The organism is Micromonospora chaiyaphumensis (assembly GCF_900091435.1).
Classification (GTDB): Bacteria; Actinomycetota; Actinomycetes; order Mycobacteriales; family Micromonosporaceae; genus Micromonospora; species Micromonospora chaiyaphumensis.
Genome location: NZ_FMCS01000016.1, coordinates 56,730 through 105,593, shown reverse-complemented (window position 1 = coordinate 105,593; position 48,864 = coordinate 56,730). Strand labels below are relative to the sequence as shown.

The 48,864-nt window shown below is 73.6% G+C and carries 57 protein-coding genes and 1 riboswitch (1 of these 58 cut by a window edge); of the genes, 20 read left to right on the top strand and 37 right to left on the bottom strand.

The genetic code is table 11. From position 1 onward, the window contains the following. On the top strand, positions 1 to 285 hold a 285-nt coding region (locus GA0070214_RS30390), incomplete at its 5' end, for a C39 family peptidase (protein ID WP_208602958.1). A gap of 67 nt (positions 286 to 352) precedes the next feature. Here GA0070214_RS30390 and dusB read toward each other — a convergent pair. The 4 genes from dusB to GA0070214_RS30370 all read right to left on the bottom strand — a co-directional run bounded on the left by dusB (position 353) and on the right by GA0070214_RS30370 (position 4,042). Further along, positions 353 to 1,525: a tRNA dihydrouridine synthase DusB gene (gene dusB / locus GA0070214_RS30385; protein ID WP_091269956.1), complete on the bottom strand. Its 1,173-nt coding sequence runs from the start codon at positions 1,523 to 1,525 to the stop codon at positions 353 to 355. 51 nt (positions 1,526 to 1,576) lie between these two features. Further along, positions 1,577 to 2,956 (bottom strand): glycine--tRNA ligase, encoded by a 1,380-nt coding sequence (locus GA0070214_RS30380; protein ID WP_091269955.1) that lies wholly within the window; start codon positions 2,954 to 2,956, stop codon positions 1,577 to 1,579. A 113-nt stretch (positions 2,957 to 3,069) separates the two neighbouring features. After that, positions 3,070 to 3,579, bottom strand: coding sequence for an Rv0361 family membrane protein (locus GA0070214_RS30375; protein WP_091269970.1), 510 nt, complete (start codon positions 3,577 to 3,579; stop codon positions 3,070 to 3,072). A 121-nt stretch (positions 3,580 to 3,700) separates the two neighbouring features. Further along, positions 3,701 to 4,042 (bottom strand): antibiotic biosynthesis monooxygenase family protein, encoded by a 342-nt coding sequence (locus GA0070214_RS30370; RefSeq protein ID WP_091269954.1) that lies wholly within the window; start codon positions 4,040 to 4,042, stop codon positions 3,701 to 3,703. A 27-nt stretch (positions 4,043 to 4,069) separates the two neighbouring features. On the opposite strand from GA0070214_RS30370, the gene GA0070214_RS30365 reads away from it, so the two are divergent. The 8 genes from GA0070214_RS30365 to GA0070214_RS32040 all read left to right on the top strand — a co-directional run bounded on the left by GA0070214_RS30365 (position 4,070) and on the right by GA0070214_RS32040 (position 8,529). Then, positions 4,070 to 4,327, top strand: coding sequence for a DUF6703 family protein (locus GA0070214_RS30365; protein ID WP_091269953.1), 258 nt, complete (start codon positions 4,070 to 4,072; stop codon positions 4,325 to 4,327). A gap of 70 nt (positions 4,328 to 4,397) precedes the next feature. Continuing rightward, on the top strand, positions 4,398 to 5,336 hold the full coding sequence (locus tag GA0070214_RS30360; RefSeq protein WP_091269952.1) for a metal ABC transporter substrate-binding protein: 939 nt from the start codon (positions 4,398 to 4,400) through the stop codon (positions 5,334 to 5,336). Beyond that, positions 5,333 to 6,094: a metal ABC transporter ATP-binding protein gene (locus tag GA0070214_RS30355; RefSeq protein ID WP_091269951.1), complete on the top strand. Its 762-nt coding sequence runs from the start codon at positions 5,333 to 5,335 to the stop codon at positions 6,092 to 6,094. Before GA0070214_RS30360 ends, GA0070214_RS30355 begins: the two co-directional genes overlap by 4 nt. Beyond that, positions 6,094 to 6,966, top strand: coding sequence for a metal ABC transporter permease (locus tag GA0070214_RS30350; RefSeq protein ID WP_091269950.1), 873 nt, complete (start codon positions 6,094 to 6,096; stop codon positions 6,964 to 6,966). The genes GA0070214_RS30355 and GA0070214_RS30350 overlap by 1 nt, the downstream gene beginning before the upstream one ends. A gap of 43 nt (positions 6,967 to 7,009) precedes the next feature. Beyond that, entirely contained in the window at positions 7,010 to 7,309 is a 300-nt protein-coding gene (locus GA0070214_RS30345; protein ID WP_091269949.1) for an ArsR/SmtB family transcription factor, read from the top strand. Continuing rightward, positions 7,306 to 7,698, top strand: coding sequence for a Fur family transcriptional regulator (locus GA0070214_RS30340; protein ID WP_091269948.1), 393 nt, complete (start codon positions 7,306 to 7,308; stop codon positions 7,696 to 7,698). The genes GA0070214_RS30345 and GA0070214_RS30340 overlap by 4 nt, the downstream gene beginning before the upstream one ends. A gap of 48 nt (positions 7,699 to 7,746) precedes the next feature. After that, entirely contained in the window at positions 7,747 to 8,352 is a 606-nt protein-coding gene (locus tag GA0070214_RS30335; protein ID WP_091269969.1) for a hypothetical protein, read from the top strand. Between the two features lie 9 nt (positions 8,353 to 8,361). Next, positions 8,362 to 8,529, top strand: coding sequence for a hypothetical protein (locus GA0070214_RS32040; protein WP_167364364.1), 168 nt, complete (start codon positions 8,362 to 8,364; stop codon positions 8,527 to 8,529). Between the two features lie 39 nt (positions 8,530 to 8,568). On the opposite strand, the gene GA0070214_RS30330 is transcribed toward GA0070214_RS32040, so the two are convergent. From GA0070214_RS30330 to GA0070214_RS30310, 5 genes are all read right to left on the bottom strand, one after another. Then, positions 8,569 to 10,605, bottom strand: coding sequence for an acyl-CoA dehydrogenase family protein (locus GA0070214_RS30330; protein WP_377463766.1), 2,037 nt, complete (start codon positions 10,603 to 10,605; stop codon positions 8,569 to 8,571). A 117-nt stretch (positions 10,606 to 10,722) separates the two neighbouring features. After that, positions 10,723 to 11,226, bottom strand: a complete 504-nt coding sequence (locus GA0070214_RS30325) for a DUF6328 family protein (protein WP_091269947.1) — start codon at positions 11,224 to 11,226, stop codon at positions 10,723 to 10,725. Positions 11,227 to 11,314: 88 nt separating this feature from the next. Then, positions 11,315 to 12,064: a sugar isomerase domain-containing protein gene (locus tag GA0070214_RS30320; RefSeq protein ID WP_091269946.1), complete on the bottom strand. Its 750-nt coding sequence runs from the start codon at positions 12,062 to 12,064 to the stop codon at positions 11,315 to 11,317. Continuing rightward, a complete protein-coding gene (locus tag GA0070214_RS30315; RefSeq protein WP_091269945.1) occupies positions 12,061 to 12,873 on the bottom strand; it encodes an AAC(3) family N-acetyltransferase in 813 nt (270 codons plus the stop codon). Before GA0070214_RS30315 ends, GA0070214_RS30320 begins: the two co-directional genes overlap by 4 nt. Further along, entirely contained in the window at positions 12,870 to 13,694 is an 825-nt protein-coding gene (locus tag GA0070214_RS30310; RefSeq protein ID WP_091269944.1) for an alpha/beta fold hydrolase, read from the bottom strand. Before GA0070214_RS30310 ends, GA0070214_RS30315 begins: the two co-directional genes overlap by 4 nt. Before the next feature lie 77 nt (positions 13,695 to 13,771). Next, positions 13,772 to 13,878: riboswitch (TPP riboswitch) on the top strand. Between the two features lie 74 nt (positions 13,879 to 13,952). Between GA0070214_RS30310 and GA0070214_RS30305 the strand changes: the two genes are divergently transcribed. The 3 genes from GA0070214_RS30305 to GA0070214_RS30295 all read left to right on the top strand — a co-directional run bounded on the left by GA0070214_RS30305 (position 13,953) and on the right by GA0070214_RS30295 (position 16,985). After that, positions 13,953 to 14,543 carry an ECF transporter S component gene (locus GA0070214_RS30305; protein WP_091269967.1) on the top strand — a complete coding sequence of 197 codons (591 nt, stop codon included), beginning with the start codon at positions 13,953 to 13,955 and terminating at the stop codon, positions 14,541 to 14,543. 92 nt (positions 14,544 to 14,635) lie between these two features. Next, positions 14,636 to 16,051, top strand: coding sequence for an ABC transporter ATP-binding protein (locus GA0070214_RS30300; protein WP_091269943.1), 1,416 nt, complete (start codon positions 14,636 to 14,638; stop codon positions 16,049 to 16,051). A 133-nt stretch (positions 16,052 to 16,184) separates the two neighbouring features. Beyond that, positions 16,185 to 16,985, top strand: coding sequence for an energy-coupling factor transporter transmembrane component T family protein (locus tag GA0070214_RS30295; RefSeq protein WP_091269942.1), 801 nt, complete (start codon positions 16,185 to 16,187; stop codon positions 16,983 to 16,985). A gap of 5 nt (positions 16,986 to 16,990) precedes the next feature. On the opposite strand, the gene GA0070214_RS30290 is transcribed toward GA0070214_RS30295, so the two are convergent. Together GA0070214_RS30290 and GA0070214_RS30285 are read right to left on the bottom strand one after the other, a co-directional pair. Beyond that, complete coding sequence (locus GA0070214_RS30290) at positions 16,991 to 17,641, bottom strand: response regulator (protein ID WP_091269941.1); 651 nt, start codon at positions 17,639 to 17,641, stop codon at positions 16,991 to 16,993. Next, positions 17,638 to 18,834, bottom strand: coding sequence for a sensor histidine kinase (locus tag GA0070214_RS30285; RefSeq protein WP_091269940.1), 1,197 nt, complete (start codon positions 18,832 to 18,834; stop codon positions 17,638 to 17,640). Before GA0070214_RS30285 ends, GA0070214_RS30290 begins: the two co-directional genes overlap by 4 nt. 154 nt (positions 18,835 to 18,988) lie before the next feature. On the opposite strand from GA0070214_RS30285, the gene GA0070214_RS30280 reads away from it, so the two are divergent. After that, the gene (locus GA0070214_RS30280) at positions 18,989 to 19,684 is read left to right on the top strand and encodes a hypothetical protein (protein ID WP_091269939.1); all 696 of its coding nucleotides are present in this window, start codon (positions 18,989 to 18,991) and stop codon (positions 19,682 to 19,684) included. Between the two features lie 65 nt (positions 19,685 to 19,749). Here GA0070214_RS30280 and GA0070214_RS30275 read toward each other — a convergent pair whose 3' ends face one another. Further along, entirely contained in the window at positions 19,750 to 19,986 is a 237-nt protein-coding gene (locus GA0070214_RS30275; RefSeq protein WP_091269938.1) for a hypothetical protein, read from the bottom strand. Positions 19,987 to 20,334: 348 nt separating this feature from the next. On the opposite strand from GA0070214_RS30275, the gene gndA reads away from it, so the two are divergent. Then, positions 20,335 to 21,777 carry an NADP-dependent phosphogluconate dehydrogenase gene (gndA, locus tag GA0070214_RS30270; RefSeq protein ID WP_091269937.1) on the top strand — a complete coding sequence of 481 codons (1,443 nt, stop codon included), beginning with the start codon at positions 20,335 to 20,337 and terminating at the stop codon, positions 21,775 to 21,777. A 6-nt stretch (positions 21,778 to 21,783) separates the two neighbouring features. Here the strand turns inward: gndA and GA0070214_RS30265 are convergent, their stop codons facing one another. The 5 genes from GA0070214_RS30265 to recO form a co-directional block, all read right to left on the bottom strand. Next, the gene (locus GA0070214_RS30265; RefSeq protein WP_208602957.1) at positions 21,784 to 22,551 is read right to left on the bottom strand and encodes a pirin family protein; all 768 of its coding nucleotides are present in this window, start codon (positions 22,549 to 22,551) and stop codon (positions 21,784 to 21,786) included. Then, positions 22,548 to 22,769 carry a thioredoxin reductase gene (locus GA0070214_RS30260; RefSeq protein WP_091269966.1) on the bottom strand — a complete coding sequence of 74 codons (222 nt, stop codon included), beginning with the start codon at positions 22,767 to 22,769 and terminating at the stop codon, positions 22,548 to 22,550. The genes GA0070214_RS30265 and GA0070214_RS30260 overlap by 4 nt, the downstream gene beginning before the upstream one ends. Positions 22,770 to 22,902: 133 nt before the next feature. Further along, entirely contained in the window at positions 22,903 to 23,088 is a 186-nt protein-coding gene (locus GA0070214_RS30255) for a hypothetical protein (RefSeq protein WP_091269936.1), read from the bottom strand. 70 nt (positions 23,089 to 23,158) lie between these two features. Then, positions 23,159 to 23,959, bottom strand: coding sequence for an isoprenyl transferase (locus tag GA0070214_RS30250; protein WP_091269935.1), 801 nt, complete (start codon positions 23,957 to 23,959; stop codon positions 23,159 to 23,161). A gap of 8 nt (positions 23,960 to 23,967) precedes the next feature. Continuing rightward, a complete protein-coding gene (recO, locus tag GA0070214_RS30245; protein WP_091269934.1) occupies positions 23,968 to 24,843 on the bottom strand; it encodes a DNA repair protein RecO in 876 nt (291 codons plus the stop codon). A 101-nt stretch (positions 24,844 to 24,944) separates the two neighbouring features. Here recO and GA0070214_RS30240 point away from each other — a divergent pair, with 101 nt between their 5' ends. Next, positions 24,945 to 25,724 (top strand): DUF4097 family beta strand repeat-containing protein, encoded by a 780-nt coding sequence (locus tag GA0070214_RS30240; protein ID WP_091269933.1) that lies wholly within the window; start codon positions 24,945 to 24,947, stop codon positions 25,722 to 25,724. Positions 25,725 to 25,737: 13 nt separating this feature from the next. Here the strand turns inward: GA0070214_RS30240 and GA0070214_RS30235 are convergent, their stop codons facing one another. The 8 genes from GA0070214_RS30235 to GA0070214_RS30200 all read right to left on the bottom strand — a co-directional run bounded on the left by GA0070214_RS30235 (position 25,738) and on the right by GA0070214_RS30200 (position 33,153). Continuing rightward, positions 25,738 to 26,874, bottom strand: coding sequence for an acyltransferase family protein (locus tag GA0070214_RS30235; RefSeq protein ID WP_091269932.1), 1,137 nt, complete (start codon positions 26,872 to 26,874; stop codon positions 25,738 to 25,740). A gap of 192 nt (positions 26,875 to 27,066) precedes the next feature. After that, on the bottom strand, positions 27,067 to 27,963 hold the full coding sequence (gene era / locus GA0070214_RS30230) for a GTPase Era (protein WP_091269931.1): 897 nt from the start codon (positions 27,961 to 27,963) through the stop codon (positions 27,067 to 27,069). Continuing rightward, positions 27,960 to 28,346 (bottom strand): cytidine deaminase, encoded by a 387-nt coding sequence (locus GA0070214_RS30225; RefSeq protein ID WP_091269930.1) that lies wholly within the window; start codon positions 28,344 to 28,346, stop codon positions 27,960 to 27,962. Before GA0070214_RS30225 ends, era begins: the two co-directional genes overlap by 4 nt. Continuing rightward, entirely contained in the window at positions 28,339 to 29,748 is a 1,410-nt protein-coding gene (locus GA0070214_RS30220) for a hemolysin family protein (protein ID WP_208602961.1), read from the bottom strand. The genes GA0070214_RS30225 and GA0070214_RS30220 overlap by 8 nt, the downstream gene beginning before the upstream one ends. Beyond that, positions 29,724 to 30,197, bottom strand: a complete 474-nt coding sequence (gene ybeY / locus GA0070214_RS30215) for an rRNA maturation RNase YbeY (protein WP_091269928.1) — start codon at positions 30,195 to 30,197, stop codon at positions 29,724 to 29,726. Before ybeY ends, GA0070214_RS30220 begins: the two co-directional genes overlap by 25 nt. An 18-nt stretch (positions 30,198 to 30,215) precedes the next feature. Continuing rightward, positions 30,216 to 31,274 (bottom strand): PhoH family protein, encoded by a 1,059-nt coding sequence (locus GA0070214_RS30210; protein ID WP_091269927.1) that lies wholly within the window; start codon positions 31,272 to 31,274, stop codon positions 30,216 to 30,218. 130 nt (positions 31,275 to 31,404) lie between these two features. Next, on the bottom strand, positions 31,405 to 32,781 hold the full coding sequence (locus tag GA0070214_RS30205) for a serine hydrolase domain-containing protein (RefSeq protein WP_091269926.1): 1,377 nt from the start codon (positions 32,779 to 32,781) through the stop codon (positions 31,405 to 31,407). 21 nt (positions 32,782 to 32,802) lie between these two features. Then, on the bottom strand, positions 32,803 to 33,153 hold the full coding sequence (locus tag GA0070214_RS30200; protein WP_091269925.1) for a histidine triad nucleotide-binding protein: 351 nt from the start codon (positions 33,151 to 33,153) through the stop codon (positions 32,803 to 32,805). A 47-nt stretch (positions 33,154 to 33,200) separates the two neighbouring features. Between GA0070214_RS30200 and GA0070214_RS30195 the strand changes: the two genes are divergently transcribed. Next, positions 33,201 to 33,962 carry an SDR family oxidoreductase gene (locus GA0070214_RS30195; RefSeq protein WP_091269924.1) on the top strand — a complete coding sequence of 254 codons (762 nt, stop codon included), beginning with the start codon at positions 33,201 to 33,203 and terminating at the stop codon, positions 33,960 to 33,962. Positions 33,963 to 34,064: 102 nt separating this feature from the next. On the opposite strand, the gene GA0070214_RS30190 is transcribed toward GA0070214_RS30195, so the two are convergent. The 3 genes from GA0070214_RS30190 to hrcA form a co-directional block, all read right to left on the bottom strand. After that, positions 34,065 to 34,799, bottom strand: a complete 735-nt coding sequence (locus GA0070214_RS30190; RefSeq protein WP_091269923.1) for a 16S rRNA (uracil(1498)-N(3))-methyltransferase — start codon at positions 34,797 to 34,799, stop codon at positions 34,065 to 34,067. A gap of 1 nt (position 34,800) precedes the next feature. Continuing rightward, on the bottom strand, positions 34,801 to 35,943 hold the full coding sequence (gene dnaJ / locus GA0070214_RS30185) for a molecular chaperone DnaJ (protein ID WP_189198120.1): 1,143 nt from the start codon (positions 35,941 to 35,943) through the stop codon (positions 34,801 to 34,803). 73 nt (positions 35,944 to 36,016) lie between these two features. Then, the gene (gene hrcA / locus GA0070214_RS30180) at positions 36,017 to 37,039 is read right to left on the bottom strand and encodes a heat-inducible transcriptional repressor HrcA (protein WP_091269921.1); all 1,023 of its coding nucleotides are present in this window, start codon (positions 37,037 to 37,039) and stop codon (positions 36,017 to 36,019) included. Between the two features lie 232 nt (positions 37,040 to 37,271). Between hrcA and GA0070214_RS30175 the strand changes: the two genes are divergently transcribed. Further along, positions 37,272 to 37,892 (top strand): DUF4870 domain-containing protein, encoded by a 621-nt coding sequence (locus GA0070214_RS30175; protein WP_091269920.1) that lies wholly within the window; start codon positions 37,272 to 37,274, stop codon positions 37,890 to 37,892. A 46-nt stretch (positions 37,893 to 37,938) separates the two neighbouring features. Here GA0070214_RS30175 and hemW read toward each other — a convergent pair whose 3' ends face one another. Continuing rightward, a complete protein-coding gene (hemW, locus tag GA0070214_RS30170; RefSeq protein ID WP_208602960.1) occupies positions 37,939 to 39,162 on the bottom strand; it encodes a radical SAM family heme chaperone HemW in 1,224 nt (407 codons plus the stop codon). A gap of 19 nt (positions 39,163 to 39,181) precedes the next feature. Between hemW and GA0070214_RS30165 the strand changes: the two genes are divergently transcribed. Together GA0070214_RS30165 and GA0070214_RS30160 are read left to right on the top strand one after the other, a co-directional pair. Continuing rightward, positions 39,182 to 39,967 (top strand): enoyl-CoA hydratase-related protein, encoded by a 786-nt coding sequence (locus GA0070214_RS30165; RefSeq protein WP_091269964.1) that lies wholly within the window; start codon positions 39,182 to 39,184, stop codon positions 39,965 to 39,967. A gap of 121 nt (positions 39,968 to 40,088) precedes the next feature. Next, positions 40,089 to 40,949, top strand: a complete 861-nt coding sequence (locus tag GA0070214_RS30160) for a hypothetical protein (RefSeq protein ID WP_208602956.1) — start codon at positions 40,089 to 40,091, stop codon at positions 40,947 to 40,949. 8 nt (positions 40,950 to 40,957) lie between these two features. On the opposite strand, the gene GA0070214_RS30155 is transcribed toward GA0070214_RS30160, so the two are convergent. The 8 genes from GA0070214_RS30155 to GA0070214_RS30120 form a co-directional block, all read right to left on the bottom strand. Beyond that, positions 40,958 to 41,599, bottom strand: a complete 642-nt coding sequence (locus GA0070214_RS30155) for an MOSC domain-containing protein (RefSeq protein WP_091269918.1) — start codon at positions 41,597 to 41,599, stop codon at positions 40,958 to 40,960. Between the two features lie 67 nt (positions 41,600 to 41,666). After that, a complete protein-coding gene (locus GA0070214_RS30150; protein ID WP_091269917.1) occupies positions 41,667 to 42,497 on the bottom strand; it encodes a carbohydrate ABC transporter permease in 831 nt (276 codons plus the stop codon). Then, on the bottom strand, positions 42,494 to 43,480 hold the full coding sequence (locus tag GA0070214_RS30145; RefSeq protein WP_091269916.1) for a carbohydrate ABC transporter permease: 987 nt from the start codon (positions 43,478 to 43,480) through the stop codon (positions 42,494 to 42,496). The genes GA0070214_RS30150 and GA0070214_RS30145 overlap by 4 nt, the downstream gene beginning before the upstream one ends. Then, positions 43,477 to 44,769, bottom strand: coding sequence for a sugar ABC transporter substrate-binding protein (locus tag GA0070214_RS30140; protein WP_091269915.1), 1,293 nt, complete (start codon positions 44,767 to 44,769; stop codon positions 43,477 to 43,479). Before GA0070214_RS30140 ends, GA0070214_RS30145 begins: the two co-directional genes overlap by 4 nt. Positions 44,770 to 44,989: 220 nt before the next feature. Further along, positions 44,990 to 45,274, bottom strand: a complete 285-nt coding sequence (locus tag GA0070214_RS30135) for a GlsB/YeaQ/YmgE family stress response membrane protein (protein ID WP_091269914.1) — start codon at positions 45,272 to 45,274, stop codon at positions 44,990 to 44,992. 262 nt (positions 45,275 to 45,536) lie between these two features. Further along, positions 45,537 to 45,824 (bottom strand): GlsB/YeaQ/YmgE family stress response membrane protein, encoded by a 288-nt coding sequence (locus tag GA0070214_RS30130; RefSeq protein WP_091269913.1) that lies wholly within the window; start codon positions 45,822 to 45,824, stop codon positions 45,537 to 45,539. 226 nt (positions 45,825 to 46,050) lie between these two features. Further along, positions 46,051 to 47,928, bottom strand: a complete 1,878-nt coding sequence (gene lepA / locus GA0070214_RS30125) for a translation elongation factor 4 (RefSeq protein ID WP_091269912.1) — start codon at positions 47,926 to 47,928, stop codon at positions 46,051 to 46,053. A 123-nt stretch (positions 47,929 to 48,051) separates the two neighbouring features. Then, complete coding sequence (locus GA0070214_RS30120; RefSeq protein WP_091269911.1) at positions 48,052 to 48,588, bottom strand: DUF4240 domain-containing protein; 537 nt, start codon at positions 48,586 to 48,588, stop codon at positions 48,052 to 48,054. A gap of 62 nt (positions 48,589 to 48,650) precedes the next feature. Here GA0070214_RS30120 and GA0070214_RS30115 point away from each other — a divergent pair, with 62 nt between their 5' ends. Then, positions 48,651 to 48,864, top strand: the 5' end (the start) of a protein-coding gene (locus GA0070214_RS30115) for a phosphotransferase family protein (RefSeq protein ID WP_091269910.1). Its footprint extends 758 nt past the window's final position; the window shows 214 of its 972 coding nt (coding positions 1–214); the start codon lies at positions 48,651 to 48,653; its stop codon lies off the right edge, out of view.

Below are 48,864 nucleotides of genomic sequence, written 5' to 3'. Positions count from 1 at the left end.
GACGGCAAGGCCGACGACAAGCAGACCGACACCCTGCGCGCTGACATCGTGCGCACCGTCGACGACGGCCGCGCCGTGGTCGCCAACATCGCCGGCACCACCACCGACACCGACGGCAACACCCACTCCTTCGAAGGCGGCCACTACATCAGCGTCGTCGGCTACCGCGACAACGGCAAGACCGTGACCATCGCCGACAGCGCCGACCCGAACATGGCCTCCTACCGCATCAGCGTCGACAACCTCGCCGACTGGATCGCCACCCGCGGCTACTCCGCGTCCTGATCCACCGCACCACGCAACACGGAAGGGCCCGACCCCACAAAGGGGTCGGGCCCTTTGCGCGTCGTTGTCAGCCGCCGGAGTCGTCCAGCTCGGCGCCGTCCGGTGGGGTGTCGTCGTCGCGGCTGGCGAGCCAGCCGTCGGGGAGAGCGACCTTGCCCGGGGAGTTGGTCCGGCCGCGCGGCTGGCCGAGGGTCTCCACCGGGAACGGTACGGTCGAATCGAGCTTGCCGAGCAGGTCGTCGAGCTGGGCCAGGCTCTCGATCATCGCGAGCGAGCGGCGCAGTTCGCTGCCGACCGGGAAGCCCTTCAGGTACCAGGCCACGTGCTTGCGGAAGTCGGTGCAGCCGTCGCGCTCACCACGGGCCGGGCTGCGGGCGCCGGCCACGAACTGGTCGACGAGCAGCTCGGCGTGCCGGCGCATGGTCGCCGCCACCTCGCCGAGGTTCGGCAGCCGCCGCTCGGTGCGCCCGTTGAAGGCGGCCTCCAGGTCGGCGAACAGCCAGGGCCGGCCCAGGCAGCCGCGCCCCACCACCACGCCGTCGACGCCGGTGTGGGCGACCATCCGCAGCGCGTCGTCGGCCTCCCAGATGTCGCCGTTGCCGAGCACGGGCACGTCGAGCGCCTGCTTGAGGGTGGCGATGGCGTCCCAGTCGGCGGTGCCCGAGTAGCGCTGCGCGGCCGTACGCCCGTGCAGGGCCACCGCCGCGACGCCGGCGTCCTGGGCGGCGAGGCCGGCCTCGACGTACGTCAGGTGGTCGTCGTCGATGCCCTTGCGCATCTTCACGGTGACCGGCACCCCGGCGGGCGACGCGGCCTCCACGGCGGCCCGGACCAGCCGGGCGAACAGCCGGCGCCGCCACGGCAGGGCCGACCCGCCGCCGCGCCTGGTGACCTTGGGGACCGGGCAGCCGAAGTTCAGGTCGATGTGGTCGGCGAGGTTCCGCTCGACCACGATCCGCACGGCGGCGGCGGTGATCTCCGGGTCGGTGCCGTAGAGCTGGAGGCTGCGGGGCTGCTCGTCCGCGCCGAAGGCGATCATGCGGAGCGTCTTGGGGTTCCGCTCGACCAGCGCCCGCGTGGTGATCATCTCGCAGACGTAGATGCCGCCGCCCTGCTCACGGCAGAGCCGGCGGAAACCGACGTTGGTGATCCCGGCCATCGGCGCGAGCACCACGGGCGGCCACACCTCGTGCGGGCCGAGGGTGAGCGGGCGCAGCGCGGGCAGGGTCGGGGCGGTCACCGCACAAGTGTACGGGGCCCCGACCGACCGGTCGGGGCCCCGTGACCAGCGTCAGCAGCCGGGCAGGCGCTCGATCAGGTAGCGCTCGACCTGGTCCAGGGAGACGCGCTCCTGGGTCATGGTGTCCCGGTTCCGCACGGTCACCGCGTTGTCGTCCAGGGTGTCGAAGTCGACGGTGACGCAGAACGGCGTGCCGATCTCGTCCTGCCGGCGGTAGCGGCGGCCGATAGCCTGCGAGTCGTCGAACTCGACCACCCAGCGCTTGCGCAGGTCGCTGGCGAGCTGCTTGGCCTTCGGCGAGAGCGCCTCGTTGCGGGACAGCGGCAGCACCGCCACCTTGACGGGAGCCAGCCGCGGGTCGAAGCGCATGACGGTGCGCTTGTCCACGCCGCCCTTGGTGTTCGGGGCCTCGTCCTCGTCGTACGCCTCGAGCAGGAACGCCAGCACCGCGCGGGTGAGGCCGGCGGCCGGCTCGATCACGTACGGCATCCAGCGCTCGCCCTTGGTCTGGTCGAAGTACGACAGGTCGACGCCGGAGTGCTTGCTGTGCGTGGACAGGTCGAAGTCGGTCCGGTTGGCGATGCCCTCCAGCTCGGCGAACTCGGTGCCGCCGAACTGGAACCGGTACTCGATGTCGACGGTGCGCTTCGAGTAGTGGGAGAGCTTCTCCTTGGGGTGCTCGTAGAAGCGGAGGTTGTCCTCGGAGAGGCCCAGGTCGAGGTACCAGTTCCAGCGCTCGGCGAGCCAGTACTCGTGCCACTTCTCGTCGGTGCCCGGCTCGACGAAGAACTCCATCTCCATCTGCTCGAACTCGCGGGTCCGGAAGATGAAGTTGCCCGGGGTGATCTCGTTGCGGAACGACTTGCCGGTCTGCGCGATGCCGAACGGCGGCTTCTTGCGGGCGACCGTCTCCACGTTCTTGTAGTTGACGAAGATGCCCTGGGCGGTCTCCGGGCGCAGGTAGTGCAGGCCCTCGTCACTCTCCACCGGGCCCAGGTAGGTCTTCATGAGGCCGTTGAACATCTTCGGCTCGGTGAAGGTGCCCTTGTTGCCGCAGTTCGGGCAGTTCAGCTCGGTCAGCGAGGTGAGCGGCTTGCCGTGCTTGGCCTCGTACGCCTCTTCGAGGTGGTCGGCGCGGAACCGCTTGTGGCAGGACTGGCACTCGGTGAGCGGGTCGACGAACTCGGCGATGTGGCCGCTGGCCTCCCAGACCTTGCGGGCCAGGATGACCGCGGAGTCCAGGCCGACGACGTCGTCGCGCTGCTGGACCATGGTCTTCCACCACTGCCGGCGGACGTTCTCCTTGAGCTCGACGCCGAGCGGACCGTAGTCCCAGGCCGACCGGGTGCCCCCGTAGATCTCGCTGGAGGGGAAGACGAAGCCCCGGCGCTTGGCGAGGCTGACGACGGCGTCGATACGGTCGGCTGGCATGTTTCCTCCTACGCCGGCTGGCGGTCGGCGGGGGCGATGTGAGTGTTTCCGGACGGTTCGGCACAACGGTACGACCACCGCGGTCCCGAGCCCAGCAGAATACCGGGGGCCCGTCAGCTCACCCCGCACACCTCCATGCCGCCGGTCTGCTGGTCGGGCGCCAGCGTGACGGTCTGCGCCTCCCGCCGGCCGCCGGCCAGGGTCACGTCGACCGGCACGGTCAGCGTCGCGGTGTCGACCTCGCCCACCCGGTAGCCGGAGACCTGCGGCTCGGTGGCCACCCGCTGCTCGAACTCGTGCCGGGACTCGCGCCGCCGGGCGTCGTCGCAGAGCTGGTCGTAGGCCTTCGAGAAGTCCTTGGCGACGAGCGCCTGGTAGTAGTCGTCGGTGACCGCCTTGCCCTGCTCCTCGACGGCCTGCACGTTGCTCACCGCGAGCCCGACCACGGCGGCGCCGCCCCCGCCGCAGCACAGCAGCACGGCGAGCGCGCCGACGCCCAGGCCGAGCCAGAGCCGGGCCCGGCCGCCCTCGGTTGGCGGCGCGGCGAACGGCGGGGCGACCCCGGGCCCGGGCGGCGGCGCGGGAACCCCCGGCTCACCCGGGGAGCCCGGAACCGGCGGCATGCCGGGCGGCGGCGCGGGAACGCCCGGGGAGCCCGGCACCGGCATGCCGGAAGGCACGGGCGGGGGTGGTGGGGCAGCCGGCCCGGGAGCGGTCATACGCGCCAGGGTAGTGCCCCCGGCCTCAGCGGTAAGGACCTGCGGCCCGATCACTGGCCGCCACGACGATCTCGCCGTCCGGCGCGGCACTGGCCAGTGTCTCGTACGCCGAGGGCTCGTCCACCGACCGGGCGAGCAGCGGCACCGCGGTGACCTTGACGTCGAAGCCGCCGAGCGCCCGCCGGTAGGCCCCGACGGACTCCCACTCGGTGAGCAGGCACCAGTGGGCGGGGTCGTCCAGCGCGCGGAGCAGTTCGCCGCGCCGGTAGCCCGGGCGGGCGGCGAGCGCGGCGAGCGCGGCGTGCGCCTCCCGGGTGAACTCGTCCGCCACGCCGGCGTCCACCACGAACCGGTTGGTGACCAGCACCTGGTTCCTCCTCGTAGAGTCTGTGGCATGCAGCGTACGCAGACTCCCGTGCTGTCCCGGTTGGCCCGGCTCAACCCGACGACGGTGTTCCTGGCCGCGCTGGTCCTGGTGCTGGTCGGGCTCTTCGCGCCGGGCGCGGTGGGCGGGCTGCTGCTGCTGGCGCTGGCCGGCGGGCTGGTGTGGCTGATGACCGTCACCTGGCCGGTGCAGGCCCCGGCGACGCGCGTGCTGCGGCTGCTGGTGCTGACCCTGCTGATCACGGTCGCGCTGGCGAAGCTGCTCTGACCGTTGACCTGCGCAGACATGCAATCATGCGTTTTTGACAATCAATTTCGTTATCGCGGACAGTAGTTGCATGACCGTCCGCTCAGCCCGCCGCGCGCTCGCCGCCGCCACCGCCGCCCTGCTCACCCTGGGCGGCCTCGCCGCCTGCTCGGACGGCGGTGGCGGGAGCGACCCGGACCGGGTCGACGTGGTGGCCGCGTTCTATCCCCTCCAGTTCCTCGCCGAGAAGATCGGCGGCGACGCCGTCGCGGTCACCAGCCTGGCCAAGCCCGGCGCCGAGCCGCACGACCTGGAACTCCACCCCCGGCAGGTGGGCCAGGTGGCCGACGCCGAGCTGATCGTCTACCTGTCCGGCTTCCAGCCGGCCGTGGACGAGGCGGTCGAGCAGAACGGCGGCGACCGGGCGTTCGACGTGGCCGGCGTGCAACCGCTGCTCGACGCCGCGGCGGGCGGCCACCAGCACGAGGGTGAGGCCGGTCACGAGGAGGAGTCCGGCGGCAAGGACCCCCACCTCTGGCTGGACCCGACGCGGCTGGCCACCGTCGGTGACCGGCTCGCCGAGCGGCTCGGCGCGGTCGACCCCGACCGGGCCGCCGACTTCACCGCCCGGGCGGCGGCGCTGCGCACCGAACTGACCGGGCTCGACGCCGACTACACCCGGGGCCTGGCCACGTGCCAGCGCCGGGAGGTCGTGACCAGCCACACCGCCTTCGGCTACCTGGCCGCGCACTACCGGCTCGAACAGGTCGGCATCACCGGCCTCAGCCCCGACGCCGAGCCCTCCCCGCAGCGCCTCGCCGAGGTGGCGAAGGAGGCCCGGGAGCACGCGGCCACCACCATCTTCTTCGAGACGCTGGTCAGCCCCAAGATCGCCGAGACCGTGGCCCGGGAGGTCGGGGCGCGGACCGCCGTGCTCGACCCCATCGAGGGCCCGCCCGCCGACGGCGACTACCTCTCGGCGATGCGCGCCAACCTCCAGACCCTGCGGACCGCCTTGGACTGCTCATGACCGAACCCGTCATCCAGGTCTCGCACGCCGCCGTCGGCTATGACGGCCGGGCGGTGCTGCGCGACGTCTCCCTGACCGTCACGGCCGGCGAGGTGGTCGCCGTGCTCGGCGCCAACGGCTCCGGCAAGTCGACCCTCATCCGCGCCGTGCTCGGCCTCGTGCCGCTGGGCGCCGGGTCGGTCGCCCTCTTCGGCACGCCGCAGCGCCGCTTCCGGCAGTGGCACCGCATCGGGTACGTCCCGCAGCGGCTCGGCGCGGGCAGCGGCGTACCGGCCACGGTCGGCGAGGTGGTGGCCTCCGGGCGGCTGGCCCGGCGGGGCGTGCTGCGCCCGTCGGGGCGGGCCGACCGGGAGGCGGTCGCCGAGGCGCTGCGCGCGGTCGGGCTCGCCGACCGGGCCGGCGACCCGGTCGCCACGCTCTCCGGCGGCCAGCAGCAGCGCACCCTGATCGCCCGGGCCCTGGCCGGCCGGCCGGAGGTGCTGCTGCTCGACGAGCCGACCGCCGGGGTCGACGCGGCCAGCCAGGAGGCGTTCGCCCACGCGCTGCGGGCCTTCCGCGACGGCGGCGGCACCGTGCTGCTGGTCGCCCACGAGCTGGGGCCGCTGCGCCCCCTGATCAGCCGGGCCGTCGTCGTCCACCAGGGCGGCATCTGCCACGACGGCGCCGTGCCGGAACCGGCCGGGCACCACGCCGAGCCGGGCCACGACCACGTGCACCCGCACTGCGACGAGGAGCCCGCCGGGCTGTGGAGCATGTGATGGACCTCTTCCAGTACGACTTCATGCTGCGCGCCCTGGTCGGCGCGCTGGTCATCGGGCTGGCCGCCCCGGCGCTCGGCATCTACCTGGTGCAGCGCCGGCTGGCGCTGATCGGCGACGGCATCGGCCACGTGGCGCTCACCGGCGTCGGCGCCGGGCTGCTGCTCAACCGCTCCCCCGTGCTGGTCGCGGTCGTCGCGGCCACGCTGGGCGCGATCGTCATCGAGCTGGTCCGCTCGCGCGGGCGCACCTCGGGCGACCTGGCCCTGGCGCTGCTGTTCTACGGCGGCATCGCCGGCGGCGTGATGCTGGTCGGGCTCTCCGACGCCAGCAGCGGGTCGCTCAACGCGTACCTCTTCGGGTCCCTGACCACGACGTCGCCGGCCGACCTGGTCACCATCCTGGTGCTCGGCGTGGCGATCCTGGTGACCATGCTGGTCCTGCGCCCGGCGCTCTTCGCGGTCTGCCACGACGAGGAGTACGCCCGGGTGTCCGGCCTGCCGGTACGGGCGTTGAACCTGCTCCTCGCGGTCGGCACCGCGGTGACCGTGACCATCGCCATGCGGGCGGTCGGGGTGCTGCTGATCAGCGCGCTCATGGTGGTGCCGGTGGCCACCGCGCAGCAGGTGACCCGGGGGTTCCGGGCCACCATGGGCGCGGCCATGGCGCTCGGGCTGTTCGCGGCCGGCGCCGGGGTCTGGGTGGCCGCCACCGCGGACACCGCGCCCGGCGCCTCGGTGGTGCTGCTGGCCATCGGCTCGTTCCTGGTGGTGGCGCTGCTGGCGGCCGGCCGGCGGGCACTGCGGCGGCGGACCCGGCCGGTCGCCGTGCCGGTGGCCGAGCCGCCGGAACACGAGGTGGTCCTGCGGTGAGGCCGTCCCGGCCGGCGCTGCTGGCATTGGTTACCGTTACGGGGTGACGGTCACGAACGGGTACGACGCCTTCGAGGGCGCGGGTGACCTGCTGCGCGCGCTGTCGGCGCCGATCCGGCTGGCGATCGTGAGCGAACTGGCCGCGGGCGAGCGCTGCGTGCACGAGCTGGTGGAGAAGCTCGGCGCCCCGCAGCCGCTGGTCTCCCAGCACCTGCGGGTGCTGCGCGGCGCCGGCGTGGTGCGCGGCTCGCGGCGCGGCCGGGAGATCGCGTACGCGCTGGTGGACGAGCACGTCGCGCACATCGTGGCGGACGCCGTGAGCCACGCCGGGGAGGGGCCGTGACCGAGGGGGCCCTGCGCAACACCCGGCAGCGGACCGCGGTGAGCGCCCTGCTGGCCGAGGTCGACGGCTTCCACAGCGCCCAGGACCTGCACGCCATGCTGCGCCAGCGCGGCGAGCGGGTCGGGCTCACCACCGTCTACCGGACCCTCCAGGGGCTCGCCGACGCGGGCGAGATCGACGTGATGCGCCCGCCGGGCGGCGAGCACCTCTACCGACGGTGCAGCGAGGGCCATCACCACCACCTGGTCTGCCGGGCCTGCGGCCGGACCGTGGAGGTCGCCGGCCCCGCGGTGGAGAGCTGGGCCGAGCGGGTCGCCGCCGAACACGGGTACGTGCAGGTCAGCCACACCCTGGAGATCTTCGGCACCTGCCCGGGCTGCGCCGGCTGAGAAATCTGCCCCGTGCCCGCGCGGCCGGGCCGTGGCACGCTGTCCGGCGTGAAGATCTACGCCGACCGTTTTCCGACCGCCCTCCGTCAGCTCCTCACCGATCTGCTCGTGGTCGTCTGGGTGTACGCGGCGATCCGCTTCGCGCTCTGGGTGCACGACCTGGTCGAGAAGCTCGCCGTACCCGGACAGAAGCTGGAGGGGGCCGGCGGCGGGCTCGCCGACAACCTGGCCGACGCCGGCGGCAAGGTCGGCCGGGTGCCGCTGGTCGGCGACGAGCTGACCGCGCCCTTCACCAAGGCCGCCGAGGCCGCCCGCGCGGTCGCCGAGGCCGGCCGTGACCAGCAGGAGCTGGTCGGCCAGCTGGCGCTGGCGCTGGCCGTCGCGGCGCTGGTCTTCCCGCTCGGGCTGGTGCTGTTCGGCTGGCTGCCGCTGCGGGTGCGCTGGATGCGCCGGGCCGGCGCGGCGAAGGCGCTCGCCGCCGCACCGGCCGGGCGGGACCTGCTGGCGCTGCGCGCCCTCGCCGGCCAGCCGCTCGCCAAGCTGAACCGGATCGCGCCGGACGTGGCCGAGGCGTGGCGCCGCGGCGACGACGAGACGGTCGACGCGCTCGCCGCGCTGGAGCTGCGCGGACTCGGGCTGCGCACCGGCCGGTAAGGTGTGCCGGTGCTGTACTTCCTGATCGCCGTCGCGGTCCTGCTCCTGATCTACGCGGGCGTCCTCGTGAGCTACGTCCGCAAGGGCCGCCGGATCCCGCCGGCCGCGTACCTGGTGCTGGCCGGGCTGAACGGCCTCATCCTGGCCGGCGTGATCGCCTGGGCGGTCGCCCGCTGACGGCCGGCCCCCGCCGCGTCCGGCGGGGGCCGGCGACCGTCACGGCGCGGGCGGGATGCGGCGGCGGACGTCCTGGGCCGTCGACGGGCCGGGCTGCCAGCGGGCCACCCAGGGCTGGTCGGCGGGCGGGGTGACAACGCCCTCCTCGATCGAGGCGTAGCGCCCCGCGATGATCCGCTTGGCGGCGGCCACGTCCACCGCGTCGGTGTTCGACCACAGCCCGGTGAACAGCTCGTCGACGCGCAGCCGGGCCTGGCGGCAGAACAGGTCGGCCAACTCGACGTTCTCCGGGTGCTCGGCGCGCTCGGCGACCGCCCGGACGCAGACCGCCGACATGGCGAACAGCTCCGCGCCGATGTCCACCACCCGGCCGAGGAACGCCTGCTTGCGCTCCATCTTCCCCTGCCAGCGGGACATCGCGTAGAAGGTGGACCGGGCCAGCTTGCGGGAGGCGCGCTCGACGTGGCGCAGGTGCGCGGCGAGCGGGCCGAACTCGTGGTAGGCCCCGGGCGCCTGGCCCTTGCCGACGGCCAGGGTGGGCAGCCACTTCGCGTAGAAGACGCCGGCCCGCGCGCCGGCCTTCGCCTTGCGGCCCAGCCCGGCGTCCGGGTCGATGATGTCGCCGGCCACCGAGAGGTGCGCGTCGACCGCCTCGCGGGCGATCAGCAGGTGCATGATCTCGGTGGAGCCCTCGAAGATCCGGTTGATCCGCAGGTCGCGCAGGAGCTGCTCGACGGCGGCCGGGCGTTCGCCCCGGGCGGCCAGGGAGTCGGCCGTCTCGTAGCCGCGCCCGCCCCGGATCTGGATCAGCTCGTCGGCGATCTTCCAGGCCATCTCGCTGGCGTAGAGCTTCACGAGCGCGGCCTCGATGCGGATGTCGTTGCGGTCGTCGTCGGCGAGCAGGCAGCAGAGGTCGAGCATGGACTCCATGCCGTACGTCGTCGCGGCCATGAAGGCGAGCTTCTTGGCGACCGCCTCGTGCTCGCCGACCGGCCGGCCCCACTGGACCCGGTCGGCGGCCCACTCCCGGGCCACGTTCAACGCCCACTTGCCGGCGCCCACGCACATGGCCGGCAGCGAGAGCCGGCCGGTGTTCAACGTGGTCAGCGCGATCTTCAGGCCCTTGCCCTCGCCGCCGATCACGTTCTCCCTGGGCACGAAGACGTCGTGGAACCGGGTGAGGCTGTTCTCCAGGCCGCGCAGCCCGATGAAGGCGTTGCGCCGCTCGACGGTGATGCCCTCGCTGTCGCCCTCCACCACGAAGGCGGTGATGCCGCCGCGCCGCCCCTCGGCCGCCGGCACCCGGGCCATCACCACGAGCAGGGTGGCCACCGTGCCGTTGGTGGCCCAGAGCTTCACGCCGTTGAGCCGGTAGCCGGTGCCGTCCTCGGTGGGCTCGGCCGTGGTGGCCAGGCGGGCCGGGTCGGAGCCGACGTCCGGCTCGGTGAGCAGGAAGGCGGAGACCTCGCCGGCCGCCAGCCGGGGCAGGAAGCGCTCCTTCTGCTCGGGGATGCCGAACATCTTCAGCGGCTGCGGCACGCCGATCGACTGGTGCGCGGAGAGCAGCGCGCCGATCGACGGGTTCACCGAGCCGGCCCGCATCAGCGCCCGGCAGTAGTGCAGGTTGCTCAGCCCGAGGCCGCCGTGCTTGCGGTCGATCTTCATGCCGAAGGCGCCGAGCCGGGCCAGCCCGTGGAACACCTCGTCGGGGATGCGCGCGTCCCGCTCGATGGCCGCACCGTCCACCTCGGATTCCAGGTACGCCCCGAACGCCGCGAGGAACTCCTCGGCCCGCGCCGCCTCGGCCGGGTCGAGGCGCGGCCAGGGGTTGATCAGGTCGAGCTGGAAGCGGCCGAGGAACAGCTCCTTGCCGAAGCTGGGCCGATCCCAGGCCGACTCGCGGGCCGCCTCGGCGACCTGCCGCGCCTCCTTCTCGGTGACCTGACCGGCCTCGGCGGGCAGCGGCCCGGCCCCGTCCACGCCGGCCGGTGGCTGGGGGTCGTCGGCGGGCGCCACCCGCCCGGTCGGACCGCCGTGCCCGGCGGGGTCGGGCCGGCTGTTCTGTGTCGTGGTCACGGCTGCCTCCTGAAGACCTCGGTCCGGCTGCGTCGACGTGCCTCGAAAACGACGCTACCCCCGGGTGTTACCCAGGGGTAGCCTCGCGCGCACGTCCGATTTGGCGGGTCCGGGCGGTCAGTCGCCGGCCAGCGTCCGTGGATCGTCGTCCTCGTCGTCGATGTCGTCGTCACCCCAGTTGCGCCGTGCGAACGGCAGGATCACCCAGAAGACCAGGAACCAGACCCCGGTGAACGCGCTCAGCAGGAAGGCGATCGGGCGGCTCAGCACGAAGTCGGTGATCAGCAGGACCGCGCTCACCATCGAGATCAGCATGAAGCCGAGACCGCCGCTGGCCATCCGGTGCGCGAAGCGGACCAGCTCCGGCTTGCGACCCTGGCGGAACAGTGCCCGGTGGAAGGCGACCGGTGAGATGATCATCGCGGTGGCCGCGGCGGCGGACAGCAACGCCACGATGTAGACGTCCCGCTGGAACTCGGTGGTCCGGGTGAAACCGTTGCTGAACGGCAGGGTCAGCAGGAAGGCGAAGAGGATCTGCACCCCGGTCTGCGCCACCCGCAGCTCCTGGAGCAGGTCGGCGAAGTTGCGCTGCCAGCGCTGCTTCTCGGTTTCCTTGGACACCCGCACCTCCAGGACAGACGGTACTGCCGGTGGGGGTCTCCCACCGGCAGCTCAGCCTGTGCCCGATCGGGCGGAGTGTGAAACGCGTTCAGGCTCCGCGGCGGATGCGGCCCGCGTACCGGGCCTCCAGCTCGGCGTTGTGCTCGTCGCCGCCCGTGATGTTGGCGGACCGGTACACCGGGGGCCGCTCCCCCACCGCGAGCAGCCGGGCGACGACCTCCGCGACGATCTGCTGGGCCAGCAGCGCGGCCGTGATCGAGGAGACCGCGCCGACCGCGCCGCCACCGGGCAGGGGCAGGGTGGCGTCGCCGTACGGGGCGCCGTTGTCCAGCACCACGTCGGCGAAGTCGGCGAGCTTGCGGCCGGACGGGTGGCGGGAGGTCATCCGGGCCGAGTGCTGCGCCGAGGTGATGGCCACCAGCCCGTGCCCGCGCGCCTTCACGATCGAGGCGAACTCGACCATCGCCCCGTTCACGCCGGAGTTCGAGGCGAGCACGAACACGTCCTGCGGCCGGACCGGGGCCAGCTCGTAGAGGCGGTGCGCCACGGCCGGCTCGCGTTCCAGCTTCGGGCCGAGCACGTCGGCCGGCTCGCCGCCGTGCAGCACCAGGTCGCGCAGGGCGATCCGGTTGGTGGGCACCAGCCCACCGGCCCGGCCGGCGATCTCCATGGCGAGAGCCTCCGAGTGACCCGTGCCGAACGCGTGCACCACCCCGTCGGCGCGCAGCGACGCGGCGATCAGGTCGGCCGCCCGGGCCACGTTCTCCCGCTGATCGGCGGCCACCCGGCCGATCGTCTCGGTCACCACCGCCAGGTACGCCTCGGCGCTCACCGTCATGCTTCCTCCGTCCGTCGGTGCCGGGCCAGCCACTCCACCGCGAAGTCGACCGCCGCCCGCTGCCTCATCAACCGGCCCGTCCCGTCGCCGACCGGCCCGAGCCGCACCGCGCCGGTGGCCTCCAGGTCGGCGCCGAGCCGGGTGAAACCCTCGTCGTCCAGGCGGACGTCGTCCCACCACACCCACTCCCGGCCGCCGTCGGCGGTCAGCACCGCCCCGCCGCAGCGCTGCCGGGGCGGCGCGGGCTGCCGGTACTCGGCCAGGTGCAGGGACGTGTTGCTGCCGTGGTCGACGCCGAGCAGCAGCACGTCGGCGTCGAGGTCGTGGAGGCGGGCCAATGGTGAGCCCTCGCCCAGCATGTCGGCCCGCTCGTGGCCGGCGACGATCCGTGCGGCGGCCGGCCCGAGCGCGGCGAACGAGACGTGCGGGTGGTCGCTGCGCAGCGCCCCCGGCCAGGTGCGGACCAGTTCGGCGAACGCGCCCATGAACCGGCTCGGGGTGACCGCCGGGTCGAAGCCGGGCAGCTCGTCGCGGATCACCGGCCACCAGTCCGCCGGCACCGGCGGGTTGTTCCACTCCGCCGGGTCGCTGTTCTCCGGCGTGTGGGTGGGCACCACCACCGTGCCGGCCGGGCCGAGCACGTCGCGCAGGGCGAGCAGCACCGCCTCGGGCCCACCGCAGAGGAAGCCCAGCGGGCGCAGGGAGGCGTGCACCAGCACGGTCCCGCCGGGGCGTACCCCGAGGTCGTGGAGCTGGGCGGCGAGCGACGCGCGGGTGTGCGGCCGGGCCGGCGCGGTCGTCGCGATCATCGGCCGATGCGGGCGAGGACCGCCGCGGTCAGCGGGCCGGGTGCCTCGTCCGGGATCCAGTGGGTGACGCCGGGCAGCACCGCGAAACGGTAGTCGCCGGTCACGTGCGCGGCGCACGCGTCGGCGGCGGTGCGACCGATCGCCACGTCCCCGTCGCTCCACACGAACGTGGTGGGCACGTTCACCGGCCCGACGGCCTTCATGTCCGCCCCGGTCATCGCCCGGTACCAGTTCAGGGCCGCGGTCAGCGCGCCGGGCTCGCGCATCGGGTCGGCGTAGCGGGCCACCCGGCCGGCGTCACCCACCCCGCCGAGCATCCGGCGCAGGGTCGCCGCACGGAACGCCAGCAGCACCTTCTCCGCCTTGCCCGGCTTGCGGAACAGGGCGATGTAGGACGAGCGGGCCTTCTGCCGCGGGTCGGTGGCGAGCGCGTGCCCCATGGCCGCCGGGTGCGGCACCGACACCGCGGTCAGCGTGCGGACCCGCTCCGGGTGCGCCGCCGCCAGGCCCCACGCCACGATGGCGCCCCAGTCGTGGCCGACCACATGGGCGGCGGTCACCCCGAGCGCGTCGAGCACGGCGGCCGCGTCGGCCACCAGCTCCGGGATCCGGTACGCCCCGACCTCCGCCGGCCGGGCGCCGGGCGAGTAGCCGCGCTGGTCGAGCGCGTACGTGCGCAGCCCGGCCGCGTGCAGCGCGGGGGTCACCTCGTCCCACTCGCCGGAGTGCTGCGGGAACCCGTGCAGCAGCAGGACGGGTTCACCGTCCTCGGGGCCGCCGGTGCGTACCTCGAACGTCAGACCTCGCGCCTCGACCCGCATGGCCGCCACCCTAACGGGCGATCGCCCTGCTGGGCCGGGCGGCGGTGGCGGTGCTAGCGTCTGCGACGAGACAACTTCACATCCGACAGGGGAGCGCACAGCGCTGAGAGTGCGGGCCGGTGCCCGCAGACCCTCGAACCTGATCTGGGTAATGCCAGCGCAGGGAGTTCGGTCGACCTCCAGCCGCGCCGCCGTCCGGTGACCACCGGGCGCGGCGTGCGTCTTCTCCTGGTTCCTCACCTGAACTGGGAGTCCGTCATGAACCACACCGACAGCAACCGCTGGCGCACCGTCGACATCGTCGTCGCCTCGGTGATCGCCGTCGCCTTCGGCGTCATCTTCTGGGCCTGGGGGCTGCTCTGGGGCGCCACGGACGCCGCCTTCGCGTTCTTCCCGCCCGCGCAGACACTCATCTACGGCGTCTGGCTGGTGCCGGCCGTGCTCGGCGGGCTGGTCATCCGCAAGCCCGGCGCCTCGCTCTACTGCGAGCTGCTCGCGGCGATCATCTCGGCGCTGCTGGGCAGCCAGTGGGGCGGCATCGTCATCGTCCAGGGCCTCATGCAGGGCCTTGGCGCCGAACTGGCCTTCGCGGCGTTCCGCTACCGCGCGTACCGGCTGCCGGTCGCCCTGCTGGCCGGCGCGCTGACCGGCCTGACCGCCGCGATCTTCGACTTCGTCTACTGGAACAAGGCCTACGACCTGGTCGACTACCGCCTGCCCTACGCCCTGCTGACCATCGTGAGCGCCACCATCATCGCGGGCGCGGGCGCCCACTTCCTCACGCGCGCCCTGGCCAACACCGGCGCCCTGGACCGCTTCCCGGCGGGCCGCGACCGAGCCCTGGTGTGACCGTTGATCAAGAGGTTTGCGTCAGCGGACGCGGTTTTCCGGACGCAAACCTCTTGATCAACCAAGCTGGGCCGAGAGGGGAGGTGGGGCGCGTGGGTGCCGTTGAGCTTCGGGGGTTTGGGTGGCGGCATGCCGGGCGGAAGCGCTGGGCCCTCAGGGGGGTGGATCTGCGCGTCGAGGTCGGGGAGCGGGTTCTGCTGCTCGGATCGTCCGGCGCTGGGAAGAGCACCCTGCTCGCCGCGCTGGCCGGGTTGCTGCCCGAGGACTCCGGCGAGCAGGAGGGCACCGTCGAGATCGACGGGCTCGACCCGCGCAAGGCCCGGGAGCGGGTCGGCGTCGTCTTCCAGGACCCGGAGACCCAGCTCGTCATGGCCCGCTGCGGCGACGACGTGGCGTTCGGGTTGGAGAACCGGGGCGTACCCGCGGAGGAGATCTGGCCCCGGGTGGACGAGGCGCTGCGCCGGGTCAGCTTCCCCTATGACCGGGACCGGGCCACCGCCGCGCTGAGCGGGGGCGAGCAGCAGCGGCTGGCGCTGGCCGGCACGCTCGCCCTGCGACCGGGGCTGCTGCTGCTCGACGAGCCGACCGCCAACCTCGACCCGGCCGGCGCCGACCTGGTCCGCCGGGCCGTCGCCGACGCTCTCGACGCCGACACCACGCTGATCCTCGTCGAGCACCGGGTCGCCGAGGCGCTGCCGCTGGTCGACCGGGTGGTCGTGCTGGAGCCCGGCGGCGGGGTGCGCGCCGACGGGCCGCCCGAGGCGGTCTTCGCCGCGCACGGCGACGCGCTCGCCGCCGCCGGGGTCTGGGTGCCGGGCCGCACCGTGCCGCCCCGGCACGCCACCGCGCCACCCGGCGAGGTGCTGCTCACCGCCGACCGCCTCGGCCTGCCGCCCCGGCTGGCCCCCACCGACCTGGAGGTACGCGCCGGCGAGGCGCTCGCCGTCCTCGGCCCGAACGGGGCCGGCAAGTCCACCCTGGCCCTGCTCCTCGGCGGCCTGCTCCGCCCCGGCACCGGCACGGTCGCGGCCACCCCCGCCCTCGCCGGCCGCGACGCGCGCACTCCCCCGCACCGCTGGCGGGCGCCCGCCCTGGCCGGCCGGATCGGCTCGGTCTTCCAGGACCCGGAACACCAGTTCGTCACGAGCACGGTGCGCGACGAGCTGGCCCTCGGCCCGCGCCGCACCGGGCAGCCCGAGGCGACCGTGACGGCCACCGTGGACGCGCTGCTGGAGCGGCTGCGGCTGGACCGGCTGGCGGGCGCCAACCCGTACACCCTCTCCGGCGGGGAGGCGCGGCGGCTGAGCGTGGCGACCGCCCTGGCCACCGCGCCGCGGCTGCTGATCTGCGACGAGCCCACCTTCGGCCAGGACCGGCGGACCTGGCGGGAACTGGTCGACCTGCTGGCCGACCTGCGCGACGCCGGGCACGGCGTCGTCGCGGTCACCCACGACGCGGACTTCGTCGCCGCGCTGGCCGACCGCACGCTCACCCTGGAGCGCCGATGAGGCCCACCGGACCCGACCGCACCGTCACCCGCGAAGCGCCGATGACGCCCGCGTCACTCCCAGTGTCCGGCCGTCGCTCGGCAGCGCCGGTGACGCCCGCCCGACCCGACCGCACCGTCGTCCGGGAGAGGCGGTGATCAGCGTCGAGCCGGTCGCGGCGGCCGGGGCGCCGCTGGCCCGGCGCAACCCGGTGGCGAAGCTGGCCGCCGCGCTGGTCTTCACCCTGATCCTGGTGGCCACCCTCGATCCGGTGGCCCCGGGCATCGCCATCGCCGTCGAACTCGCGGTGCTGCCGTTGTTCGGTGTCCGCTACCGGGTGCTGGCACGGCGGGCCTGGCCGCTGCTCGCCGGCGCCGGCGGCATCCTGGTCACGCTGGTGCTCTTCGCGGCCGACCGCTCCGGCCGGGTGCTGGTCGAGGCCGGCCCGGTGCTGGTCACCGAGGGCGTGCTGCTCACCGCGCTGGGTCTGGTGCTGCGGATGCTCGCCGTGGCGCTGCCCGGGATCCTCGTGTTCGCGACCACCGACCCCACCGACCTGACCGACGCGCTGATCCAGAACGCGAAGGCGCCCGCCCGGTTCGCCATCGGCGCGCTGGCCGCGTTCCGGCTGGTGCCGCTGCTGGAGGAGGAATGGCGGATAATCAGCATGGCGCGCCGGGCCCGGGGCGTGGACGCCGGCCGTAACCCCCTCGCCAAGCTGCGGCTGTTCGGGTCGACGGCGTTCGCGCTGCTGGTCGGGGCGATCCGGCGGGGCACCCGGCTGGCCGTCGCCATGGACGCGCGGGGCTTCGACGCCGGCACCCCGCGCACGGTCGCCCGGCGCCAGCGCTTCACCCGGGCGGACGCCCTGCTGGTCGCCGGCGCGGCGGCGATCGCCGGGGCGGCGCTCACGGTCAGCGTGGTCCTGGGCACCTTCCGCCCGCTGATCGGCTGAGCCCGCTACCGCCGCGGCTGGGCGATCCCGCTCCGGTACGCCAGCACCACGGCCTGCACCCGGTCCCGCACCCCGAGCTTGGCGAAGATGCGGTTCACGTGCGTCTTCACGGTCGCCTCGCCGACGAAGAGCTGGCCGGCGATCTCCCGGTTGGACAGGCCGAGGGCCATCATCCGCAGCACCTCGGTCTCGCGCGCGGTCAGCTCGGCGAGGCCCGGGTGGGGAACCACCGACGCGGTCGCGGTGTAGTGGTCGATCAGGCGGCGGGTGATCGACGGGGAGAGCAGGGCGTCGCCCCGGGCCGCGGTCCGCACCGCCTCGGCCAGCTCCCGCGGGGGCGTGGTCTTGAGCATGAACCCGGAGGCGCCGGCGCGCAGCGCCCGGTAGACGTACTCGTCGAGGTCGAAGGTGGTCAGCATGATGATCCGGGTGTCGCTCCGTGCCGCGAGGATCCGCTCGGTGGCGGCGATCCCGTCCACCGGCGCCATGTGGATGTCCATGAGCACCACGTCGGGCGCGAACCGGGCCGCCAACTGCACGGCTTCCGCGCCGTCGGCCGCGTCGGCGACCACCTCGAGGTCCGGCTGGGCGGTGAGGATCAGGCGGAGCCCGCCGCGCACCAGCGCCTCGTCGTCGGCGATGAGGACCCGGGTCATCCGGTGACCCCGGCCGTGGCCAGTGCGCCGGCCGACGCGTCGACGTCGAAGGGCAGCGTGACGCGCACCTCGAAGCCGCCCTGCGGGCGGGGGCCGGCGCTCACGGTGCCGCCGAACAGCTCCACCCGCTCCCGGATGCCGGTCAGGCCGTGGCCGGTGCCGGCGTTCCGGCGGGCCGGGCCGGCACCGTCGTCCGCCACGTGCAGCCGGAGGGCGTCGCCGGCCACCTCGATCGAGACGCCGACGGTCGCGCCCGGCGCGTGCCGGGCGGCGTTGGTCAGCGCCTCCTGGAGGATCCGGTAGCCGCTGACGTCGGCGGCGGCGGGGATCGTGTCGAGGTCACCCGTGACGGTCACGTCGACCCGCCCGCCGGCCAGGGTCACCCCGGCGGTCAGCCCGTCGATCCGCCGCAGCGACGGCAGTCCCTCCGGGGCCGCCTCCGCGCCGCGGAGGATCACCAGCAGCCGGCGCAGCTCGGTGACCACCTCGCGCCCGACCTCCTGCACCGCGTCGAGGGACGCGCGGGCCTGACCCGCGTCCGAGTCGAGCACCGCCTGCGCCGCGGCGGCCTGCAGCACCATCACCGAGACCCCGTGCGACACGATGTCGTGCAGTTCGCGGGCCACCCGCAGCCGCTCGTCCGTCCGGGCGGCGGCCTCCCGCTCGGCGGCCAGCGCCACGAGCCGGGCCGCCTGCGCCCGCCGCATCCGCACGGCGTACCCGGGACCCACCACGGCGAGCCCCACGAACAGGATGAAGACCCAGTCGGAGTCGCCGGCCACGGCGTTCTCGATCCCGAGCGGGAGGAGGTAGCCGGCCACCGCGACCGCGACCGCGGCCCGGCCACCCACCGCGACACAGGCGAAGGTGGCCGCCACGAGCGCCAGCAGCGGCACGACCGGCCACTCCGGCAGGACCGGCGTGAAGCTCTGCGCGGTGAAGCAGGCCCCGGCGATGACGGCGGCCGTCCGGGGGTACGTCGTGCAGCCGGCCACCGCGAGGCCGTAGCCGACCAGCAGCACGGTGAGGACGGCGAGCCAGCCGGCGGAGAGCGCGGCGAGGTCCGGCCCCTCCCCCTCGACGTAGCCGGCCAGCGGTACGTACAGCTCGGCCAGGCCGAACGCGAACAGCGCGGCCCCGGCGAGCGAGATGGCCACGCCGCGCCACCGGGCCCGGACGTCGAGGGCAGACATGCCGGAAGGGTAGCCACGGCGGGCGGCTCTCCGCGTCCACCCACGGGTGTAGCGACCGCCACCGACACTCCACCCGGGGCTCAACTTCCGCGCCGACGACCCGGCCCGGGTGTCGCTCCTAACGTCCCTCCCACGACTTCGAGAGGAGACACTGATGGACGACAGCACTGGCGGGCGGACCGGCCGGCGGCTCACCGCGGGCGCCCTGCTCGGCGGCGGCGTGGTGTACGGCGTCGCGAACGCCTTCTACTGGGTGATGTTCCCGGACGACGTGGCCGACACCGCCGGGAACGTGGCGGTGGCCGCCGGGAACCTGGGCGCGTGGCGGGTGGAGACCGTGCTGTTCGCGCTGGCCCACCTGCTGCTGCTGCCCGCGACGCTCGGGCTGGCCGCCACGCTGCACCGGCGCAGGCCGGTGGCCGCCATGATCGGCGGCGCCACGGCGCTGCTCGGGCTCTACTTCTCCACCGTCCACCTGTGGCAGTACAACGCCTTCTTCGGGGCCCTGGCCGGCGGTGGTGTGGACGCCGACGCCGCCCGCCCGGTGACGACCGCGATCGACGGGGATCCGTTCGTGATGGCCTCGTTCGCGGTGTGGCTGCTCGGCTGGCTGGTCGGCCTGCTCGTGCTGGCCTTCGGCGCCTGGCGGGCCCGCCTCGTGGCCCTCTGGGTGCCGCTGCTGCTCACCGCCGGGCAGGTGCTGGACCTGGTCGGCTCGGGCGTCCCGGTCAAGCTGGCGGTGAGCGCGCTCATGGTGGCCGGCTTCGTGGGCCTGGCCCTCGGCGTCGCCCGGCGGCACGCGGTCGAGGCGCCGGCCGGGACGGCGGCCCCGGCGACCGCCGCGGCCTGAGCGGGCGAAGGAGGCTCCGGGTGCGGTTGTCGTCGCCGGAGCGACGACAACCGCACCCGACGACCTCAGCTGCGCCGGAAGGCGTAGAACCGGGTCTGACCGGCGCGCTGGCTGCGTCCGGCGAGCCGGGCCTCCCGGCCGGCCGGCGGGCCGGACTTCGGCGGCGGCGGCGTGTCCCCGCGGCCGGGCAGGGTCACCGGTGCGGCGGGCGCCACGGTGAGCGCGTCGAGATCCGGCGGGGTGAGGTCCACCGGGGACGGCGCGGGCTTCGGGGATTTCTTCGGACTGCGCTTGGCGGACATACGCTGCCTCCTGACTGTCGGGCACCCGTGGGCACGGCGAGCGGGGAACAGCCCGGGCGGGTCCGGCCAGGAACGCCACGCCACCGACGGTGACGGGAGAATGCGGACGCCCGGGGCGCACGGTCCACGGCGGTACGCGCGGTGGACCGGGCCTGCGAGAGGTGGGCGTCAGTTACGCATGCCAGCACGCTAACCCACGCCGCGCCGCCCCCGCACCCGAATTACCGCCACCGGGTTCGGAACCCACCGCCACCGTGCCCTCACCCGGCGTCGACGTCCCGGCCCCGCGCCGTACGCGCCGCGATACGGTCGCAGCACGGGCACCGGAGACGAAGGGTGGCGGTAGGCATGGCACAGCGGGCGACGGCGCAGATCGGGGTTACCGGTCTGGCGGTGATGGGCCGCAACCTGGCCCGGAACCTGGCGCGCAACGGCTTCACCGTGGCGGTGCACAACCGCTCGCCGGAGCGCACCCGCAGCCTGGTGGCCGAGCACGGCGGCGAGGGCACGTTCGTGGCGGCGGAGTCCCTCGCCGACTTCGTGGCCGCGCTGGAACGCCCCCGCGCCGTGATCGTCATGGTGAAGGCCGGCGCCCCCACCGACGCCGTGATCGACGAGCTGGTCCCGCTGCTGGAGGAGGGCGACATCGTCGTCGACTGCGGCAACGCGCACTTCGCCGACACCCGCCGCCGCGAGGAGGCGCTGCGCGGGCACGGGCTGCACTTCGTCGGCACCGGGGTCTCGGGCGGCGAGGAGGGCGCGTTGCACGGGCCGAGCATCATGCCGGGCGGCTCGGCCGAGTCCTACCGGAAGCTCGGCCCGATCTTCGAGCGGATCGCCGCCCAGGTGGACGGCGTCCCGTGCTGCCGGCACATCGGCCCGGACGGCGCGGGCCACTTCGTGAAAATGGTCCACAACGGCATCGAGTACGCGGACATGCAGCTCATCGCCGAGGCGTACGACCTGCTGCGGGCCGGCCTGGCGGCGAGCCCGGCGGAGATCGCGGAGATCTTCCGGGAGTGGAACGGCGGCGAGCTGGAGTCCTTCCTCATCGAGATCACCGCCGACGTGCTCGGGCACACCGACGCGGCGACCGGCCGGCCCTTCGTCGACGTGGTGCTCGACCAGGCCGAGCAGAAGGGCACCGGCCGGTGGACCGTGCAGAGCGCGCTGGACCTCGGCATCCCGATCACCGGCATTGCCGAGGCCACCTTCGCGCGGTCGCTCTCCGGGCACGCCGACCAGCGCGCCGCCGCCCGCCGCGCGTTCCCCGACGCGGGTGAGAAGTGGCAGGTGGACGACCGGGACACGTTCGTCGAGGACGTCCGGCGGGCGCTGCTGGCCAGCAAGATCGTCGCGTACGCGCAGGGCTTCGACCACATCCGGGCCGGCAGCCAGGAGTACGCCTGGGACATCGACCTGGGCGGCACCGCCACCATCTGGCGGGGCGGCTGCATCATCCGGGCCCGTTTCCTGGACCGGATCCGCGAGGCGTACGACACGGAGCGGGACCTGCCCACGCTGCTGGTCGCCCCCTGGTTCGCCGACCGGGTCGGCGCCGGGGTCCCGGCCTGGCGGCGGGTGGTGGCCGACGCGGCCCGGACGGGCGTGCCCACCCCGGCCTTCTCGTCGTCGCTGGCCTACTTCGACGCGTTGCGCGCCGAGCGGCTGCCGGCCGCGCTCATCCAGGGGCTGCGGGACAACTTCGGCGCGCACACCTACCACCGGGTCGACCGGGAGGGATCGTTCCACACCCTCTGGGCGGGCGACCGCTCCGAAGTGGAGGCGTGACCGCGCTCAGGCCAGCGTGGCGTGCATCTCCCAGACCAGGATCTCGGCCGGCTCGTCGGCCGTCACCCGCTGACCGCCGGCCATCGTGATCCGGACCGCGTCGCCCTCGTCGAGCCGTCCGGCCGCTTCCAGCGTCACCGCGCCGCCGGGCACGTAGAGGTGCAGGAAGGGCGCGTCGGGCAGGTTCACCGTGTCGCCGGGGGCGAGCCGGGCGGCGTGCAGGGTGGCGTACCGGTTGCGGATCCGGATGGCGGAGGCGCCGTCGTACCGGTCCATCCCGGAGGCGACCGGCACGAGGCCGCCCCGCAGCAGCTCGTCGCCGATCTCGAGCTGCTCGTAGCCGGGGTCGATGCCCTCCTCGTCGGGGAGCACCCACATCTGCACGAAGTGGACCGGGTCGTGGTGCGGGGCCGTGTTCTCCAGCCGCCAGGAGTCGTTCTTCTCCGAGTGCAGGATCCCGGTGCCGGCGCTCATCCGCTGGGCCAGGCCCGGGTAGATGACGCCGGAGTGCCCGGTGGAGTCCTGGTGGACGAGCGATCCCCGCAGCACCCAGGTCACGATCTCCATGTCCTGGTGCGGGTGGGTCTCGAAACCGGTGCCCGGGTGCACCACGTCGTCGTTGTTGACCAGCAGCAGCCCGTGGTGGGTGTTGGCCGGGTCGTAGTGCCGGGAGAACGAGAAGGAGTGCTTGGAGTCGAGCCAGGACAGCCGGGTGAAGAAGCGATCCCCGGCCCGGCGGACGTCCACCGCCGGAGCGGGCGCCGTCGCCGTCACCAGGCCCGCTGCCCGGTCTCGGCCGGCGCCCAGGTGAGCGCCGGCTCGCCGGTGCTCAGCTCGGCGATCTCCCCGGCGCGGACGGCTGGTGTGTGGCCGAGTTCGGCGCAGTGCTGCTCGGCGATCTCCGCGCAGATCTCGGCGACCTGCTCGCAGATCGGGCTGCCCAGGTCCGCCGCGTTCAACGCCATGATCATTTTGAACCGGAGATCGTGCATCCCCCACCCCCGTGGCGGGCGCGTCCGGGCGGCGCGCCCTCGCGCCGATCGTACGCGCGGACGCCCCGCTCCCGGCCGGAAAGCCGGATGGCGGGGCGCCCGCGTGACGGCCCGCCACGGCGGGCCGTCGACGTCACCAGAACCGACGGCGCTTGGCCTTCTGCGGCCGCAGCATGTCGGCGCCCTTGGTGAGCAGTCGGCTCACCCCGGTCGGGCCGCGACGGGCCTCCAGGGTGTGGCTGAGCCGGCGCGCGCCGGCCGCCGCCAGCGGCACGGCGACCGCCATGACCGCCCACTGGGCAATCCGCTTCTGAATCATGTGGGTTCACCTCCGCAATCTGCCTGCTGTCCGGATTGATACCCAGCGGGCGGCGTCGGTAAGCGCGACCTCAGGTGCCGGGGGCCACCGGGTTGGGCAGCGCGCCGCCGAACCGGCGGTCCCGCTGGGCGTAGAGCTCGCAGGCGTACCAGAGGTGCCGGCGGTCGAAGTCCGGCCAGAGGGTGTCGAGGAAGACCAGCTCCGCGTAGGCGGTCTGCCAGAGCAGGAAGTTGGAGGTGCGCTGCTCCCCGGACGGGCGGAGGAACAGGTCCACCTCGGGGACCTCCGGGTGGTAGAGGTATTTCGCGATGGTCTTCTCGGTGACCTTGCCCGGGTCGATCCGCCCGGCGGCCGCGTCGCGGGCGATCGCGGCGGCCGCGTCGGCGATCTCCGCCTGGCCGCCGTAGTTCACGCAGAACTGGAGGGTCAGCGTCGAGTTGCCGCGGGACATCTCCTCGGCGGTCTGCAACTCGGAGATGACGCTCTTCCAGAGCCGCCCGGCCCGGCCGGACCAGACCACGCGGACGCCCAGGTCGACGAGCTGGTCCCGGCGGCGGCGGATGACGTCCCGGTTGAAGCCCATGAGGAAGCGGACCTCCTCCGGGGAGCGCCGCCAGTTCTCGGTGGAGAACGCGTACGCCGACAGGTAGGGGATGCCCAGCTCGATCGCGCCCTCGATGGTGTCGAAGAGGCTGTGCTCGCCCTGCTCGTGACCCTTGGTCCGGGGCAGCCCGCGCTCCTTGGCCCAGCGGCCGTTGCCGTCCATCACCACGGCGACGTGCTTCGGCAGCGCGTCGGCCGGCAGCGCCGGCGGCCGGGCGCCGGAGGGGTGCGGAGTCGGTGGCACCGGCTCGCGCCGGCCGGCCCTCATCGATCGGATCACTCGGTAATCTCCCTGTTCACACCAGCGGCGGCGGGCCCCGCGCCGGTGCGCGGCGGGACCACACCCGGCCCCGCGCCGCCGGGCGGCGGGACCGCGCCGGGCGCCGGGGCACCCCGGTCGACCAGCGGCAGCGAGCGTAGCGCGCGCTCCAGGTGCCACTGGAGGTGCGCCGCGACCAGGCCGCTGCACTCGCGGCGCACGGGGGTCTCGGTGGCGTCGGCGTACGCCCAGTCGCCCGTGGTCAGCGCGGACATCAGCGCGATGGTGGCCGGGGCGGGGTGGGCGGCGCCGGGGGGCCGGCAGTCTGGGCAGACCGCGCCGCCGGCCGGCACGGAGAACGCCCGGTGCCGCCCCGGGGTGCCGCAGACCGCGCACGCGGTCAGCGCCGGCGCCCAACCGGCGAAGGCCATGCCGCGCAGCAGATAGGCGTCGAGCACCAGGGTGGTGGCGTGCTCGCCGGTGGCCAGCGAGCGCAGCGCGCCGAGGGTGAGCTGGAACAGCCGCAGCGAGGGTTCCCGCTCGATCGGCGTGAGCCGCTCGGCGGTCTCGGCGATCGCGCTGGCCGCCGTGTAGCGGGGGTAGTCGCCGAGGAACCGCTTGCCGTAGAGGTCGATCCCCTCGGCCTGGCTGATGGTGTGCAGCGAGCTGCCGTGGTTGCCCTTGGGGTCACCGGCGAGCTGGAGATCGACGTGCCCGAACGGCTCCAGCCGGGCGCCGAACTTGCTGGTGGTGCGGCGGACGCCCCGGGCCACCGCGCGTAGCCGGCCGTGCCGCCGGGTGAGCAGGGTGATGATCCGGTCGGACTCGCCCAGCTTCTGCACGCGCAGCACCACCGCGTCGTCGCGGTAGAGCTGTCGGCGGTATCCGGCCACGGCCCATTCTCCCTCGGGGTGCGATCTCAGGGTCTCCTCGGGGTGGATCGGCGGTCGAACCCGGATGCGCCGCCCGCGGGGTCGGCCGTAGCGTCCTGGCCATGGCTCTGCACCGGACCGCCGTCGCCGCCGCCGCGGCCGCCACCCTGATCGTCCTCGCCGGGTGTGACACCCTGTCGTTCCGCCGCCTGGACTACGACCAGACCGAGAGCGCGAAGATCGCCCGGATCACCGTGCCGGCCGGCGGCGCGGGCGACGTGACGATCCGGGCCACCGGCCCGGCCGACCAGGTGCGGATCAAGCGGATCGTCCGCTACCAGGGCGGGGAGCCCAACACCCGCTACGAGATCAAGGGCGACGAGCTGGTGCTGCCGAGCGACTGCGGCTCCCGGTGCACGGTCTCCTGGGAGGTGACCGCCCCGGAGGGGGTGACGGTGCGCGGCGAGGCCAGCTCCGGCAACGTCACGCTGCACCGGGTCGGCCCGGTGGACTTCAGCCTGAACTCGGGCGACGTCAACGTCACCGAGGCCCGTGGCGAGGTCCGCGTCACCACCACCTCGGGAAACATCGAGGTGGTCGACGCGACCGGCCCGGTCCGGCTGCGTGCCTCCTCCGGCGACATCAGCGCCCGCCGGCTCGCCGCCGAGGTGGACGCCGAGGCCACCTCGGGCAACCTCAGCATCGAGCTGGACAAGCCGGCCGCGGCCCGGTTGCACGCGACCAGCGGCGACGTCGACCTGACCGTGCCCGAGGGCCGGTACCGGGTGCGGGCGGACGCCAAGTCGGGCGACACCGACCTCGCCGTGCCGAACGACCCCGGCGCGACCCTGCTGCTCGACGTCACCGCGACCAGCGGCAACGTGCGGGTCGCCGGCCGCTGAGGCGCGCCGCCGGTCAGCCCGGGACGCGCTCGGACCGCGCGGGCGCGCGCGGGGCCGGCATCCGGGCGCCGGCGGTCGCCAGTTCGCCGCCCGCGCCGGCGGGCGCCGGGCTGGCCGGTGCGGCCGCCGCCCGCTCGGCCGCCGTCGGCCGGGGCCGGCCGGGCACCAGTTCCGGGGTACGCCGGGCGGCCCGGTCCTCGACCCAGCCGACCAGCAGGGTGACCACGCCGACCAGCGCGAACACCAGCGCCACCCGGATGGCCAGTCCCAGGAGGTCCTGGTGCGACCAGCCGACCACGTCGACCAGCGGCGTGAGCGCCACCACGAACGGCATGTGCCAGAGGTAGACGGTCAGCGCGCGCCGGTTCAGCACGGTGACCACCCGGCCCAGCACCGGGGTGCGGTCGACCCAGGCCGCGCCGGCGGGCGCCCGGCCGATCGCCACCAGGATGAACGCCGCCGACCAGAGCGCGTTGCCCAGGTGGATGTCGTTGAGGTCGTAACCGCGGGGGCCCGGGTGGGTGAAGATCCAGCCCAGCCCGGCCGCGCCGAGGGCGACCGCGAGCGGCACGAGCACCCGGTTGGCCGTGCGGCGCAGCAGGCCGTCGTGGTGGGCGAAGCCGAGCAGCCAGGCGCCGAAGTACAGGCCGAACTCGCGCAGCACGGCCGGCGGGTTCGCCAGCACGCCCAGCTCGATCGCCACGAGCAGCGCGTACGGGGCCAGCAGGGTGGGCAGCGGGGCCCGGCGGAACAGCCAGAGGGCCACCGGCGAGGCCAGCACGAACCACAGGTAGTCCCGCAGGTACCAGATCGGGCTCAGCGCGAGGGCACCCCAGTGGTTGGCCGGCGGGTCGCTGACCGGGAAGAGCCAGAGCAGCACCTTCGGGGTGAGCGGCAGCCCGGTGAGCAGCATGGCCGGCACGAAGACCGCGGCGAGCACCCAGAGCGAGGGCAGCAGCCGGCGCAGCCGGCGCCCCACGGCCGGTACGCCGCTCCGGTCCAGCGACGCGGCCATCAGTGAGCCGGCGAGCGCGAACATCACCGACATCGCCGGGAAGATCAGGGTCAGCGTCGCCCATCCGGTGACGTGATAGACGACGACGCGCACGATGGCCAGGGAGCGGAGCAGGTCGAGGTATCGGTTACGCATCAGCTCGCGGGGGCGTCGGGGGCAGGGGATAGCGCTTCCCTACCCTCCGACCCCGCCGGACGAAACGGTGCGCGGGCCGGGGTCAAAAGTGAAACTTCCCATAAACCAGACCGATCCGGACCACCCTGGCAGGCCCCGCGAACGCGGACCGCCGGCCCCGGAAAACGGGACCGGCGATTCTGGGGTACGGGGTCAGAAGCCGAGCTTGCGCAGCTGCTTCGGGTCGCGCTGCCAGTCCTTCGCGACCCGGACGTGCAGGTCCAGGTAGACCCGGGTGCCGAGCAGCTCCTCGATCTGCCGGCGGGCCGTGGTGCCGACGTGCTTGAGCCGGCTGCCCCGGTGACCGATCACGATCGCCTTCTGGCTCGGTCGCTCCACGTACACGTCCGCATAGATCTTGGTGACGTTCCCCTCGGGGATCATCTCCTCGACCACGACGGCGATCGAGTGCGGGAGCTCGTCCCGGACGCCCTCGAGGGCGGCCTCGCGGACCAGCTCGGCCACGAGAACCTGCTCGGGGTCGTCGGTGAGCATGTCGTCCGGGTAGAGCTGCGGCGACTCCGGCAGGTAGCCGGTCATCACGTCGACGAGGGTGTCCACCTGGTGGCCCGAGACGGCGCTCACCGGCACCACGTCGGCGAATTCACCCAGCTCGCTCACCGCGAGCAACTGCTCGGCGAGCCGCTTCTTGTCCACCAGGTCGGTCTTGGTGACCACCGCCAGCACGGTGGCCCGCAGGCTGGCCAGCTCGCCGGTGATGAACCGGTCGCCCCGCCCGATCGGCTCGTTCGCCGGGATGCAGAGGCCGATCACGTCGACCTCGCTCCAGGTCTCCCGGACCAGGTCGTTCAGCCGCTCGCCGAGCAGCGTGCGGGGGCGGTGCAGGCCCGGGGTGTCGACCAGCACGAGCTGCGAGTCCGGCCGGTGCAGCACGGCCCGGATGATGTGCCGGGTGGTCTGCGGCTTGTTCGAGGTGATGGCGATCTTGGTGCCGACGATCGCGTTGGTCAGCGTCGACTTGCCCGCGTTCGGCCGCCCGACGAAGCAGCCGAAACCGGCCCGGTAGGGACGCTGGGCCGGCTCGCTCACTCGACCACCGTGCCGAGGACGGTGCCGTCCGGCGCGGCCACGTGGATCGGCGCATCGGCGGCGAGGTCACGGACCGCGGCGTGCCCCGCGCCGTCCAGCGTCGAGGCCTCGGTCACCACCACGGCGGCCTCCAGCCGGCTCGCGCCGGCGGCCACCGCCGAGGCGACCGCGAGCTGGAGCGCGGTCAGGGTCAGCGACGGCAGCGCCACGCTGGCCGCCGCGTACGTCCGGCCGTCCTGGTCGCGCACCGCCGCGCCCTCCACGGCGCCGACCCGGCCCCGCGCACCCCGGGCCAGGACGACCAGCTTGCCGTCCTCGGCGCTCAGCTCGGCCGGGTCGGACGGGGTGGGCCGGGCGGCCGGCAGGGCGGGTGACTCAGGCATCGGCGGGTTGCCTCTCCTCGGAACGGTTGTGGTTGCCGCGGGGATCGGCCTGCTCGCCGCGCCCCGCGCTGTCCGGCGCGTCGCCCGGCTCGGCCCGGCTGACCAGCACGGTGTCGATCCGGTTGCGCCGGCCGGTGGTGCCCTCGGCGATCAGCCGCAGCCCGGCCACCTCGGCCTCGGCGCCCGGGATCGGCACCCGGCCGAGCGCCTGGGCGAGCAGGCCACCGACCGTCTCCACCTCATCGGTGGGCAGTTCGGTGTCGAACAGCTCGCCCAGATTCTCCACCGGCAGCCGGGCGGTCACCCGCACGGCCCCGTCCGCCAGGCGCTCGACCGGCGGGCGTTCGACATCGTACTCGTCGGTGATCTCGCCGACGATCTCCTCGAGGATGTCCTCGATGGTGACCAGGCCGCCGGTGCCGCCGTACTCGTCGACGACGATGACCAGGTGGTTGCGGGCGGCCTGCATCTCCGAGAGCAGGTCGTCGACCGGCTTGGACTCGGGCACGAAGGTCGCCGGGCGCATCAGCTCGGCCACCGGCATCTGCCGGGCCTCCGGGGCGCCCTGGATCCGGCGGATCAGGTCCTTGAGGTAGAGCACGCCGAGCACGTCGTCGACGTTCTCGCCGATCACCGGGATGCGGGAGAAGCCGGAGCGCAGGAAGAGCGCCAGCGCCTGGGCGAGGGTCTTGCCCTCCTCTATCCACACCATCTCGGTCCGGGGCACCATCACCTCGCGGGCGATGGTGTCGCCGAGCGCGAACACCGAGTGGATCATCTGCCGCTCGCCGTGCTCGACCACGCCGCGCTGCTCGGCCAGGTCGACCAGCTCACGCAGCTCGACCTGGGTGGCGAACGGCCCCTCCCGGAAGCCGCGCCCCGGGGTGACCGCGTTGCCGATCAGGATGAGCAGCGAGGCCAGCGGGTTGAGCGCCCGGCCCAGCCAGCGCACCAGCGGCGCGACCGCGCGGCCCACCGCGTAGGCGTGCTGCCGGCCGAGGGTGCGCGGCGCGACGCCGACCACCACGAAGCTGACCACGGCCATCGCCCCGGCGGTGACCAGGGCGGCCCGCCAGCCGGCGCCGAAGGTGTCCACCGCCACCAGCGCGACCAGCGTCGTGGCGGTCAGCTCGGCCAGCAGGCGGAGCAGGAGCAGCAGGTTGAGGTGGCGGACCACGTCGCCGGCGACGGCCTGGAGGGTGCGCGCCCCGCGCGCGCCGTCCCGGGCCAGCTCGGCGGCCCGGGCCGGCGAGACGGCGGCCAGCGCCGCCTCGGTCATGGCGATGAGGCCGGCGAGCACCACCAGCCCCGCCGCGACGGCGAGGAGGGTGAGGTCGGGCAGGCCGGCGGGCGCGCCGCCGGCCGCCAGGGTGGTCATCACTGCGACCGGGTCGACCGCCAGCTGGCCAGCAGCCGGGCCTGGAGACCGAACATCTCCCGCTCCTCCTCCGGCTCGGCGTGGTCGTAGCCGAGCAGGTGCAGCACGCCGTGCACGGTGAGCAGGTGCAGCTCGTCGGCCGTGGAGTGCCCGGCGGCCGCGGCCTGCTTGGCCGCCACCTCCGGGCAGAGCACGATGTCGCCGAGCAGGGCCGGCTCACCGCCGGCCGGGGCGCTCTCGCCCGGGCCGTGGTCGACGCTGCCCTCGTCCATGGGGAAGGCGAGCACGTCGGTCGGGCCGTCGCCACCCATCCAGCGGTGGTTCAGCTCCGACATGTAGTCGATGTCGACCAGCAGCACGGAGAGCTCGGCGAGGGGGTTGACCCCCATCTCGTCGAGGGCGTGCCGGGCGACGGCGAGCACGGCGTCGGTGTCGACGTCGGCGCCGGACTCGTTGGCGATCTCGATGGACAACTGTCTTCCTCTGGTGGGTTAGCGGCGCCGGCCGGCCCGGCCGCCCTGGGCGGTCCGCCCGGGCACGGCGTGCACGCTCTGCGCCTGCTGGTTCTCCCGCTCGGCGTCCCAGCGGGCGTACGCGTCGACGATCTCGCCCACCAGCTTGTGGCGGACCACGTCGGAGCTGGAGAGCTGGGCGAAGTGCACGTCCTCGACGTTGCCCAGGATCTCCCGGACCACCCGCAGGCCGCTCGTCGTGCCGCCGGGGAGATCCACCTGGGTCACGTCACCGGTGACCACGATCTTGGAGTTGAAGCCGAGCCGGGTGAGGAACATCTTCATCTGCTCGGGCGTCGTGTTCTGCGCCTCGTCGAGGATGATGAACGCGTCGTTGAGGGTGCGGCCGCGCATGTAGGCGAGCGGCGCCACCTCGATCGTGCCGGCGGCCATCAGCTTCGGGATCGACTCCGGATCGAGCATGTCGTGCAGCGCGTCGTAGAGCGGGCGCAGGTATGGGTCGATCTTCTCGTTCAGGGTGCCGGGCAGGAAGCCCAGCCGCTCCCCCGCCTCGACCGCCGGCCGGGTCAGGATGATCCGGTTGACCTGCTTGGCCTGGAGGGCCTGCACGGCCTTCGCCATGGCCAGGTAGGTCTTGCCCGTGCCGGCCGGGCCGATGCCGAAGACGATGGTGTGCGCGTCGATGGCGTCGACGTAGCGCTTCTGGCCCAGCGTCTTGGGACGGATGGTGCGGCCGCGCCGGGAGAGGATGTTGAGCGTCAGGACCTCGGCGGGCCGCTCGCTGCCACCCTGCTCGAGCATGCCGACGGTACGCCGGACGGCGTCTGTGGTCAGGGTCTCGCCTTTCTCGATCAGTTCGAGCAGCTCGCTGAAGAGGCGCTCGGCGAGGGCGTTGTCGGCGGGCGCGCCGGTGATGGTGATCTCGTTGCCCCGCACGTGGACGTCACTGTTGACCGAGCGTTCGACGAGCCGCAGGATCTCGTCGCCCGCGCCGAGCAGATTCACCATGATCTTCTGGTCGGGAACCGTGATCCTGGTCTGCACCCGGGGCGGGCCGGGAGGTGGGGTGCCGGTCATAGGTCGGGCCGTCGGGCCCTACGCCACCTGCTCTCGAACTCGGCGCCGGGCCCTGCTGGCGCGGCGGTCGTGACTCCCATCGTATCGGGTCAACACCCGTGGCACCGTGCCCATTTCCGGCGTTGGAAGATCAGTCACCGGCGCGGAAGTCGTACCCCTCGAAGGTCTCCTGGTGCCGGGTGAAGCGGTAGGTGGCCCAGTGCATCCGCACCACGGCGCCGCGCTCGTCCCGGGTCAGCCGGAGCAGCTCGCCCACCTCCCGGCCGGCGACCGTGCGGAACACGTCCGGCCGGTCCGGCAGCGGCGCGAACACCGCGGGCGGCTTGCCGGCCGGGTCGTCCGCGCCGCGGGCGCGCAGCGCCCCGTCGTGCCAGGAGAAGACGTACTCGAAGCCCTCGCCCCACCAGCGGCCGAGCAGGCCGCGCAGGTGCTCCGGGGCGGGCGCGCCGGGGCGCCACGGCTCGACGTCGGCCGGGTCGTGCTCGGCGGCGGCGGCGAGCAGCCGGTGCGGCAGCTCGAAGACCTCCACGCCGGTGCCGGAGGAGCCCAGCACCGCGCAGCCCATCGCGCCGGCGGTGCCGTCCCCGCCGCGCCGGCCGTAGACGGCCGCCAGGAAGCCGGGCATGGCCCCGTCGTGCCCCACGTGCAGCACCCGCGCGGGCTGCGGCACCAGGATCAGCCCGAGACCGAAACCGCCGGCCCAGAGCGTCTCGTCGGTGGTGGTCAGCGGCCAGCGCATCTCGTCGAGGGTGGCCGGCGCGAGCACGGCGCCGGCCGGGTCCAGCGCGGCCGGGTCGGCCAGGAAGGCCGCCCAGCGCGCCATGTCCGGCGCGGTGCTCCAGAGCTGCGCGGCGGGGGCCACCGCACCGAAGTCGGTCGGCGGCTCCGGCCGGGCCTCGTCGGAGTACGCGTCGACCAGGAACCCGGTCGCCGCCCGGTCGCCGGGCGTGGGGCCGGTGGCGGTCAGCCCGAGCGGGGCGAGCACCCGCTCGGCCAGCACCTCGGCCCAGGTGCCGCCGCGGAGCTGGGCGACCAGCTCGCCCAGCAGGGCCATGCCGAGGTTGGAGTAGTGGTAGCGCCGCCCGGTGGGCAGCACCCGCTCCACCCGGGCCAGGTCGGCGAGCAGCTCGCGGACGTCGGGCGCGCGCAGGCTGTCCCAGACGTCGCCGTGCGGCTCGCGCTGCAGGCCCGCGGTGTGCGACAGCAGCCGGCGTACGGTCAGCTCGCCGTGCGCCGGCAGGTCGAGGTGCCGCCCGATCGGGTCGTCCAGGTCGAGCAGCCCCTCGTCCCGGCACTGCATGACCAGCACCGAGGTGAAGGTCTTCGTGACCGAGCCGATCCGGAAGACCGTCTCCGGCGCGAGCGGGGTGTCGTTGCCGGTCCCGCCGACCGTGCAGGTCCAGAGCGGCCGGTCGGCCCGGTGCAGGGCGACCGAGACCGCCGGGATCCGCCCGTGGGCCTGCGCCTGCCGCACCATCCGGCCGAGCCGGTCCTGCACCGTGATCATGAGGGCAGTCTAGGCAGCGCGTCAGCGGCAGAGCATCGGGCCGAGCGGCGCCCCGCCGAGCAGGTGCGCGTGCACGTGGAAGACCTCCTGGCCACCGTACGGGCCGGTGTTGAACATCAGCCGGAAGCCGTCCACCGTCAGCCCCTCCTCCTCGGCCACCACGGCGGCCGTGCCCAGCAGCTCACCGGCCAGCCCCGGGTCGCCCTGGGCCAGGGTGGCCACGTCCGCGTAGTGCTCCTTCGTGATCACCAGCACGTGGGTGGGCGCCTTCGGGTCGATGTCCCGGAAGGCCAGCGTGGTGGCGGTCTCACGGACGATGGTGGCGGGGATCTCCCCGGCGACGATCCGGCAGAACAGGCAGTCGGTTCCCATCGGGGCATGGTAAGTCGTCGCGTACCGGCTGAGGCATGATGTGGCGCGTGACTTCTCGGGCGGTGCTGGTGACGGGGGCCTCGCGGGGCATCGGGCGCGCGGTGGCGCGGGCGTTCGCGGAGGGCGGGGACCGGGTCGCGATCCACCACCGGGACTCCGCCGAGCTGGCCGAGGCGCTGCGGGCGGAACTGCCCGGCGACGGGCACGTCGTGGTCCGCGCCGACCTGGCCGACCCGGACGCGGTCCGGGCCATGGTCGACGAGGCGGCGCGGCTTCTGGGCGGCCTCGACGTACTGGTCAACAACGCCGGCGTCTACGGACCGCGCGACCTGCCGCACCCGGTCTTCGGCAACACCTACGAGCAGTGGCAGGAGCAGTGGCGGCTGGTCCTGGAGACCAACCTGACCGGCGCCGCGAACGCCACCTGGTGCGCCGCCCAGCACATGCGCGAGCGGGGCGGCCGGATCGTCAACGTGTCGTCCCGGGGCGCCTTCCGGGGCGAGCCGGAGCAGCCCGCGTACGGCGCCAGCAAGGCCGGGCTCAACGCCCTCGGGCAGTCGCTGGCGCTGGCCCTGGCGCCGTACGGCATCGCGGTGGCGACGGTCGCGCCGGGCTTCGTGGCGACCGACATGACCACCACCCACCTCAGCGGCGAGCGGGGCGACGCGATCCGCGCCCAGTCCCCGTTCAACCGGGTGGCCCGCCCCGAGGAGATCGCCGCGGCGGTGCACTGGCTGGCCAGCCCCGAGGCCGAGTGGGCCTCAGGAACGATCGTCGACCTGAACGGCGCCTCCTACCTCCGCACCTGACGTGCCCACTCGCAGCGCGTTGATCAAGAGGTTTGCGTCGGAATCCGGCCAGATCCTGACGCGAACTTCTTGATCAACGCCGAGGGAGGCGCCGTGGGCGGGTTACCAGCGGTGCAGGCGGGTGGAGAGGACGGTCAGGGCGGCCACGCCGGCTGTTGAGGTGCGGAGCACCGACGGGCCCAGGCGGACCGGGCGGGCGCCGGCCTGCTCGAAGGCCGACAGCTCGGTGGGGGCGATGCCGCCCTCGGGGCCGACCACCAGGACGATCTCGCCGACGTCGGGCAGGTCGGCCGTGGTCAGCCGGTCGTCGGCCTCCTCGTGCAGGACGAACGCGGCGGCCGCGCCGGCGATCCGCCGGGTCACCGTGGTGGTGGACTCGTCGGGCGTACCCGCCACCACCGGCAGCCACGGGCGGCGGGCCTGCTTGGCCGCCTCCCGGGCGGTCGCCGCCCACTTCTCCCGGGCCCGTACGCCCCGGTCACCGCGCCACTGCGTCACCGAGCGGGACGCCGCCCAGGGGACGATCTCGTCCACCCCGACCTCGGTCATCGCCTGCACGGCCAGCTCGCCCCGGTCGCCCTTGGCGATGCCCTGCACCACGACGAGTCGCGGAACGGGCGCGTCGGCGTACCCCCGGGAGGTGACCCGGAGGTCGAGGGTGCCCCGGCCGACGGCGGTGACCACCGCGCCGGCCGTGCCGCCACGCCCGTCGGCGAGCAGCAGTTCCTCACCGACGCGCAGCCGCTGCACGGTGGCCGCGTGGTGCCCCTCCGGGCCGTCCAGCGTCAGCGTGTCACCGGTGGGCAGCGCCTCGACCAGGAACAGCGGCGCCGACACCTCAGGCGTGCCCGTTGAAGGCGTCGCGCATCCGGGAGAAGAAGCCACCCTGCTTGGTCAGCTCGGCGACCTCCTCGCCACGGGTCTTGGCGAAGTCGCGCAGCATCCGCTCCTGGTCGGCGTCGAGCTTGGTCGGGGTCCGCACGTCGAGGTGGACGTAGAGGTCGCCCCGGCCGGTGCCGCGCAGGTGCGGCACGCCCCGGGCGCGCAGCCGCAGCGTGCTGCCCGGCTGGGTGCCCGGCTTGACGTCGACCGTCTCCTCGCTGTCGAGGGTCTTGATGGTCAGCCGGGTGCCGAGCGCGGCCGCCGTCATGGGCACGGTGACCCGGCAGTGCAGGTCGTCGCCCTTGCGGGAGTAGACGTCGTGCGGCCGCTCGTGGATCTCGACGTAGAGGTCGCCGGCCGTGCCACCGCCCGGGCCGACCTCGCCCTGCTGGGCCAGCCGGATCCGCATGCCGTCCTCGACGCCCGCCGGGATCTTGACGGTGAGCGAGCGGCGGGTGCGCACCCGGCCGTCACCCGCGCAGGTCGGGCAGGGGTGCGGGATGGTGGTGCCGTAGCCCTGGCAGACCGTGCACGGCCGGGCGGAGACCACCTGGCCGAGGAAGGTCCGCTGCACCGACTGCACCTCGCCCCGGCCGCCGCACGCCTCGCAGGTCGCCAGGTGGGTGCCGGCCGCGGTGCCCGCGCCGGAGCAGGTGGTGCAGAGCACCGCCGTGTCGACGGTGATCGGCGCCTCGACGCCGAACGCCGTCTCGTTCAGGTCCAGCTCCAGCCGCAGGATCGCGTCGGCGCCCGGCCGGGTGCGCGGCCGGGGCCCCCGGCTGCCGCCCGCGGCCCCGCCGAAGAAGGCGTCCATGATGTCCTGGAAGCCGACGAACGGGCCGGCGCCGCCCGGACCACCCGGACCCGCGCCCCCGCCGCCCGGGGCGAGCGGGTCGCCGCCCAGGTCGACGATCTGCCGTTTCCGATCGTCCGACAGGACCTCGTACGCGGCGTTGATGTCCTTGAACTTCTCCTGTGCCTCCGGGTCCGGATTGACGTCCGGGTGGAACTGCCGCGCCAGCTTGCGGTAGGCGCGCTTGATCTCGTCGTCGGAGGCGTCCCGGCTCACGCCGAGAATGCCGTAGTAGTCCCTGGCCACTGCGTTCGGTGTCCTCATGTTCGTCTCGCGTTGCGCCGGTCGTCGGCCGGAGCCGGCCGTCGGCCCTGACTGGTCAGTTCTGGGCCAGCAGTTCGCCCACGTAGCGTGCCACGGCCCTCACCGTGGCGATGGTGCCGGGGTAGTCCATGCGGGTCGGGCCGAGCACGCCGAGACCACCCACAATGGTGGCGCCCGGGCCGTACCCGGTGCTGACCACCGAGGCGGCGCGCAGGTTGTCGATCTCGTTCTCGTCGCCGATGAGCACCCGGGTGGTGCTCGGCTCGGCCTCCCCGATCAGCTTGAGCAGCACGACCTCCTCCTCGAGCGCCTCGAGGATCGGGCGCAGCGAGCCCTGGAAGTCGAGCAGGCCGCCGCGGGTCAGGTTGGCCGTGCCGGCCAGTGCGATGCGCTCCTCGTGCCGCTCGACCAGGGTCTCCAGCAGCACGCTGGAGAGCGTGGCCATGGCCGGGCGCAGTTGCGGGGTGGACTCGTCGACCAGGGCCTGCACGAGCGGCGGGGTGTCGGAGAGCCGGCTGCCGACCAGCTTCTCGTTGACCACCCGGCGCAGGTCGGTCACGTCCTCGGCGGCGACCGGCCCGGGCAGCTCGACCAGCCGCTGCTCGACCCGGCCGGTGTCGGCGATCATCACGACCATCAGCCGGGTGGTGGAGATCGGCACCAGTTCCAGGTGGCGCACCTTCGAGCGGGCCAGGCTCGGGTACTGCACCACGGCGACCTGCCGGGTGAGCTGGGCGAGCAGGCGGACCGTGCGGTGCACCACGTCGTCCAGGTCGACGGCGCCGACCAGGAAGCGCTCGATGGCCCGGCGCTCGGCCGGGCTGAGCGGCTTGACCCGGGAGAGCCGGTCGACGAAGAGGCGGTAGCCGCGGTCGGTGGGCACCCGGCCGGCACTGGTGTGCGGCTGCCGGATGTAGCCCTCCTCCTCCAGCACCGCCATGTCGTTGCGGACGGTCGCCGGGGAGACGCCCAGCTGGTGGCGCTCGACCAGGGCCTTGCTGCCGACCGGCTCCTGCGTGGCGACGTAGTCCTCGACGATCGCGCGCAGCACGGCGAGCTTGCGGTCGTCGAGACCCATCTCCCCCACCTCCTGACGCACCTCGTCCGCCCCGGCGCGCGGCGCCCGCCGGGCGTCTGGCACTCGACTGTAGCGAGTGCCAGTCTACGTCGGCGGGCCCGCCGACGCGATGATCAGCGACGCACCCCGGGTGCGGCCCGCCGCACAGTCGGCCCACCAGGGCCGAACAGCCGGACATCCCGGGCGATCTCGCTCTGGTGCGCCCTTGCTTCCGGCACCTACCGTGACGTCCATGACTGAACCTCCTCGCCCTCCCGGAGCGGGGGACTCCGGCGCACCGCCGCCGGAGCCGACCCCGCCGGCGGCACCGTACGGCTCGTCGGCCGGCGAGCCACCCACCGCACCACTGTCCGGGGCACCGGCGGGGGGCGACTATCCCCCGCCCGGTGGCTATCCGCCGCCCCCCGGCGGCCAGCCGCCGTCGGGCGGCTACCCACCCCCGGGCGGCTACCCCCCGCCGGGCGGCGGCTACCCGGGCGGCGGCGCCTACGGGCCGCCCGCGGGCTACGCCAACAACGACGACAAGACCTGGGCCCTGGTCGCGCACTTCGGCGGCGCGGCCGGGATGTTCGTGGGCGGCGGAGTGCTGGGCTGGGTCGCCCCGCTGATCGCCCTGCTCGCCCGCGGCAACCAGTCGCCGACCGTCCGCGCGCACGCGATCGCCGCGCTCAACTTCCAGCTCATCTGGTCGATCATCGCGCTGGTCGGCTGGATCCTCGCCTGCATCCTGATCGGCTTCGTGATCGGTTTCGGCGCGATGATCGTCGGCATCATCTTCGGCATCCTGGCCGGGGTGAAGGCCAACGAGGGGCAGCTCTACCGCTACCCGATGTCGGCCAGCCTGATCAAGTGACCCGCTCCCGGCCGGCTCCCCTACCCCGGGGGCCGGCCGGGCCCGGTCAGGGCAGCAGGTCGCGGACGACCGCGTCGGCGAGCAGCCGGCCGCGCAGGGTGAGCACCGCCCGGCCGGCGGCGTACGCGTCGGCGTCCAGCAGGCCGTCGGCCCGCGCCCGCTCGGCGCCCGCCCGGCCCGCCTCGTCGAGCCCGGACAGGGGCAGGCCGCTGGCGAGCCGCAGCCGCAGCATCACGTCCTCCATGTGCGCCTCGTCCGGTGTGAGCACCTCCCGGGCCAGGCCGGGCGACTCCCCGGCGGCCAGCCGCTGGGCGTACGCGGTCGGGTGCTTGACGTTCCACCAGCGCACCCCGCCGACGTGGCTGTGCGCCCCCGGGCCCAGGCCCCACCAGTCGGCGCCGGTCCAGTAGAGCAGGTTGTGCCGGCACCGGGCCGCCTCCGAGCGGGCCCAGTTGGAGACCTCGTACCAGGAGAAGCCGGCCGCGCCGAGGGCCGCCTCCGCCGCGAGGTAGCGGTCCGCCGCCACGTCGTCGCTGGGATACGGCAGCTCGCCGCGCCGCATCCGCGCAGCCAGCCGGGTGCCGTCCTCCACGATCAGGGCGTACGCGCTGACGTGGTCCACCCCCGCCGCGACCACCTGGTCCAGCGAGGCGGCGAAGTCCTCGGCGCTCTCCCCCGGCGTGCCGTAGATCAGGTCCAGGTTCACGTGGTCGAACCCGGCGTCCCGCGCCTCCAGCGCGGCGGCGGTGGCCCGGCCGGCGCTGTGCTGCCGGTCGAGGATCGCCAGCACGCCGGGCGCCGCGGACTGCATGCCCAGCGAGATCCGGGTGTAGCCGGCGGCCCGCAGCGTCTTGAGCGACTCCGGGGTCACCGTCTCGGGGTTGGCCTCGGTGGTCACCTCGGCGTCGGCGGCCAGCCCCCAGGTGCGGTCGATGCCGTCGAGGATCCGGGCCAGGTCGTCGGCCGGGAGCAGGGTGGGGGTGCCGCCGCCCACGAAGACGGTGTCGACGCGGGGCGGCGGGCTGTCGCCCAGCACCCGGCCGGCGAGGGCCAGCTCGGTCAGCACCGTGTCGGCGTACGTCTCGCGGCCGGCACCGCCGCCCAGCTCGGCGGCCGTGTAGGTGTTGAAGTCGCAGTAGCCGCACCGGCTGGCGCAGAACGGGACGTGCACGTACACGCCGAAGCCGCGCGCGCCGACGGCGCGGCGGGCGGCAGCGGGCAGCGCCCCGTCGCGCGGGACGGGTTCGCCTTCTGGAAGGACGCCGGGCATGGCCACTAGTGTGCCCGGCATGACCTCTCCGGACGCTCTCGTGCGGGTCGCCACGGCCCGTGGGGTGACCACCCTCACCCTGGACAGCCCGCACAACCGCAACGCGCTCTCCACCCCGCTGATGACCGAGCTGCTGGCCGGGCTGGCCGAGGCTGTCGCCGACGACGCGGTCCGGGCGATCGTGCTGGACCACACCGGCCCGGTCTTCTGCTCCGGGGCGGACCTGAAGGAGACCGCCGCCGCGTACGCCAGCGGGTCGGTGCCGGCCGGGATGCTGGGCGACGTGCTGGTCGCCGTGCGGGAGTGCCCGAAGCCGGTGCTCGCGCGGGTGGCGGGGCCGGCGCGGGCCGGCGGCCTGGGCCTGATCGCCGCCGCCGACCTGGCGGTCTGCGCCGAGGAGGCCACGTTCGCCTTCACCGAGGTCCGGATCGGGGTGATCCCGGCGGTGATCTCGGCGACCGTGCTGCCTCGGCTGCACCCCCGGGCCGCCGCCGAGCTGTATCTGACCGGCGACACCTTCGACGGCCGGCGGGCCGCCGAGATCGGCCTGGTCACCGCCGCCGTGCCGGCCGACGGGCTGGACGCCGCGGTGGAGCGCTACTGCGCCTCGCTCGTGAAGGGCGCCCCGAAGGCCCTCGCCGGCACCAAGGAGCTGCTGCGCCGGCCGGCCGCCACCGACCTGCGGGCCGAGATCGCCGAGTTGGCCGCGCTCTCCACGGGGTACTTCCTGTCCGCGGAGGGCCGGGAGGGCGTCCTCGCGTTCCGGGAGAAGCGTCCCGCGGCCTGGGTGCCGGCCGGAGACTGAGGCCGAGGGGCGTCCCCGGACGCGGCGCGTGGCGGGGCGGTGACGGAGCGGGAGCCGTCCGGTCGGCCGACCCGGACACGGGAGTGAGCGACGTACGCTTGGCGGGCTGTCGGGACAGGGGGTGCGGGTGCGAACGCGAGCGGCGATCGTGGCATCGGGTGTGGTGGTGGCGGTGCTGGCCCTGCTCGGCGTGTGGTTCGTCGCGAAGCAGTTCGGGCACCACCTGCGGCTCCCGACGGCCAGCCGGACCTGCACCGTCCAGGCCGACGGCGAGGTCGTGCTCAGCGCCGACCAGATGGCCAACGCGGCCACCATCGCAGCCATCGGCGTGCAGCGCCGGATGCCCGAGCGGGCCGTGGTGGTGGCGCTGGCGACGGCCTACCAGGAGTCGCACCTGCGCAACATCGCCCACGGCGACCGGGACTCGCTCGGCCTGTTCCAGCAGCGCCCGAGCCAGGGCTGGGGCACCCCCGAGGAGATCCGCGACCCGCGCTACGCGGCGACGAAGTTCTACACCGCGCTGAAGAAGGTCAAGGGCTGGGAGAAGCTGCGGGTCACCGAGGCCGCCCAGCGGGTGCAGCGGTCCGCCTACCCCGAGGCGTACGAGAAGTGGGCCGACGAGTCGCAGGTGCTCACCCGCGCCCTGCTCGGCAACGCGACCGGGGCGGTGGCGTGCACGGTCGGCCCGACGCCGACGATGCGCGGCCCGGCCGCCGCCAGCGCCCTCATGCAGAGCCTGGCCCTCGACTGGGGCCTGCCGGAGCTGAGCTCGGGCACCGACCTGACCGGGCTCACCGTGCCGGCGGCGGACAGCCGCAACGGCTGGCGGTACGCCCACTGGCTGGTCTCGCACGCCGACGACCACGGGGTGAAGCGGGTCCGCTTCGGCAGCCTGGAGTGGACGGCCGAGCAGGGCACCTGGGGCCGGGTGAAGGGTGATCCGGCGACCCAGGTGCTGGCCGAGGTCTTCGCGGCGGCCTGACCCACCGATCAGGCGACGGTCCCCAGCCGGCGGCGGATCTTCGCCTGCACCGACTCGGGCAGGTCCGGCACGTCGAGCAGGCGCGGCAGCAGCTCCGGCTCCAGCGTGGTCGCCCGGAACACCTCGCCGATGGTCACCCCGTGCGCCGGCCGGTCGACCACCTCGACGGGATCGCCCGCGCCCACCTCGCCCTCGCGCAGCACCCGCAGGTACGCCCCGGGCGCCCCGTGGACGGTGAACCGCTTGATCAGGTCGGGCATGCCCCAGAACCCGGCGAACGTGCGGCACGGCGTGCGCGGCTTGGTCACCTGAAGGACGGCGGTACCCACCGCCCAGCTCTCGCCGATCACGGCGCCCGTGACGTCCACGGCCCAGGTGGTGAAATTCTCGCCGAAGGCGCCCGGCCGCAGCGTCCGGCCCAGCTCGCCGGCCCACCAGCCGGCGTCCTCCTCGGCGTACGCGTAGACCGCCTGGTCGGGGCCGCCGTGGTGGGCCCGCTCGCCGATGAAGTCGCCGGTGACCCCGCCGAACCGGATCGCCACCCGGCCGTCGACCGGCCGCTTGTCGATGCCGCTGCGGCCGCTCGGGTCGCCCGCCCACTCGGCCTCGGTCACCCCGCCGATGTTCACCGCCGCCAGCCTGCCCGTCATGGCCGCCAGCCTAGGGGCCGCCACCGGGCGCGGGGAAACGGGTTCCTCCCGGCGCCCGGCGGACCGCTCAGCCCTTGACCGCCCCGGCGACCAGGCCGGAGACCATCCGGCGCTGGACCAGCAGGAAGAAGACGACCACCGGCAGCGTGAACAGCGTCGAGGCGGCCATCACCGAACCCCAGGCAGTGTCGTCGCGCCCGAAGAAAAAGGTCATGGCCACCGGCAGCGTGTACTTGTGCTGGTCGTTGACAAAGGTCAACGCGAAGATCAGCTCGTTCCAGGCGGTGATGAAGGAGAAGATGCTGGTGGCCACGAGGCCGGGCGCGACCAGCGGGAAGAGCACCTTGCGGAAGGTCTGGGCCCGGCTGGCCCCGTCGATGGCCGCCGCCTCCTCCAGTTCCTTGGGCACCGCGGCCACGAAGCCACGCAGCATCCACACCGCGAACGGCAGCGAGAAGCCGAGGTAGGTGAGGATCAGGCTGGGCAGGGTGTTGTAGAGCCCGAGCCGCTGGATCATCAGGAACAGCGGGATGACCAGCGCCTCCAGCGGGATCATCTGCACCACGAGCAGCAGGATGAGGAAGGTGGTGCGGAGCTTGAAGCGGAACCGGGCCACCGCGGTCGCGGCGAGCAGCGCGACCAGCCCGCTCAGCAGCACGGTGGCCACCGCGACCAGCGCGCTGTTGAGGAAGAAGTCCGTGAAGGTCACGCCCGGGATCAGGTTGCCGGTGAGGATCTCCCGGTAGTGCTCCAGGGTCGGCTCCGCCGGCACCGGGCGCGGCGTGGCCGAGAAGATCTCCTTGTTGGGCTTCAGCGAGGTGGCGACCATCCAGTAGACGGGGAAGGCCGCGAAGAGCGCGACCAGCAGGCCGGCGCCGTTGAGGGCGATCTTCTTCACGACTCGTCCTCCTGCCGGAGCACCATACGGACGTACACGCCGGTCACCACCAGCAGGATCAGGGTGAGGATGACGGCGATCGCCGAGCCCAGGCCGTACTTCGGCGGCGGCGAGAACGCCTCCGCGTACGAGTAGATCGACAGCATGAACGTCGACCGGTCCTGGGTGCCGCCGGCCAGCACGAACTGCTGGGTGAACACCTTGAAGTCCCAGATCGTGGAGAGCACCACGAGGATGCCGAAGACCGGCCGCAGCATCGGGAAGGTGACGGACCAGAAGACCCGCCACGGGCCGGCCCCGTCCACCCGGGCGGCCTCCTGGAGCTCGCTCGGCACGCTCTTCAGCCCGGCCAGCACGCTGACGGCGATGAACGGGAACGAGTGCCAGACCACCACGAGGGTGAGGATGCCGAAGAAGAGCAGCGGGTCGTTGAACCAGCCGTAGCCGGTCCAGTCGCTGCGCCCGAACAGGGCCGTCGAGAGCCCGTCCGGAAGCTTGTTGAACAGCCAGGTCACCAGGCCGCTCGTGTCGTCGAAGATCCACTTCCAGACGATGGTGCCGGTCAGTGCCGGGGTGGCCCAGGCCAGCATCACGCAGCTCGCCACGAACGTGGCCATCTTCTTGCCGAGCCGGTTGAGCAGCAGCCCGACCAGGGTGCCGAGGATCATGGTGAGCACCACGTTGGCCACGGCGAAGAGCACGGTGTTGCGCAGCACCGTACGGAAGAACGGGTCGCCGAGGATCTGCGCGTAGTTGGCCAGGCCCACCCACGGCCACTCGCGGTCCCCCCGCAGCTGCCGGACGCTGTCCAGCTTGTAGAAGGACATCATCACGACCTGGCCGAGCGGCCAGAGCAGCAGCACCCCGATGATCGCCAGGCAGGGCAGGAGCAACAGGTACGGGAGGCGGTCCACACGGCGGCGCCGCCGCGCGGGGGTCTCCCGCGCGGCGGCTTCGCCGGTGGCCTCGGTCAGCGTGGTCACTTGGCGTTGAGGATGCTTTCCATCTCGGTGGCCGCGTCGGCGGTGGCCTTCTCGACCGTCTTCTGACCCTTGATGACCGAGCTGTTCATGGCCTGGGTCACCGTCTTGGTGCGGCTCACCTCCACCCACTTCGGGGTGAGCGGGGTCAGCTTGGTGTTCTGCATGGCGGTGGCGAACGCCGCCATCACCTTGTCGTTGGCGTAGTTGCCGCCGCTGACCAGGTCCTTGTAGACCGGGAAGAAGCCGAGGCTGCTGGCGAACTCCTGGTCCTTCTGCTTGCTGAGCAGCACGGTCAGGTAGTCCCAGGCCAGGGCCTGCCGCTTGCTGTCCTTCCAGAGGGCGATGTCGGAGCCGCCGGCGAAGGCCGGTGCGGCCTTGCCGTCCGGACCGGGGATGGGGAACGTGCCCCACACCTTCTCGATGTCCGGGTTGTCCTTCTTCATGGCGCCGCCCTGCCAGCTGCCGGCGAACGCCATGGCGGCCTTGCCGGTGGCGAACTGGGTGCGGGCGTCGACCTCGTTCCAGGCGGCGGCGGCCGGCGGGGCCACCTTGTGCACGGTCACCAGGTCGGTCCAGAACTTGACGGCCTTCTGCGCCTCCGGCGTGTTGTAGCCGGACTTCCAGTTGTCGCCGTCCTTGGTGGCGATCTCCGCGCCGGCCGCCCAGAGGAACGAGTAGAACGGCAGCTCGGAGTTGCCGGGCAGCGCGATGCCGTAGGTGCCGGGCTTCTTGGCCTGGACGGTCTTCGCGGCGGTGACCAGCTCGTCCCAGGTCGTCGGCGGCTTCACGCCCGCCTCGGCGAACCAGTCGGTGCGGTAGTAGATGGCGCGCACGCCGGCGTACCACGGGACGCCGTACTGCTTGCCGTCGAGCTGGGCGTTCTTCACGAGATCGGGAAGGATGTCCTTGCCCTCGGACCAGCCGTTGAACTTCTCCGTGACGTCGGCGAGGGCCTCCTGCGCCGCCCAGCCCTGCGTCTCGGTGTTGCCCAGCTCGGTGACGTCCGGGCCCTCACCGCCGGCGAGCGCGGCCTGGAACTTCTTCGGCGCCTCGAGCCAGGGGATGTACTGCACCACGACGTCGGTCTCGGGGTGCTTCTTCTTGAACTCCGCCTCGACGCCGTCGAGGAACTTGGTCTGGGCGTCGCCGCCCTCACCCATCATCCAGACCGTCAGCTTGCTGTTGTCCGCGGCCTTGTCGTCGTCGCCGGAGCCACCGCACCCGGACAGCACCATCGCGGCCGAGGCCACGATGGCGGTGACCGGGGCCAGCCGCTTCCACCTGTTCACGCCATATCTCCCTCGGGGCCGTTTGGCACTAACCTTCTCCGCCGCACCTTAGTAGGAAAATTTCCTTTACAACAGGGGGTACTCGCGGCGGGCGGCCGTGGCGACCGTACAACAGCCGTGGGCCCGGGCGGCAGGGGTGCCGTCCGGGCAGCTCAGGGAGACGGAAGCGGGCGCCCGACCGGTCGGTCGGGCGCCCGCTTCGGCGCTTCGGCGGTGGGGGTCAGTAGCGCGAGACGCCGCGACGGCGACCCACGCCGGCCACCAGGGCCACGCCGATGGCGGCGAACAGCACCTGCAGCAGCAGCTCACGCCAGTCGATGCCGGCGGTGTCGGCGAAGCCCGAGGCCCGCGCGACGATCGTGCCCAGCAGCGCGGCGCCGACGCCGATCAGCATGTGCAGCCACATCGGCATGTTCTGGCGGCCCGGGACGACCAGGCGGCCCAGAGCGCCGACGATCAGACCAACGATGAGCGCGGTGATGATGCCCCAAACGGTGAGCTCCACGGTCGCCCTCCTTCTTCTGAATGAGTCACACGATGTCGTGTGGTTCCTGTCGTGACCGCTAAGTGCCCGACCCGCCGAAAATCCAAACCGACTCCGGGAACGAATTGCCCACAACGGCCCTGACCTGGGATTTCCGGGCCGGATCCGGTCATGCGGAAAGCGGCCGACCGGCCATTTGGCGGCTGACCGCGTTCAATGCCCGAACGCCAGCGGGCGCCCGACCGGCCGGTCGGGCGCCCGCTGAGGCGCAAGGCGAGGTGCGTCAGTAGCGCGAGACGCTGCGGCGGCGACCCACGCCGGCCACCAGGGCCACGGCGATGGCGGCCAGCACGACCTGGACCAGCAGCTCCATCCAGTCGATGCCTGAGGTCTCGGTGGCGATGCCCATGGCGCGGGCCAGGACGGTGCCCAGCAGCGCGGCGCCGACGCCGATCAGCATGTGCAGCCAGATCGGCATGTTCTGGCGGCCCGGCACGACCAGGCGGCCCAGCGCGCCGACGATCAGACCAACGACGAGCGCGGTGATGATGCCCCAGACGGTGAGGTCCACGGTCTTCTCCTTCTAAGAAGTTTCACACGGTCTGTGTGGTTCCTGTCGTGACCGGTAAGTTCCCGACCCGCCGAAAACCCAAACCGCACCGCCCGCCGGGGTGCCGCGCGTCCACCGGCGATCACGCAGGTGGGAGCGGTACCGGCCATCGAGGAAAAAATCTTCGGGCGTACGCGAAACGGCCGGCACCCCGCGCGTGCGGGGGCCGGCCGTGTGGCGCGGAGGCTTACTTCTTGCCGGGGGCCTTGCCGTCGCCGGAGTCCGAGGAGAGCGCGGCGATGAAGGCCTCCTGGGGGACCTCCACCCGGCCCACCATCTTCATCCGCTTCTTGCCCTCCTTCTGCTTCTCCAGCAGCTTGCGCTTCCGGCTGATGTCACCGCCGTAGCACTTGGCGAGCACGTCCTTGCGGATGGCGCGGATGGTCTCCCGGGCGATCACCCGGCTGCCGATGGCGGCCTGGATGGGCACCTCGAACTGCTGGCGCGGGATCAGCGTGCGCAGCTTCGCCGCGATCGTGGTGCCGTACGTGTACGCCTTGTCCTTGTGCACGATCGCGCTGAACGCGTCCACCGGCTCGCCGTGCAGCAGGATGTCGACCTTCACGAGGTCGGACGCCTGCTCGCCGGAGGGCTCGTAGTCCAGCGACGCGTAGCCCTTGGTGCGGCTCTTGAGCTGGTCGAAGAAGTCGAAGATGATCTCGGCCAGCGGCAGGGTGTAGCGCAGCTCCACCCGGTCGGCGGAGAGGTAGTCCATGCCGAGCAGGCTGCCCCGGCGGCCCTGGCACAGCTCCATCACCGCGCCCACGTAGTCGTTCGGAGTGAGCACGGTGGCCCGCACCGTCGGCTCGTGCACCTCGGCGATCTTGCCGGTCGGGTACTCGCTCGGGTTGGTCACCACGATCTCCAGGCCGTCCTCCTGGACGGCCCGGTAGACCACGTTCGGCGCCGTGGAGATGAGGTCGAGGTTGAACTCGCGCTCCAGCCGCTCCCGGATGATCTCCAGGTGCAGCAGGCCGAGGAAGCCGCAGCGGAAGCCGAAGCCGAGCGCGCCCGACGTCTCCGGCTCGTAGACCAGGGCGGCGTCGTTGAGCTTGAGCTTGTCCAGCGCCTCACGGAGGTTGGGGTAGTCGGACCCGTCGATCGGGTAGAGGCCCGAGTAGACCATCGGCTTCGGGTCCTTGTAGCCGCCGAGCGCCTCCTTGGCCGGGTTGGCGTTGATGGTGACCGTGTCGCCGACCCGGGACTGGCGGACGTCCTTCACGCCGGTGATCAGGTAGCCCACCTCGCCGACGCCGAGCGCGTCGGCCTTGACCATCTCCGGGGAGATGACGCCGATCTCCAGCAGCTCGTGGACGGCGCCGGTGGACATCATCTTGATCCGGTCCCGCGCGCTGATCTTGCCGTCGACGACCCGGACGTAGGTGACCACGCCCCGGTAGACGTCGTAGACCGAGTCGAAGATCATGGCGCGGGCCGGGGCGTCGGCCTTGCCGACCGGCGGCACGAACTGCCGGACGATCTCGTCGAGCAGGTGCGGCACGCCCTCGCCGGTCTTGCCGGAAACCCTGATGCAGTCCGCCGGGTCGCCACCGATGAGGTGGGCCAGCTCCTCGGCGTACTTCTCCGGCTGGGCCGCCGGCAGGTCGATCTTGTTGAGCACCGGGATGATGTGCAGGTCATTCTCGAGCGCCAGGTAGAGGTTGGCCAGCGTCTGCGCCTCGATGCCCTGGGCGGCGTCGACCAGCAGGATGGCACCCTCGCAGGCCGCCAGGGACCGGGACACCTCGTAGGTGAAGTCCACGTGGCCCGGGGTGTCGATCATGTTGAGGACCGCTGTCTCACCGGCCCGGTCGCCCTCGCGGATCGTCCACGGCATCCGGACGGCCTGGCTCTTGATGGTGATGCCGCGCTCGCGCTCGATGTCCATCCGGTCCAGGTATTGCGCGCGCATCTGCCGGGGGTCGACCACGCCGGTGAGCTGCAGCATCCGGTCGGCCAGGGTCGACTTCCCGTGGTCGATGTGAGCGATGATGCAGAAGTTCCTGATGCGCGCCGGGTCGGTGGCACCAGGAGCGTTCGCGCCGGGATCGAGCGTCGGTGGCACAGCGGTCCGTTCTGGTCGGCTGACGTGAGCGGGCCGGCGCGCCGCCGGCCCCCTCTATGCTCCCACGTCGTCCGGGGCGCGCCGGTGCTCCCCCGGCACTCGTCCGGCGTCACTCCCCGGGCGTCACTCCTCGGGCGGCTCGGCGAAGAGCGCGGCGAGCTTCGGCAGGTGCCGCCGCGCCTCGTCCTCGTCGTCGAAGTCCCAGAAGTCGTTCAGGTCGGGCGCCCGCACCGGGTCCCGGTCCGCCGGCAGGTCGGCCGCGGTGGCCTTCCGGTAGGCCTCCCACGGCACCGCCAGCATGTCCTCGCACTCGAACTCCTCGCCGCTGAGCGCGGCGGCCCGCACCTGCGGCAGCTCGGCGAGGGAGTCCGGGTCGGCGACCGCCCGGGCGAACACCGCCCGGCCCTGGGTCATGAGCCAGCCCCGGAAGTATTCGAAGCCGTCGTCCGAGGCGCCCCCGTTGATCAGGTAGGCCGCGCCCCACAGGTCGACCTTGTAGGAGGCGGCGAGCACCCGCTGCTGGTGGTGGGCGTACCCGACGATCTCCTCCGGGTCCCGCTCGGCGAGCAGGGCGACCGCGCGGGCGGCGACCGCCGCGGCCTCGCCCCCGCCCCCGGCGCGGGCGCTGTCGATCAACTGCCAGAACTCGTCGGTCCTCATGGCCTCGCAGTCTGGCAGAGCACACCGACGTCCCGGTGCGGGAGCATGGGCGGGTGCCCGCGATGTCCCTGCCCCCGGTGCCCTACGACGCGACAGCGCTCCGCCCCGACTGGGCCGAGCTGCCGGCCGGGCTGCGCGACGCGCTGGCGGCCCGGCTCGGCGGCACCCCGGTGACGGTCCGGCCGGCCGGCGCGGGCTTCACCCGGGGCTTCGCCGCCGTCCTCCACGGCCCGGCCGGCGGGCCGGTCTTCGTGAAGGCGGCGGCGCTGGCCGAGC

Excerpts from the sequence above, each read along its gene's own strand:
- GA0070214_RS30380 (WP_091269955.1), bottom strand. The coding sequence starts at position 2,956 with ATGCCAGCCGACCGTATCGACGCCGTCGTCAGCCTCGCCAAGCGCCGG.
- GA0070214_RS30375 (WP_091269970.1), bottom strand. The coding sequence starts at position 3,579 with ATGCCGCCGGTTCCGGGCTCCCCGGGTGAGCCGGGGGTTCCCGCGCCG.
- GA0070214_RS30365 (WP_091269953.1), top strand. The coding sequence starts at position 4,070 with ATGCAGCGTACGCAGACTCCCGTGCTGTCCCGGTTGGCCCGGCTCAAC.
- GA0070214_RS30360 (WP_091269952.1), top strand. The coding sequence starts at position 4,398 with ATGACCGTCCGCTCAGCCCGCCGCGCGCTCGCCGCCGCCACCGCCGCC.
- GA0070214_RS30355 (WP_091269951.1), top strand. The coding sequence starts at position 5,333 with ATGACCGAACCCGTCATCCAGGTCTCGCACGCCGCCGTCGGCTATGAC.
- GA0070214_RS30350 (WP_091269950.1), top strand. The coding sequence starts at position 6,094 with ATGGACCTCTTCCAGTACGACTTCATGCTGCGCGCCCTGGTCGGCGCG.
- GA0070214_RS30320 (WP_091269946.1), bottom strand. The coding sequence starts at position 12,064 with ATGACGGTGAGCGCCGAGGCGTACCTGGCGGTGGTGACCGAGACGATC.
- GA0070214_RS30315 (WP_091269945.1), bottom strand. The coding sequence starts at position 12,873 with ATGATCGCGACGACCGCGCCGGCCCGGCCGCACACCCGCGCGTCGCTC.
- GA0070214_RS30310 (WP_091269944.1), bottom strand. The coding sequence starts at position 13,694 with ATGCGGGTCGAGGCGCGAGGTCTGACGTTCGAGGTACGCACCGGCGGC.
- GA0070214_RS30305 (WP_091269967.1), top strand. The coding sequence starts at position 13,953 with ATGAACCACACCGACAGCAACCGCTGGCGCACCGTCGACATCGTCGTC.
- GA0070214_RS30290 (WP_091269941.1), bottom strand. The coding sequence starts at position 17,641 with ATGACCCGGGTCCTCATCGCCGACGACGAGGCGCTGGTGCGCGGCGGG.
- GA0070214_RS30285 (WP_091269940.1), bottom strand. The coding sequence starts at position 18,834 with ATGTCTGCCCTCGACGTCCGGGCCCGGTGGCGCGGCGTGGCCATCTCG.
- GA0070214_RS30280 (WP_091269939.1), top strand. The coding sequence starts at position 18,989 with ATGGACGACAGCACTGGCGGGCGGACCGGCCGGCGGCTCACCGCGGGC.
- GA0070214_RS30275 (WP_091269938.1), bottom strand. The coding sequence starts at position 19,986 with ATGTCCGCCAAGCGCAGTCCGAAGAAATCCCCGAAGCCCGCGCCGTCC.
- gndA (WP_091269937.1), top strand. The coding sequence starts at position 20,335 with ATGGCACAGCGGGCGACGGCGCAGATCGGGGTTACCGGTCTGGCGGTG.
- GA0070214_RS30260 (WP_091269966.1), bottom strand. The coding sequence starts at position 22,769 with ATGCACGATCTCCGGTTCAAAATGATCATGGCGTTGAACGCGGCGGAC.
- GA0070214_RS30255 (WP_091269936.1), bottom strand. The coding sequence starts at position 23,088 with ATGATTCAGAAGCGGATTGCCCAGTGGGCGGTCATGGCGGTCGCCGTG.
- GA0070214_RS30250 (WP_091269935.1), bottom strand. The coding sequence starts at position 23,959 with ATGAGGGCCGGCCGGCGCGAGCCGGTGCCACCGACTCCGCACCCCTCC.
- GA0070214_RS30240 (WP_091269933.1), top strand. The coding sequence starts at position 24,945 with ATGGCTCTGCACCGGACCGCCGTCGCCGCCGCCGCGGCCGCCACCCTG.
- GA0070214_RS30235 (WP_091269932.1), bottom strand. The coding sequence starts at position 26,874 with ATGCGTAACCGATACCTCGACCTGCTCCGCTCCCTGGCCATCGTGCGC.
- GA0070214_RS30225 (WP_091269930.1), bottom strand. The coding sequence starts at position 28,346 with ATGCCTGAGTCACCCGCCCTGCCGGCCGCCCGGCCCACCCCGTCCGAC.
- GA0070214_RS30210 (WP_091269927.1), bottom strand. The coding sequence starts at position 31,274 with ATGACCGGCACCCCACCTCCCGGCCCGCCCCGGGTGCAGACCAGGATC.
- GA0070214_RS30205 (WP_091269926.1), bottom strand. The coding sequence starts at position 32,781 with ATGATCACGGTGCAGGACCGGCTCGGCCGGATGGTGCGGCAGGCGCAG.
- GA0070214_RS30200 (WP_091269925.1), bottom strand. The coding sequence starts at position 33,153 with ATGGGAACCGACTGCCTGTTCTGCCGGATCGTCGCCGGGGAGATCCCC.
- hrcA (WP_091269921.1), bottom strand. The coding sequence starts at position 37,039 with ATGGGTCTCGACGACCGCAAGCTCGCCGTGCTGCGCGCGATCGTCGAG.
- GA0070214_RS30175 (WP_091269920.1), top strand. The coding sequence starts at position 37,272 with ATGACTGAACCTCCTCGCCCTCCCGGAGCGGGGGACTCCGGCGCACCG.
- hemW (WP_208602960.1), bottom strand. The coding sequence starts at position 39,162 with ATGCCCGGCGTCCTTCCAGAAGGCGAACCCGTCCCGCGCGACGGGGCG.
- GA0070214_RS30165 (WP_091269964.1), top strand. The coding sequence starts at position 39,182 with ATGACCTCTCCGGACGCTCTCGTGCGGGTCGCCACGGCCCGTGGGGTG.
- GA0070214_RS30155 (WP_091269918.1), bottom strand. The coding sequence starts at position 41,599 with ATGACGGGCAGGCTGGCGGCGGTGAACATCGGCGGGGTGACCGAGGCC.
- GA0070214_RS30120 (WP_091269911.1), bottom strand. The coding sequence starts at position 48,588 with ATGAGGACCGACGAGTTCTGGCAGTTGATCGACAGCGCCCGCGCCGGG.